This window comes from [Clostridium] aerotolerans DSM 5434 (assembly GCF_000687555.1).
Taxonomy (GTDB): domain Bacteria; phylum Bacillota; class Clostridia; order Lachnospirales; family Lachnospiraceae; genus Lacrimispora; species Lacrimispora aerotolerans.
Genome location: NZ_JHWJ01000006.1, coordinates 172,734 through 225,299, shown reverse-complemented (window position 1 = coordinate 225,299; position 52,566 = coordinate 172,734). Strand labels below are relative to the sequence as shown.

Annotated in this window: 41 protein-coding genes and 1 pseudogene; 4 read left to right on the top strand and 38 right to left on the bottom strand. The window is 44.1% G+C overall.

The annotated features are described in order from the left end of the window. A pseudogene (locus T546_RS25925) lies at window positions 1-161 on the top strand (IS256 family transposase); the annotation flags it as partial. A 466-nt stretch (window positions 162-627) separates the two neighbouring features. On the opposite strand, the gene T546_RS23375 reads toward T546_RS25925, so the two are convergent. Together T546_RS23375 and T546_RS0110970 are read right to left on the bottom strand one after the other, a co-directional pair. Then, window positions 628-2,136, bottom strand: coding sequence for a S8 family peptidase (locus tag T546_RS23375; protein WP_034599016.1), 1,509 nt, complete (start codon window positions 2,134-2,136; stop codon window positions 628-630). A gap of 657 nt (window positions 2,137-2,793) precedes the next feature. Continuing rightward, window positions 2,794-3,144, bottom strand: a complete 351-nt coding sequence (locus T546_RS0110970; RefSeq protein WP_051629763.1) for a winged helix-turn-helix transcriptional regulator — start codon at window positions 3,142-3,144, stop codon at window positions 2,794-2,796. Between the two features lie 118 nt (window positions 3,145-3,262). On the opposite strand from T546_RS0110970, the gene T546_RS0110965 reads away from it, so the two are divergent. After that, the gene (locus T546_RS0110965; RefSeq protein WP_026891655.1) at window positions 3,263-4,255 is read left to right on the top strand and encodes an NADH:flavin oxidoreductase; all 993 of its coding nucleotides are present in this window, start codon (window positions 3,263-3,265) and stop codon (window positions 4,253-4,255) included. A gap of 80 nt (window positions 4,256-4,335) precedes the next feature. Here T546_RS0110965 and T546_RS0110960 read toward each other — a convergent pair whose 3' ends face one another. The 19 genes from T546_RS0110960 to T546_RS0110870 all read right to left on the bottom strand — a co-directional run bounded on the left by T546_RS0110960 (window position 4,336) and on the right by T546_RS0110870 (window position 24,537). After that, entirely contained in the window at window positions 4,336-5,166 is an 831-nt protein-coding gene (locus T546_RS0110960) for an alpha/beta hydrolase (RefSeq protein WP_051629761.1), read from the bottom strand. A 91-nt stretch (window positions 5,167-5,257) separates the two neighbouring features. Beyond that, window positions 5,258-6,661: an FAD-binding oxidoreductase gene (locus T546_RS0110955; RefSeq protein WP_026891653.1), complete on the bottom strand. Its 1,404-nt coding sequence runs from the start codon at window positions 6,659-6,661 to the stop codon at window positions 5,258-5,260. A 2-nt stretch (window positions 6,662-6,663) separates the two neighbouring features. Further along, window positions 6,664-7,857: an electron transfer flavoprotein subunit alpha gene (locus T546_RS0110950; protein WP_026891652.1), complete on the bottom strand. Its 1,194-nt coding sequence runs from the start codon at window positions 7,855-7,857 to the stop codon at window positions 6,664-6,666. A gap of 11 nt (window positions 7,858-7,868) precedes the next feature. Next, window positions 7,869-8,657 (bottom strand): electron transfer flavoprotein subunit beta/FixA family protein, encoded by a 789-nt coding sequence (locus tag T546_RS0110945; protein ID WP_026891651.1) that lies wholly within the window; start codon window positions 8,655-8,657, stop codon window positions 7,869-7,871. 17 nt (window positions 8,658-8,674) lie between these two features. After that, window positions 8,675-10,216, bottom strand: coding sequence for an L-lactate permease (locus tag T546_RS0110940; protein WP_026891650.1), 1,542 nt, complete (start codon window positions 10,214-10,216; stop codon window positions 8,675-8,677). A 33-nt stretch (window positions 10,217-10,249) separates the two neighbouring features. Next, window positions 10,250-11,233 (bottom strand): electron transfer flavoprotein subunit alpha/FixB family protein, encoded by a 984-nt coding sequence (locus T546_RS0110935; protein ID WP_026891649.1) that lies wholly within the window; start codon window positions 11,231-11,233, stop codon window positions 10,250-10,252. Between the two features lie 12 nt (window positions 11,234-11,245). Further along, window positions 11,246-12,022, bottom strand: coding sequence for an electron transfer flavoprotein subunit beta/FixA family protein (locus tag T546_RS0110930; protein ID WP_026891648.1), 777 nt, complete (start codon window positions 12,020-12,022; stop codon window positions 11,246-11,248). A 17-nt stretch (window positions 12,023-12,039) separates the two neighbouring features. Next, complete coding sequence (locus tag T546_RS0110925) at window positions 12,040-13,176, bottom strand: acyl-CoA dehydrogenase family protein (RefSeq protein WP_026891647.1); 1,137 nt, start codon at window positions 13,174-13,176, stop codon at window positions 12,040-12,042. A gap of 38 nt (window positions 13,177-13,214) precedes the next feature. Next, the gene (locus tag T546_RS0110920) at window positions 13,215-14,633 is read right to left on the bottom strand and encodes an FAD-binding oxidoreductase (RefSeq protein WP_026891646.1); all 1,419 of its coding nucleotides are present in this window, start codon (window positions 14,631-14,633) and stop codon (window positions 13,215-13,217) included. A 33-nt stretch (window positions 14,634-14,666) separates the two neighbouring features. Next, window positions 14,667-15,959, bottom strand: coding sequence for a nickel-dependent lactate racemase (gene larA / locus T546_RS0110915; RefSeq protein ID WP_026891645.1), 1,293 nt, complete (start codon window positions 15,957-15,959; stop codon window positions 14,667-14,669). Between the two features lie 19 nt (window positions 15,960-15,978). Continuing rightward, complete coding sequence (locus T546_RS0110910; protein ID WP_026891644.1) at window positions 15,979-16,818, bottom strand: 3-hydroxyacyl-CoA dehydrogenase family protein; 840 nt, start codon at window positions 16,816-16,818, stop codon at window positions 15,979-15,981. A gap of 47 nt (window positions 16,819-16,865) precedes the next feature. Continuing rightward, window positions 16,866-17,642 carry an enoyl-CoA hydratase-related protein gene (locus T546_RS0110905; RefSeq protein WP_026891643.1) on the bottom strand — a complete coding sequence of 259 codons (777 nt, stop codon included), beginning with the start codon at window positions 17,640-17,642 and terminating at the stop codon, window positions 16,866-16,868. A 36-nt stretch (window positions 17,643-17,678) separates the two neighbouring features. Continuing rightward, the gene (locus tag T546_RS0110900; RefSeq protein WP_026891642.1) at window positions 17,679-18,860 is read right to left on the bottom strand and encodes an acetyl-CoA C-acetyltransferase; all 1,182 of its coding nucleotides are present in this window, start codon (window positions 18,858-18,860) and stop codon (window positions 17,679-17,681) included. A gap of 35 nt (window positions 18,861-18,895) precedes the next feature. Beyond that, window positions 18,896-20,311, bottom strand: a complete 1,416-nt coding sequence (locus T546_RS0110895) for an AMP-binding protein (protein WP_051629760.1) — start codon at window positions 20,309-20,311, stop codon at window positions 18,896-18,898. Beyond that, the gene (locus T546_RS23370; protein ID WP_034598889.1) at window positions 20,298-21,515 is read right to left on the bottom strand and encodes an acyl-CoA reductase; all 1,218 of its coding nucleotides are present in this window, start codon (window positions 21,513-21,515) and stop codon (window positions 20,298-20,300) included. The genes T546_RS0110895 and T546_RS23370 overlap by 14 nt, the downstream gene beginning before the upstream one ends. Continuing rightward, window positions 21,505-22,581: a LuxE/PaaK family acyltransferase gene (locus T546_RS0110885; RefSeq protein ID WP_026891640.1), complete on the bottom strand. Its 1,077-nt coding sequence runs from the start codon at window positions 22,579-22,581 to the stop codon at window positions 21,505-21,507. Before T546_RS0110885 ends, T546_RS23370 begins: the two co-directional genes overlap by 11 nt. A 19-nt stretch (window positions 22,582-22,600) precedes the next feature. Next, window positions 22,601-22,837 (bottom strand): acyl carrier protein, encoded by a 237-nt coding sequence (locus tag T546_RS0110880; protein ID WP_026891639.1) that lies wholly within the window; start codon window positions 22,835-22,837, stop codon window positions 22,601-22,603. Between the two features lie 6 nt (window positions 22,838-22,843). Next, the gene (locus tag T546_RS0110875; protein WP_026891638.1) at window positions 22,844-23,569 is read right to left on the bottom strand and encodes a MaoC family dehydratase; all 726 of its coding nucleotides are present in this window, start codon (window positions 23,567-23,569) and stop codon (window positions 22,844-22,846) included. Between the two features lie 20 nt (window positions 23,570-23,589). Then, on the bottom strand, window positions 23,590-24,537 hold the full coding sequence (locus T546_RS0110870) for a LysR family transcriptional regulator (protein WP_084326344.1): 948 nt from the start codon (window positions 24,535-24,537) through the stop codon (window positions 23,590-23,592). A gap of 34 nt (window positions 24,538-24,571) precedes the next feature. Between T546_RS0110870 and T546_RS0110865 the strand changes: the two genes are divergently transcribed. Continuing rightward, window positions 24,572-24,859, top strand: coding sequence for a NifU family protein (locus T546_RS0110865; protein WP_026891636.1), 288 nt, complete (start codon window positions 24,572-24,574; stop codon window positions 24,857-24,859). A gap of 70 nt (window positions 24,860-24,929) precedes the next feature. Here the strand turns inward: T546_RS0110865 and T546_RS0110860 are convergent, their stop codons facing one another. The 17 genes from T546_RS0110860 to T546_RS0110780 form a co-directional block, all read right to left on the bottom strand. Further along, window positions 24,930-25,253: a hypothetical protein gene (locus tag T546_RS0110860; protein WP_242842221.1), complete on the bottom strand. Its 324-nt coding sequence runs from the start codon at window positions 25,251-25,253 to the stop codon at window positions 24,930-24,932. Between the two features lie 21 nt (window positions 25,254-25,274). Then, window positions 25,275-26,588: an acetyl-CoA hydrolase/transferase family protein gene (locus T546_RS0110855; protein WP_026891635.1), complete on the bottom strand. Its 1,314-nt coding sequence runs from the start codon at window positions 26,586-26,588 to the stop codon at window positions 25,275-25,277. A 4-nt stretch (window positions 26,589-26,592) separates the two neighbouring features. After that, a complete protein-coding gene (locus T546_RS0110850) occupies window positions 26,593-27,909 on the bottom strand; it encodes an acetyl-CoA hydrolase/transferase family protein (RefSeq protein ID WP_026891634.1) in 1,317 nt (438 codons plus the stop codon). A 41-nt stretch (window positions 27,910-27,950) separates the two neighbouring features. Further along, window positions 27,951-29,399 (bottom strand): 4-hydroxyphenylacetate 3-hydroxylase family protein, encoded by a 1,449-nt coding sequence (locus tag T546_RS0110845; protein WP_026891633.1) that lies wholly within the window; start codon window positions 29,397-29,399, stop codon window positions 27,951-27,953. A 69-nt stretch (window positions 29,400-29,468) separates the two neighbouring features. Then, window positions 29,469-30,584 (bottom strand): 4-hydroxybutyrate dehydrogenase, encoded by a 1,116-nt coding sequence (locus tag T546_RS0110840; protein WP_026891632.1) that lies wholly within the window; start codon window positions 30,582-30,584, stop codon window positions 29,469-29,471. A gap of 12 nt (window positions 30,585-30,596) precedes the next feature. Continuing rightward, window positions 30,597-31,955, bottom strand: a complete 1,359-nt coding sequence (locus T546_RS0110835) for an aldehyde dehydrogenase family protein (protein ID WP_026891631.1) — start codon at window positions 31,953-31,955, stop codon at window positions 30,597-30,599. Between the two features lie 437 nt (window positions 31,956-32,392). Continuing rightward, a complete protein-coding gene (locus tag T546_RS0110830) occupies window positions 32,393-33,190 on the bottom strand; it encodes an aminoglycoside phosphotransferase family protein (protein ID WP_026891630.1) in 798 nt (265 codons plus the stop codon). Between the two features lie 35 nt (window positions 33,191-33,225). Next, window positions 33,226-33,900, bottom strand: a complete 675-nt coding sequence (locus T546_RS0110825; RefSeq protein ID WP_026891629.1) for a response regulator — start codon at window positions 33,898-33,900, stop codon at window positions 33,226-33,228. Beyond that, window positions 33,872-35,500 (bottom strand): ATP-binding protein, encoded by a 1,629-nt coding sequence (locus tag T546_RS0110820; protein ID WP_051629758.1) that lies wholly within the window; start codon window positions 35,498-35,500, stop codon window positions 33,872-33,874. The genes T546_RS0110825 and T546_RS0110820 overlap by 29 nt, the downstream gene beginning before the upstream one ends. Before the next feature lie 181 nt (window positions 35,501-35,681). Then, window positions 35,682-36,671 carry a 2-keto-3-deoxygluconate permease gene (locus tag T546_RS0110815; RefSeq protein WP_330371913.1) on the bottom strand — a complete coding sequence of 330 codons (990 nt, stop codon included), beginning with the start codon at window positions 36,669-36,671 and terminating at the stop codon, window positions 35,682-35,684. Window positions 36,672-36,718: 47 nt separating this feature from the next. After that, window positions 36,719-37,891: an NAD(P)-dependent malic enzyme gene (locus T546_RS0110810; protein ID WP_026891626.1), complete on the bottom strand. Its 1,173-nt coding sequence runs from the start codon at window positions 37,889-37,891 to the stop codon at window positions 36,719-36,721. Window positions 37,892-38,228: 337 nt separating this feature from the next. Then, complete coding sequence (locus T546_RS24625) at window positions 38,229-43,826, bottom strand: S-layer homology domain-containing protein (RefSeq protein ID WP_026891625.1); 5,598 nt, start codon at window positions 43,824-43,826, stop codon at window positions 38,229-38,231. Window positions 43,827-44,076: 250 nt separating this feature from the next. After that, window positions 44,077-45,141, bottom strand: a complete 1,065-nt coding sequence (locus T546_RS23360; protein ID WP_051629757.1) for a response regulator — start codon at window positions 45,139-45,141, stop codon at window positions 44,077-44,079. After that, on the bottom strand, window positions 45,138-47,066 hold the full coding sequence (locus T546_RS23355; RefSeq protein ID WP_242842225.1) for a sensor histidine kinase: 1,929 nt from the start codon (window positions 47,064-47,066) through the stop codon (window positions 45,138-45,140). The genes T546_RS23360 and T546_RS23355 overlap by 4 nt, the downstream gene beginning before the upstream one ends. 202 nt (window positions 47,067-47,268) lie before the next feature. Continuing rightward, window positions 47,269-48,720, bottom strand: a complete 1,452-nt coding sequence (locus T546_RS0110790) for an FAD-dependent oxidoreductase (protein ID WP_026891624.1) — start codon at window positions 48,718-48,720, stop codon at window positions 47,269-47,271. Between the two features lie 22 nt (window positions 48,721-48,742). After that, the gene (locus tag T546_RS23350) at window positions 48,743-49,429 is read right to left on the bottom strand and encodes an NADH-ubiquinone oxidoreductase-F iron-sulfur binding region domain-containing protein (protein ID WP_051629756.1); all 687 of its coding nucleotides are present in this window, start codon (window positions 49,427-49,429) and stop codon (window positions 48,743-48,745) included. A gap of 17 nt (window positions 49,430-49,446) precedes the next feature. After that, window positions 49,447-51,522: an FAD-dependent oxidoreductase gene (locus T546_RS0110780; protein WP_026891623.1), complete on the bottom strand. Its 2,076-nt coding sequence runs from the start codon at window positions 51,520-51,522 to the stop codon at window positions 49,447-49,449. A gap of 124 nt (window positions 51,523-51,646) precedes the next feature. On the opposite strand from T546_RS0110780, the gene T546_RS0110775 reads away from it, so the two are divergent. Beyond that, window positions 51,647-52,477 carry a MerR family transcriptional regulator gene (locus tag T546_RS0110775; protein WP_026891622.1) on the top strand — a complete coding sequence of 277 codons (831 nt, stop codon included), beginning with the start codon at window positions 51,647-51,649 and terminating at the stop codon, window positions 52,475-52,477. Window positions 52,478-52,566: the final 89 nt, after the last annotated feature.

Sequence of the window (52,566 nt, the reverse complement as noted above, 5' to 3'; positions counted from 1 at the left end):
AGGTCACTAAAAGTAAAACGGTATTCCCCACAGATGACAGCCTGCTAAAAATGCTGTATCTGGCAACTATGGATATCACAAAAAAATGGACGGGTCACCGACAGGATTGGGGTCAGATTCATTCCCAGTTGGAGATCTTCTTTGAAGAAAGGTTATCTTAAAAATCAAAGAGCGAGGTATTAAGACTGCCAAAGGGGAGTTTTACTTGACAACCCCAAAAACAGTTTTATAATACAAGCATGGGCAAGAACCAATGAAAAATGGCCTTGCCCATAAATAACAATCAATATTTTATATCAGTTTTTGGAGTTTACACGGACTTTGAAACGGTCTCGGAGACATCTGGTTTAATTCCCAGGAAGACAAAGGATTAAAAATTATTGCAATTAACAATTAAAACAATCGCCTATCCCATCAAAATCATGAGATAGGCGATTATTCATTATATTGGTCATGTCTGACTGAATGACAGCAGATAAAAGATACAGTTCGAAGGACAACTCAGATTGTCCATATCTTACCAAAAGCTGTTGATTAGAAAATCCTTTTACTGCATATTATCCATTCCCAGTGTGACGACCTCATTTCGTATTTTGGCAAACTTCAGGCTCTGATATAGTATATAAACTATTTTTTTGCATTAACAATTTCAAGTGCTTTTGAAACAGCCTTAAATGCATTTACTCTTCCATAACCGGTATAATTATCAAAACCTTTCGCATTAATGTCATCTGCAGAATTTTTGATTATTTCTTCTACTTCACTGGCTTTTAGTTCTGGAGCAACGGAAAGCACAAGTGCAGCAACTCCTGCAACATGTGGGGTCGCAGCAGAAGTACCGTTAAACCCATCTTCATAATTACCAGAGCCATAGCCTGCCTTATTCATAATATCAGTTGTGTAAATGTGAACACCTGGGGCAGCCACATCAACCTGAGGACCATAGTTACTGCCCCACCAATATTCGCCGTCTTTACTTGTCTTACTTTTTCTTTCACCATACTCGTTACATGCTGCAACCGTGATAACATTATCCAGATTACCGGGGAAAGAAACTTTACCATTATCATTACCAGCGGCAAAGCAAACAACGCAGCCTTTTCCATTTCGGCCCTTCTGTTTCGCATAATTGATTGCATTTATAATTGTCTGGCTTTTACTTCCGCCTCCCCAGCTGTTACTAAGAACATCGGCTCCCCGGTCCACAGCTGTTACAATTCCATCTGCAATTTTTGCATCATCAGTAACCCATGCCGTACCAGCTCCATAGGCTATTCTGATTCCCATCAGTTTACAATCCGGAGCCACACCGGCGATTCCTTTGTTGTTATTACTTTTTGCAGCCGCTATCCCTGCACAAGCGGTTCCATGGGCATCGGCAGTCAATGGATTGGGATCATCACGCTTGTAACAGGCATCATATCCGGTTACCAGTTTATCTCCTACATTTAAGTCTTCATGGGTGTAATCAACACCTTCATCTACGATAGCAATGATAATATCATCACTTCCTGTAGTTATATCCCATGCATCTAAAACTTTGATGTCTTCTCCTGCAATTCCTCCGGTTTGTCCGGTATTTTTAATAGCCCACTGCTTCTTTACATCCGGATCGTTACTTAATGATGCCATAGGTTTCATCAACCGGACAAAATTTGGTTGTGCAAATATTACCTTATCATCGTTATGATAGGTATTTGCCAGATCCAGTGCATTTTCTGCGTTACCTTCTGCGGTTTCCACCAGGAAGGTATTATCTTCCCCCTTAATACTTTCAATAACGCTGACATTATTAAGGCTATTAATCATATCAATTTCTTCTCTTGTTACATCAGGTTTGAACTGGATAATAAACTGATTTGTTAGAATCATTGGTGTTTTATCTTCTGATTCCACTACCAGAAGATCATCATTTTCACTTTGATTTTTGCTTTTAAATGAATTCGTTTCATTCCCATTACTGCCACTTATCGTTTCTAAAATGATACCATTTTTTAAATCAGTGAAATTTGAATTTAGGTTAGAAGAAAAAGATTTGTTTTTACTTTCCACATTACCATTGTCTTTAAATGCTCTATATAAATCGGATTTTTTTAAGGGTATTTTCTTTTCATTGCTCCAATAAAATAATTCCATAATAATTCTCCTTTTATTTTTTAATATTAATATATTTAAGATAGGCCAAGTTGGTGCATGCTCTCTTCCGCGTCAAATTTCAGGCTGCCAAAGCAGCAGCTTGGGGTCTATCTTATCTCTAATTCCTCCTTCTAATGGACATAATATGTTATTTAAAAAGCGGATGTGCTGGCTGAGTTTGATGATCTACCTAAGTACCCTGGTGCCTCTGTACTGTTTGATTCATTGGTTCATCTCAGCTTTTTAGCTTGAACCTGTTGATATCGGTTCCAAATCAGATTCCCGAATAGCTGCATGTCCATAAAATTTCTGGACTCTTATCTCTTTAAAAATCGAAGATTTTTTTCCCTTTCTTTTTTTGAATTTGGATATAAAAAAAGCCACCACATTGCGTGATGGCTTAGGATAATTTACCTCTAAATAAAAACAGACTGCTATATTAGCCAGCCTGCTTTTATCACATCATTTATTATTTTAAATATGAATATATAATAAATATTAAAATCATCTGATACACTTATCAATTACTTAAGACAGTTGCATATGATCCAGCCTGAAAAATTGTTATTTTACCTATTACTATTCCAATGGTAAGAACAACTTTCTCTAACCATGTGAACCAGAACCTAAATTATCTAAACCCAAAAATATGCATCATTATTTGTCATTTATATGCTTCCCACCCCATACACATAATTCATGAAGGGCGGGCATTAATGATTTCCCACGTTCTGAAAGATAATATTCAACCTTTGGTGGAACCTGTGGATATTCGTGACGGATGATAAGAGCGTCTGCTTCTAATTCTTTTAACTGATTACTTAGCATTTTGTGAGTAATTCCGTTAAGTGCTTTTTTTAACTCACTGTATCGCATGATGTCTTTTCTCAAAAGCCAAAACAAGATATGGAGTTTCCATTTCCCGCCTATGAGGGATAAGGTGTATTCAAAGGGTTCTGAATCTATATCTTCCTCTTGCTTACATTCATGATTCTTTAAATCATTCATTTATTGGCACTCTCCTTTTAGATAGTATCTCACTAAAAAGTGCATACTGTTTTAAATGTCACACTTAAGTTATTATAAAGTAAAGATAGAAAATACACAATGAAAGAAAGGGGTAATTATGAATTTATTAAACAAATCAATCACCATAAAGTCGGTTACAATTTCAAATCGACTTGTAATGCCTCCAATGGCGACATCAAAAGCAGCAAATGGCGACGTAACAGGCCAACTGATCGATTACTATGATGAAAAGTCAAAAGGTGGTTATATAGGATTAATTATTACAGAGCATCATTATGTAAGCAAAGACGGTATGGCCAGTGAAGGTCAAGTATCCATATCAAGAGATGAAGATGTGGCAGGACTAAAAAAAATAGCAGATGTGATCCATAAGAATGGAAGTAAGGTCATAGCTCAGATCAATCATGCTGGAAGTTCAGCATCTCAAGATTTAACTGGATACGAACCAATCAGTGCAAGCCCAATCATCAATGTAGGGTTTTCAGCAAAAACAAAACTTATTCCTCACGAGATGGACCAAAACGATATTCGTAGGGTAGTAAAATCGTTTGCCGATGCAGCAAAAAGAGTAAAAGAGGCTGGCTATGATGGTGTTCAGATACATTCTGCTCATGGATACTTATTGAATCAATTCTATTCCCCTCTTGGCAATAAACGTTTGGATGAATATGGTGGAACAATCGATGGAAGAATTAAAATCCATTTAGAAATCATCAGGGCAATCAGAGAGGTTGTAGGAGATGATTTCCTGTTATCTCTTCGCCTTGGCGCCAGTGACTACATGGAAGGCGGCAGCACCATTGAAGATGGAGTATATGCATCTAAAAAATTTCAGGAAGCAGGGATTGACCTGTTAGATATTTCAGGTGGTTATAATGGTTTTATTCGAAAAGATACAAATGAACCAGGGTGGTTTGCAGATGCAACTTTAGCAATAAAAAAAGAAATATCAATCCCTCTTATTTTAACTGGTGGTGTGACGGATGTAAAAGATGCGGAACATTTGTTGGAAGAGGGGAAGGCAGATTTCATTGGTATAGGAAGGGCTATTTTTAAGGATTCCAAGTGGGCAGAAAAAGCAATGGAATAAATAATGAATTGTATTTTCAAAAAGACCGGACTGCGTGTATTGGCTTAGTCCGGTCTTTTTATATGGTATGGTTCTTTCTCTTATCCCTTATGCTTCCCTAACCATAACAGGATATCAGCAATAATCTCATTCTTTGACGGCTCATTTAATATCTCATGGTACAGATTTGCATAGACTCTTAGACTTTTATCTTTGGAACCAATTCCTTCATAGAAGTCAAGAGAATCCTTGGCTGAAACCAGTCCGTCATCCGCTCCATGAAGAATCAACACAGGATCAGAGAAATTATTTTTATGCTCTTTTAACCATTGCACCCCTGCATAAATCTGATTGATAAGTCCGGTACTGATCTGCTTTTCCACCAGAGGATCATTGGCATATGCTTCGATGACGCCTATATCGCTGCATACTCCATCTCCCAGTTCATTGGGCACATAGGTGCCTTCCGGCGCTTCTATGGGAAAGGTATCTCCCATAACCGGATGGTTATAATGGGTCAGTGCACCAGATGTTATGATTCCATCCACAGTCCCAGGATACTTTGTCCCATAGAGAGTAACAGTCTCTCCTCCCATACTGTGTCCGAACAGAAATACCTTTTTTCCATTGCTTTCCCCTTTGGCAATTGCCACGATTGCAGCCAAATCTTCTGGCATCTCATTATAATCACTGAAGTAAACCTTCTTGCCTTCGGACTTCCCATGCCCTCTTTGGTCATACCGGTAAACACTGTATCCATTTTCATTGAGCTTTTCCGTAAAATAATCGTACCGGTTTAAATGCTCACACAATCCATGGGCAATCACAATCAAGGCCCTTGGATCTTCCACTACATCTTTTCGAAATCTCAGCCTTGTCCCGTCCCCAGAGACAACCATCATTTCCTCTTTTTTGATATCTTCTCTCTTCATAGCAAATCCCCTTCCATGTAAGTATAATTGATGGTACAGACACAGCGATCTGTTATCCTCATCATACTACAGGAAGGGGAAGGTGACAAGATTACATCTGAGCAACCTTATGTGGATTTAATATGTTATTGGGGTCAAATACTTTTTTAATGCCGTTCATGAGAGTTAGGTTCACCTCAGGCAGGGATTCTTTCAAATATGGCTTCTTAGCAAACCCAATTCCGTGTTCCCCGGATACCTGGCCTCCAAGGCTTCTTGCTTTTTCATACACCTTTTCCATTGCTCCGCTCATCCGTTTCTCCCATTCCTCATCGCTTAAATCGTCCTTAAGCAAATAGGCATGAAGATTTCCGTCTCCCGCATGACCGAAGCTCTTGATTCTTAGATCAAACTCTTCCTGAAGGCTGTGTAAGTAGGTCACCATTTCATTGACCAGGCTTCTTGGAACTACCATATCCACCTCATCCATGTAGGTGGTTGAGCCTTTGATTGCTTCTAAGAAGGCACCTCTGGCTTTCCAGATGGATTCCTCCCGTTCCTCGGTGTCGGAGATAAGAACATCAAGGGCTCCCTGCTCCAGACAGAGCTTTGCAACGCTGTCATAGGCCTTTTCGATTTCTTCCTGGGTATTGCCGTCAAACTTAAGGAGAAGATAGGCGTCAGACTGCTTATCCGGGAATGCTTTTCCTAGATACTCCTCTGCATCGATGATGACTTCTCTCTGCATAAATTCTATGGCGGTTGGAATGGTCTTTGCCTTGACAATTAAGGGAACCGTATTAATTGCCTGCTCCAGGGTCGGGAAGGGGATTAAAAGACTGATGACCATCTTCGGACGGGGAATCAGCTTTAAGGTGGCTTTTGTAATAAAGCCAAGGGTTCCCTCTGAGCCAACCATCAAATCCTTAAGAGCATATCCGGAGCTGTTTTTTACCACCTTACCTCCAAACTCCGTAATCTCTCCATTAGGGAGAACCACTTCCAGACCTCTTACATAATCACGGGTCACTCCGTATTTTACGGCTCGCATGCCTCCTGCATTGGTGCTGATATTGCCTCCAATGGTAGCAGACTTTTCGCCTGGGTCCGGGGGGTAAAATAAGTCATGGTCTTCCACGTAAGCGGAAAGCTCCATAAGAAGCACGCCCGGTTCCACAGTTATGGTTAGATTGCCCTCATCAAGCTCCAGCACCTGGTTCATCAAGGTGGTATCAATCATGATACCGTGTTCCATTGCCACGGAAGAGCCGACAAGCCCGGTACCAGCACCTCTTGGGGTAACTGGTATGAGGTTTTCATAGGCATATTTCATGACCGCAGATATTTCCTCGGCTGATCTCGCCTTCACTACAATATCCGGGTAGCTGCTGGTGCCGCTTAACTCATCGTGACTGTACTCTTCATTGATAAAATCCCCAATTAAAATACGTTCTTCATCGGAAATGATACCTTTGATGTAAGCAATATCTTCCTGATCTATTTTCTTATATCCCATGATTACATTCCCTCCTTCTCTTTTACCCTTGCAATCAGCTTAGGAAGAATTTCGTAAAGGTCGCCTACCAGACAGTAATGAGCCGATTTAAAGATAGGCGCTTTGGGATCGTTGTTAATGGCAAAGATGGTATCCGAATGATTCATACCTGCCACGAACTGAATGGCTCCTGAAACTCCGCAGGTGATAATGAGCTTTGGTCTCACCGTACGTCCGCTCAATCCAATCTGATACTTTGCATCCAGCCAGCCGGATTCTGCCATGGGTCTGGTGCATGCCACCTGTCCGCCAAGAAGGTCTGCCAGTTCGTTTAGCATACTTAAATCCTCTTCCTTTTTTACTCCTCGTCCGGCAACGATGAGAACATCGGAATTCTCTATGAAGGACTCCTTCTCTTTTGGTAGAATATCAAGGACTTCCACATGGCTTAAAAGGTTTTCCTTCGGAATGTCGCAGGTTACAATTTCTCCCGATTTGGAATCGGAACGAGCCGGGGCATTCATGATTTTATATCTTACGGTAGCAATCTGGGGACGATGGTTGGGAGTTTTAATATGAGCCATGATGTTTCCTCCAAAGGCAGGCCGGATCTGGGATAAATCTGAATTCTCATTCATTTCCAAAATAGTACAGTCTGCCGTAAGTCCTGTTTTCATTCTGGCAGCCACCCTCGGTGCCAGCTGGCGGCCTACAGTGGTGGCCCCTACCAGGATTGAGGAGGGCTTATTCCTCCTTATAAAATCTTCAAAGACTTCTGTATACGGCTCAATTTTGAAACGCTCCAGCTCTTCCTTATCGTATACATAGACCTTATCAGCGCCATAATGAAGGATTTCCTCACTCTTTTCCCGGATATCCTTTCCCATAAACAGGACCGATACTTCCTGTCCGGTAACGGCTGCCATTTCTTTCGCCTTACCAATGAGCTCAAAGGTAACGGGGTGAATGACACCGTCCACATGGTCTGCGTAAACTGCAATTCCCTTCCATTCCTCTTTGTTTATCTCTGGCTTCTTTTCATCTTCCACGTACTCGACGGCACCTGCAGGTCCCCTTTTCACGCAGAGACGGCACATCTTACAGGCGGCATTGACCACTACGTTTCCGTCCTGCTCTTCCAATGCCCCAAAGGGACAGATCTTTATCAGTTCCTGATTGTCAGGAATTCTTTCCTGATGTACGACTAATCTTGCCATGTCATTCCCTCCTATACGAACTTCAGTTCCACAATTTTGTCAAACAGTTTCCTGGCAAGCACGTCTCCTGATTCTTCCCAGACTTCCTTTTTGTCGTTGGTTTCTGGAGGAAATATCTTCTGTACCTGTGTTGGAGAGCCGTTAAGGCCGTAATTCATTTCATCCTGATCCTTCATATCATCCAGGGTAAGGACCCGGATCTCCCGGTCCTTTGTCTCTGACTTTTTCACATAGGAGGGAAGTCTCGGCTGAAAGATATCCTTATCCAGGGCTAACAGGCAGGGGAATTTTACCTTTGCTACCTCTACTTCACCTGGAAGATCCATATCCACCGTGATTCCATCCTCTTCCAGAGACCTGATGCTTACCACATTGGATACACTGGGTATATTCAGCCATTCTGATATCTCCGGCCCTACCTGTGCGGTGTCTCCGTCCGTGGTCTGCTTGCCGCAGAGGATCAAATCGTACTCTCCCATGGCCCTTATGCCCTGTGACAGGGTATAGCTGGTGGCAAGAACATCGGCTCCGCCAAATCTCCGGTCAGATAAAAGGGTTCCATGGTCTGCTCCCATGGAGAATGCCTCTCTAATTACCTGCATGGCCTGAGGCGGCCCCATGGAAATGACGTCAACCACTCCCCCTGTTTTTTCTTTGATCCGAAGTGCCGTTTCAATGGCATAGAGATCATAAGGATTCATCTTGGAGGCTGCACCGTCCCTTTTTAATACCCCGGTAACAGGATCCACCTCTACCTTATTGCTGTCAGGTACCTGTTTGATACAAACTAGAATCTTCATGTTTTTTACTTCCTTTCCTAGTAAATCCAGTTTCCAAAAAATGCGATACACCCGGCAATTACAATAAAGACAGCACTGTATTTTACTGCTTTATTTAACACTTTGCTTTCACTGCCTAACAGATTGGCCGCAGCAGCGCCGATGGCTATGCTTTGAGGAGCAATCATTTTTCCAATGGTGGCGCCTACGGTGCTTGCCGATACCAGCCACACCTGGCTGATTCCAAGGTTAGAAGCTGTCTGGGCCTGGAGGCTTCCAAAAAGGACGCTGGAGGACGTTCCGCTTCCTGTTACATAAGCCCCAAGGGCACCTACCAGGGGAGCTGTCAGAGGATATAAGCTTCCCATGAGTGCCAGCATGGTTCCTGCAATGGCGGCGATCATACCGCTGTATCCCATGATTTTGGACATGGCCATTATGGTTACAATGGTCAGGATGGTTTTCCACATTTGCTTTATCGTACTGATAAATACCTTCTTCATGCTGTTAAAATCTGCCCCCTGTATCTTACCTCCGATCACTGCCGCTGCCCCGATTAAGACACCTGGAGTGGCAAGCCAGACAAAGGTATAGGGCTTTCCTCCTTCTCCGGAATAAATAGGAACAGAGGTCTTTACACCGGAGAGTACCCGGTTGATGGACGGCACCATCTTAGAGGTCAGAAGGAGAAATACAAAGATTAAGATAAAAGGCATCCAGGCCTTTCCCGCTTCCTTTAAGGTTATTTTCTTTTCCCTGTTCGGTGTACTTCCTTCAATCAAGTACTCAGGGTCAGGATTCTGATACCATTTCTTTGAAACACCGATGGTGACAGCCAGGGAACAAATCGAGCCGATGATGACCGGAAGCTCTGCTCCCAGAAAACGGGCTGCAAGGAGATTGGGTACTGCAAAAGAAACGCCTGCAACCAGAGCTACCGGCCAGACTCCTTTTAATGCCTTTACCGAATTCCCGATGATACATACCATTAGAAATGGAGCAAGGATCATAAAAGGAAATAATTGCAGGGCTGTGGCAAAGGCTACTTCTCCTGCTGGAAGTCCAGCGATCTGAGCTACGGTGACCGTGGGTATTCCTACGGAACCAAAGGCCGTGGGTGAAGCATTGGCTACCAGGCAGGCTACGGTGACTGCGATGGGCGGAAAGCCCATGCCGCATAACATACTTGCCGGTATGGCAATTGCGGTCCCAAAGCCAGCCATGCCTTCCATAAAGCCGCCAAAGCACCAGCCGATAATCAGGAGCAGAATCCGTTTATCTCTGGATACTCCCGCAAGAATCTCTTTAATGACATCCATGCTTCCTGTATCAATGCAAAGGTTATATGTAAAAATAGCTGCAAGGATAACAAGACTAATGGGCCAAAGGGCAAGGGCCACCCCCTCGGCCCCTGCGGTAAAGCAGTCCCAGGCCGGCATCTTCCAGTAGGTCAGGGACAAAATAACTGCAATGGCAAGGGCAATGGGACATGCCTTAAATGCCGGAAGCTTTAACAGACTCAGTGCTGTCATAAGCCATAAAATAGGTGATAACGCAAGAAGAAAGATAATACCATTCATAACCGACCCCTCCATACACCTTCAAGATTCACCTTACCGTGACGAAATCCTTTTAATCTCCTCTATGAGAAGGGGAATTACCTTAACTGCATCCCCCACAATCCCTACGTCTGCAATGTCAAAAACAGGCGCATCCTCATCTTTATTGATAGCTACGATATACCCGGAACCAATCATGCCCGAAACATGCTGGGTGGCTCCTGAGATACCGCAGGCAATGTATAGCTTTGGCGCTACGATTTTTCCGGACTGCCCCACCTGATGGGAACGGGGAACCCACTCTGCTTCAATGGCCGGTCTCGTTGCCCCCACAACGCCATGACAGGCCTCTGCAAGCTGTTCCACCAGTTTAAAATTCTCCAGGCTTCCCATTCCTCTTCCGCCGGATACAATGACCTCTGCCTCTTCCAGATTCACGGCCTCTGCCATTTCTTTCACCACATCTATGATTTTTAACCGGTTGGTATCTTCCGTTTCTACCTTTTCCTCCAAAATCTCACCGGTTCTTTCAGAGATAAGCTCCTTTGCAAATGCCCCGGATCTGACGACTCCAATGGCAGGCGTTCCTGTTATTATCAGCTGATTTAGAACGGTCCCCCCATAAACCGGACAGGTAAAGACCAGCTGACCATCCGTTTCTGTGATATCCATGACATCCACCGCACATCCGGTATGAAGCCGACAGGCGACCATTGGCATTATGTCCTTTCCTGCAAGGGTTCCTGCTGACAGAATCAAAGACGGACGGTATTTTTCTGCCAGCTTTGTCAGAACTTCTCCGAACACCTCCATGTCGTAGGTTTCCCTTTTGACCATAATTGCCTGATCTGCACCAGCCAGAATGGAGGTGCGGGCTGCTTCCTCTAAATCCATGCCGATAAGTACAGCAATGACCTTTTCCCCCCGGTCTGCTGCCAGCTTATGGGCCTTTGAAAGCACCTCCAGGGCGCCACTGACTGGAGATTGAGAAACGGTTTCTACATAAACCATGATATTCTTTCCACCTGAAACACTCATTTCTTTCTCCTCCTAAAAAATCCTGGCCTTTGTCATCACTGACATGGCCTCAGTAACTGCTTCCTGGATATTGTCACCTTTTATTTTCACTCCGGCTGCCCGCTTTGGCGGCTCCAGAATCTGAAGCACCTTAAACTGGCTTTCTAAGTTTTCTATTGGCGATAATTCCGTTATCTCCTTTTTTCTGGCAGCCATCTTACTTTTGATGGTAGGATACCTTGGGTCATAGTTGGGCTTTTGAATCGTAACCACACAAGGCAGGGCCGCCTCCATCACCCGATAGCCTTCCTCTGTTTCCTGTTTTAGCTTGATTCCACCCTCTACTGGCTCCACAGATATAACATTGGCAGCCACAGGCAGAGAACTCTCCTCCCCAAGAAAAAGTCCCACCTGGCTGGAGGCATAGTCCGTGGATTCTTTTCCGCAGAAAATAAGGTCAAAGGGTTTCCCTCTATCCTTTTCTATCTCTCCAATTGCCTTTTTTAAGGTTTTTGCAATGCCTGCGGGATCATGACTGAAAGCAGCCTCCTCCTTTACCAGATAGGCGTTATCGGCACCTACGGCCAGACAGTTCTTCAGGGAATTTTTGACGTCCTCCCCTCCAATGGAAACCACGGTGATTTCTCCTCCATGGGCTTCTTTCAGCCTTGCGGCCATTTCAAGAGCATAGGTGTCAAAGGCATTCACCACTGGTGTTACCCCTTGTAGGGCAGGCGTTTTGGAAACCGGATCAAGAGAGATTTCCACAGAATCATCGGGCACCTGTTTGATACAAACTAATAGTTCCATCCTTGGCTCCCTCCTTTTTATCTGCCGATGATATTGTTGGCTATGACGATTCGCTGGATCTCATTGGTTCCCTCAAAGATCTGAAATATTTTGGCGTCTCTTAGAAGCTTTTCTACGGGATATTCCCGGCTGTATCCATACCCACCAAAGATCTGGATGGCTTCTGAGGCAACTTCCATGGCAATGTCTGAGGCATAGCATTTGGCAATGGCGGATTCCATGGTATAGGTAAGGCCAAGGTCCATTCTGGTAAGGGCATGGGCTACCATCTGACGGGCTGTTTCGGTCTTGATCTGCATATCTGCCACCTTAAACTGGAGCCCCTGGTTCTTGATGACTGGATTGCCGAACTGGATTCGTTCTTTTCCATAAGAGATTGCTTCATCAATGCCTCTTTGTGCAATCCCTGCTGCAATGCATCCCATCCAGGTACGGGCCTGATCCAGGGTCTTCATGGCTATGGAAAAGCCTTTTCCTTCTTCACCGATCAAGTTAGAAGCCGGTATCCTTACATCTTCCAGAACTACATCACAGGTGTTAGAGGTTCTGATTCCCATCTTATTTTCTTCTTTCCCTGTACTAAGTCCCGGCGTTCCTGCTTCAATGAGAAACATGGACATACCCTTTACGCCTTTTGTCTTATCTGTCATGGCTGTCACGCAGTAAAATGCGGCAACTCCGCCATTGGTGATAAAACATTTTCTGCCGTTTAAAACATAGGAATCTCCATCCTTTACTGCCGTTGTCTTACCGGCGCCTGCATCAGAGCCTGCCCCCGGTTCAGTGAGACAGAATGCGCCAAGGCCGCCTTCTAATACCAACTCACATACCCGCTCTTTCTGGGCTTCACTCCCTGCAATCAAGACCGGTTTAAGAGCAAGGCCGCTGGCGGAAATGGTGGTGGCAAAGCCAGCATCTGCAATTGCCATCTGCTCAATAAGAGCTGCCACATCCACACGGCTTAAACCAGGTCCCCCGTATTCCTCCGGAACCTCCAGGGCCTGATACCCCTGTTCAAAGGCTTTTTCATAAATTTCTTTGGGCCACTCTCCTGAAACGTCAAATTCCTTACACGGTTCCTTTACTTCCTTTTCGCAGAAATTCTTCACATCCTGCAATAAATCCTGTGCCTCTTCTGATATCAAATATGCCATTTTTTCGCCTCCTGGACATTCATTTATGTTTATCGCTTTTAACAGATTTTTCCTGGATTTAAGATCATCTTAGGATCAAACACTTCCTTGATTCCCCTCATCAAACGCATGCTGGTCTCTCCTGCAAACGCTGCCAGATACTCCATCTTGCCGTGACCAATGCCGTGCTCACCGGAAATCATTCCGCCGCATTCGGCTGCCTTTTTATAGATCAGATCCATGAATTCTGCTACCTGCTTTTTAAACTCAGCCTCATCCATCTCATTGGCACAGGTATAGATATGTAAGTTTCCATCTCCTGCGTGACCAAAGCTCTTAATGGTAAAATCGTACCCATCTTCCAATGATTTGACATAAGAGAGATAGGATGGAATCTGGTTGACCGGAACCACCACGTCACATTCATCCAGAAGCTTTGTTTCTGCTTCAATGGCTTCCAGGAAAGTACTTCTGGCTTCCCAGGCTTCCTTTTTCTTTATAGGGGTATCTGCCACCAGAACATCTACTGCCCCCTCTTCCAATACCACCTCTGCTGCCTGTTCGGAAAGCTCTTCTAAAAGATCTGCCCTGTCACCGTCAAAGGTAATGAGTAAGTATGCACCGATATCCACGCCCTCCACTTCTGTTGGAAATACGTGTTTCCCCAGATACCGCTCGGAAGACAGGACGATTTCTTTTTCCATAAACTCCAGTGCCTGAGGCTTTAAGCCTGCCCGGAATATCTTTGGTACGGCGCCAATACAGTCCTCCAGATTTTCAAAAGGAACAATCAGGCTTATGGTCTCCTTGGGAGCCGAGATTACTTTTAGCGTCAGTTCGGTTATGATGCCCAGAGTTCCTTCGGAACCGATCATCAGATTAATTAAGCTGTAGCCGGTGGAGGTCTTGGAAACCGATGCCCCCAGATGAATGATCTCTCCTGTGGGAAGGACTACGGTCATGGCCCTGACATAGTCTCTGGTGCAGCCATACTTTACGGCTCTCATTCCACCTGCATTGGTGGAGACATTGCCTCCTAACGTGGCAAATTTTTCTCCTGGATCCGGGGGATATAAAAGCCCTTTGTTTTTTGCATCCTCAGCAAGGTCATTTAACAGCACTCCAGGCTGGACCCTGACCACAAAATTCTCCTCGTCGTAATCAAGAATCTTGTTCATCTTACTCATGTCAAGAAGAACTCCCCCATGAATAGCTACGGCAGCCCCGGTAAGACCAGTGCCTGCTCCTCTTGGAATCACAGGAATGTTGTGTTCAAAGCACAGCTTAACAATGGCTGCGATGTCCTCCGTGGTGGTGGCTTCAATCACGACTTCCGGGATTCCCTTTCCATAAATGGGCATCTCATCATGGAAATAGTCCTCGTTGATTTCTTCTTTTCCATGGACCTTCCCAGGAACGATTGCTTGAAGCTCCTGTATTAACTGGGGAGTAACCTGATTGTAAGTTACATCTTCCATTTTTCTGCCTCCTTTGCGGTGGTTAACGGTTATTTATTGTTCCTTATTTCTGACGATTACGGATACTCCGTCGGGGATCACTGTGATGGTCCCGTCAGACCTTCCAAGATAAGCGTCTGCCATGGAGATGGCTTCTTCCACGGTGTCAGCATAATCCATCTGCATGTCATGGACCATTTCCCTGGGGGCCTCTGTGACCATGATGACCTTATATTTTAAAAGAATTCTGCAAAGAATCTGTGATTCCCACTGGTCCGGTACGGTCTTATCTCTGGGAGTGGAAAGAAAACGCTTCATAATTTCATTCTTATCCGCTCCCCCTGCAAAGGTATCGTAAAGGGACTGGCCCCCATGACCGTCCTTGCAGCTCGCTGCCATGATGATGACGCCTCCTGGCTTGCAGGTGGCTTCTGCTGCTGTCATGCCTTTTACCGACTGGTAGATATTCTGATCTAAGGGGTAGCCCCCATTGGTGGAAATAACGATATCTCCGGGTAGGGCATCCACTCCTGATAAGGCGTCTACAAATTTGCAGCCTTCTCTATGAGCTTTATCAAAATGACCTGCATAGGCCTTAATTACCTTCTTATTCTCATCCAGCACGACATTGATGATAAATGCCAGATTTGCCTTGCCTGCGGCATAGATCATATCCTTTTGTATAGGATTTCCCTCAAGGATTCCGGTTCTTGCATATTGGCTGTCAATGAATTCTGAGCAGTGGTTCGCCATAACTGTCACGCCACTTGAAACTCCTGGCAGTACGCTCTTTCTGCCACCCGAAAATCCTGCAAAGAAATGAGGTTCGATAAAGCCCTCGGAAATCAAAAGGTCTGCCTCTGCCGCAACCCGGTTAATCAAAAGCTTTCCGCCGGATGGAAGGGTATCGATGAAAACCATATCCTCATCCTTCTGGCTTTCATGAACGAGAAAGCGGATATCATCTCTTTCCACTATGGCCTCACCAAACTTATCAATGAGTTCCTCCCTTGTGGTAGGCCTGTGAAATCCCGTGGCAATTAGTATGGTGAGAGTTGCCTCTGGATTTCCTTCTTTGATTTCAGCCATGACCCCAGGCATGATCACCCGGCTTGGAACCGGACGGGTGTGGTCGCTTGCAATCATGACAATGTTTTTCTTTCCCTTTACAAGCTCTCTAAGCCTTGGGGATTCTATGGGGTTTTCCATAGCATTTCGAACAATCTCTTCCTCGCCGCCATCTGGGTGATAGCTGTGGGCACCTGACAGAAGAATCCCGTTTAATCTGCTATCAGGGATGGTTACACTGATTCTATCTCTTCCAAAGGGAAGATTAACTGTCGCCATACGTTTTCCTCCTTATTTCTTATCCTTCGTACTGATAAAATCCGCTTCCTGTCTTTTGTCCCAGCTTTCCGCCCCGTACCATTTTTTTCAGCAAGGGGTGAGGACGGTATTTGGGATCTCCTGTTTCTGAATGCAGGACTTCCATAATGGCAAGGACTACATCAAGCCCAATTAAATCTCCCAGCTCCAGAGGCCCCATAGGGTGATTGGCTCCCAGCTTCATGGCGCTGTCAATTCCAGACGGATCAGCGACTCCCTCGGCGTAAATTCCTATGCCTTCATTGATCATCGGGATCAAGACACGGTTGACCACAAACCCGGCGGCTTCCTCCACCTGTACCGGAACCTTTCCAATATCGGCTGCGATTCGTTTGATCTCTTCCACCATATCAGAGGGTGTATTGAGACCGGCAATGACCTCCACCAGCTTCATTACCGGAGCCGGGTTAAAAAAATGCATACCTGCTACGGGACGGTCAAGACCTGCTCCCAGTTCTGTAATGGAAAGGGAGGATGTGTTGCTTACGAACATACACTCCTCTTTACAGATCTCCTGAAGCCTTTGGAATGTCTGTTTTTTCACCGCCATATCTTCTATTGCTGCCTCGATCACCAGATCACAATCAACACAGATGCCTATCACTCCTGTTGTAATTCTGGAAAGCAATTCATCCGCACTTTCCTGTGTGATCTTACCTTTTGACACTCTTCGTTCCAGGCCCTTAGCAATTTTCTTTTTCCCATTTGCCGCGAACTCCTCGTTGATATCGCATAAATAAACCTCATAGCCCTCTGTCTGGGCAAACGCCTGGGCAATTCCTGAGCCCATGGTACCTGCACCGATAATTCCTACTTTCATCCCAATACCTCCTTCTAACTTTGTGACCGTTACAACTCTATATAGATTTACTTCATCATGAATCTCTTCTCTTTCCGCTTTTCTAAAAATGCACCCATTCCTTCTTTTTGGTCGTAGGTTTCAAAACAATCACCAAACAGCTTTTCTTCGATTACCACTGCCTGATCCATATCTACCTGGAGACCGTCATTGATGGCCTTTTTACAGTTTCTCACTGCTATGGGAGCATTGTCTGCAATCCCCTTTGCCATTTTTTTTGCCTCGGCCAAAAGCTCTTTTTGGGGATAGATGGCATTGACCAGACCGATTCGGTATGCTTCCTCTGCCTTAATATTTCTTGCAGTAAAGATCATCTGCTTTGCCATTCCAGGCCCTACGATTCTTGCCAGTCTCTGAGTGCCTCCAAAACCCGGAGTGATTCCAAGACCTGCTTCCGGCTGACCGAATACGGCATTTTCCGAACAGATTCTGATGTCACAGCTTAAGGAGAGCTCACAGCCACCTCCAAGGGCAAAGCCATTGACAGCCGCTATTATGGGGATCGGAAAGGTTTCCAGGCGTTTAAAAATATCGTTTCCTCTCTTTCCAAAGGCCTCTCCTTCTTCCTTTGAGAAAGAGCTCATCTCTCCGATGTCCGCTCCTGCCACAAAGGATTTCTCCCCGGCCCCTGTTAAAATCAGTGCCCTTACTGAGCTTTGATCTATTTCATCCAGTATGTGATCCAGTTCCTCAAGGACCTGACTGTTTAAGGCATTGAGTGCATCGGGACGGTTAATGGTAATCAATCCTGTCTGGCCTTCCACTTCGTATGTAACAAACTTCATAAGCTGACCCCTCTTTCCATTTTAATCGTAACGAATTTACTCTCGCTCCACTATGGTGGCACAGCCCATACCGCCTCCAATGCAAAGGGTGGCAAGCCCTCTTTTCGCATCTCGCTTCTCCATCTCATGGAGTAAGGTCACCAGGATACGACAGCCAGAGGCTCCCACGGGATGACCTAAGGCAATGGCTCCGCCATTAACATTGACTTTAGACATATCAAGGTTTAAATCACGTGCTACAGCCAGAGACTGGGCTGCAAATGCCTCATTGGCTTCAATGAGATCAAAATCTTCTACGGTATGATTCGTCTTTTTTAACAGCTTTTTCGTGGCAGCTACCGGGCCGACTCCCATGATTTCAGGAGCTACGCCTGCCAGGGTACCGGCTTCCCAGAATGCCATAGGTTTGACCCCAAGCTCCTTTGCCTTTTTCTCACTCATGACTACAATGGCCGCAGCTCCATCGTTTATGCTGGAGGAGTTGGCTGCTGTCACGATTCCCTCCTTTTTAAAGGCTGGTTTCAGCTTTGAAATACCTTCCCAGGTAGTTCCGGGTCTGGGACCTTCGTCTTTATCAAAAACAATGATTTCTTTTCTTTTTTTGATTTCTATGGGTACGATTTCATCATCGAACCGACCGGATTCCTGTGCGGCACAAGCTTTTTGCTGGCTGGAGGCTGAAAAGCGGTCCAGCTCTTCTCTTGTAAGGCCCCACTGCTCTGCTACATTTTCAGCCGTTACTCCCATATGATAATCGTTTGTCGAATCCCATAGGGCATCGTTAATCATGGCATCCACAATCTGACCGTGATTCATACGGTAACCATAACGGGCATCTTTTAACAGATAGGGAGCCATGGACATATTTTCGGTTCCCCCGGCTACCACGATATCAGCATCTCCGCTTAAAACCATTTCTGCCGCCAGGTTGACGCAGTTTAATCCGGAACCGCAGACCACATTGACGGTTACGGCTGGAGTTTCCACGGGAATGCCTGCTTCTAAGGAAGCCTGCCTGGCAACGTTTTGCCCAAGGCCTGCCTGGATGACACACCCCATATATACAAAGTCAACCTGCTCCGCCGGGACCCCTGCCCGTTTTAATGCAGCCTGAATCACTGCCGCCCCCAAATCCTTTGGAGAAACTGTACTTAAAGCTCCTCCCATTGATCCGATTGCCGTACGGCATGCACCAGCTAAAACAACCTTTTCCCCCATCATTAGACCTCCTGTTTGATCTGTTTATTTGCTTTTTATATTTCCAGCTCACTGTAAAGGGTTTTTCCTGATTCATTTTTGGGGATTCCAGTCACCGGTCTGATGGTTACGGCTCTGGGGCTGATCCCCGTGATCTCATATAGATATTCCATGATCTCCTTAAGCTTCTCTTCCCCTTTGGTATCCGCATAAATAATCAGGCTGTCGTCCCTTCCCAGACAAGCAAAATCAACTCCTTCAAAATGTTCCTTTAACAGCCGCTCCACCTCATCGAGGTTTACTCTGTTTCCAAAGAGCTTGATGAAACGTTTCTTTCTTCCTGTTATGTAATAAAAGCCATCGGTATCTCGTTTAGCCATATCTCCCGTATAAAGGATTCCATTCCACTCATCTTCTTTTTTTAAATCCACTCTGCTGGAAGCATAGCCAAGTGCTACGTTATCTCCCTCATACACCAGCTCTCCCTGGACGAAAGGAGCTTTGATTTCTTCTCCCTTTTCATCTCTCAGCCAGAATCTCCCTCCCGGTATGGCAATTCCCATGCTGCCGCACCGCTCCTCAGCACGGTCTGCCGGAAGGTATCCCATCCTCGCAGTGGCCTCTGTCTGCCCATACATGACCACAAACTGTTTTCCTGTCTCTCTGGCGTAGGCTGCGAATTCTTTATGGAGAGTCGTTGGAAGTTTTCCTCCTGCCTGAGTCAGGGTTCTTAACTCCGGTAAATCCATCTCCAGAAATCCAATCCTCTTTAAGAGCTGATACGTATATGGAACTCCGCCTAAGGATGTGACCTTCCTTTCTTTTACAAAATCCCAAAACGGGCGTTCCACAATACTTTTAGTGGTGAGATAAATGGCAGCACCTTTCCTTACATGGCAGTTTATTATGGACAATCCATAGGTATAATTCATGGGCAGCGTGGTGACAGGCCGTTCCTTCTCCTGGATATTCAAATAGGAACAGATGGACTCTGCATTTGCAACAATATTGTCTTTACTCTGCCTTACAAGCTTAGGGCTTCCCGTACTTCCCGATGTGGTCAGAAGAATGGCAAGCTCTCCGTAAAGAGAGGGAGAATGAAACTCATTTCTCTCACATAAACAGTATCCCCTGACTCTCCAGACAATCTCACATTCCCCTGCTTTTGCGAGGCAGTCTTCCGGCACATATAAAAATGCGGGACAGTATTCTTCCATCAAACGGGACAATAGCTGGGAATTGATGTGTTTTTCCAGCATCAGAGGTACCACTCCTGTTTTTAAACAGCCAAGATACCCAAGAAGGGAACCTATGGTATTTTCGCAAAGAATAAAAATCAGCTTTTTTCCTCCCACACGCCGGATTAATTCCTCTGAAAAGGAGTTTAAATCCTGATAGGATACTCTGCCGCCCCCATCATTTTCTGCCAGCAAACGGTTTTCATAAGATGATTCGTTTTCAAACAGATTCATGCTCTTCCTCCCGGATAATTTCCCTGGACAACATACGAATTGTATCCTGCCCATCCCAGATTAAGTCCAGGTTCATGGCATTTCCTACAGGCACTATTCTGTGGATTCCATAAAGATGGTGATCCATCACATAATCCATGAGTTCCTTTCCATCCAGCCCATAATAGGTCACCGTCTGGAGCTGTCTCACTGCCAGTTCCTTAAGAACCCTTCGATAATCTCCCTGATACTCAAAGAACAATCCCCAGGTTCCCCGGTACGTTTCTGGAGCTTTTGGTATCCCGGACAGAAGAATCGTATAAACCAGATTACCAAACCTCTCTGTTTTTATAATTCCTTCCATTGTCATGGAATATCTGCATAGTGCTTCATACTTCTTTGTGGCTTTATGAGGACTTAAATCATAGGAGGCAGCTTCCTTTTCTATGGCATTCCACCATTTTTTATGTACCGCTTCTGCCTCTTCTTTCTCTTTTTCCTCACCCTGGTTCCATATGATATAACGAGGACTGGAACAGGCATTCTGATCCATAGCATATGTGTCGTTGACAAAGGAATGTGCTAGCTTTCTTAGTTCTTCGCCTTGCATTCCGGCCATGCTTTTCTGATTCAAAATACAGATGGAATACCGGTCTGGAAACATGACGGAAACTCCATCGGGCCTTAGATTCCATTTTCTAACTACTGATATGGTTTCGTCACCGCCCCATACCATCAGCCCATCACAAGCCTCTGCCCAGCTTCTTACGATTTCATGGTCTCTTTCACAGGAGAAAACTGAAATTCGATCCCTCATAGATGCAAATGGTGGTTTGTTCAAAAGATTGTCTATGATTTCACATAGTATAAAATCCTCTTCCTGACATCGGATTGAGATTCGTATAACGCAGCTGTTTCCAGCCAGCAGACCCATGACCATACTGTATGCAAATAACAAGGGGACATTGGAAGCTGCCATATGAAAAACCACACCTCTGCCGATTCGTACCCGGCCATCTTCATACCGCTTTTTAAATTCCTCCATATGAGCTCTTCTTATCCAGAACCCAAAGGCAGCCATTTCCGGATATCTTAATAATCCTCTATCCCTTCGTATTTCCTTAGAAAGTGCCTCCAGAAAATCCAGAACGGGTGTATCAAATGGGACCACCGGCTCTGCCTTTGGTCTTTCCACTCCTGCCAGATGAGTAAACTCAGCCTTCATAGGTGTCACTGCACCCCCTTATTTCCGCCTGGTGAATCCTTCCGCATACCTTAAAATATTTTCCCATCCGGCCACAGGGGCAGTCATCTTCTCCAAGAATGATTCCCTCATCTTCCGTAAGTATGGAGTGACCCGGATAAGAATGAGGCAGTGGTGAGAGCACCTGTATGATTCCTTTTTCTCCATGAGAACAAAGGGTAAAATCCCTTGCTCTTCTGGTGATGATGTCAGAATAAATACTTGCATGGAGATGCCCATGGGCGCATTCCATATAGATGCTTCCTGTTTGCTCCGCCATTCCATAGTAGTTATGAATGCTTCTGCATCCGGTGACTTCCCAAAGCCTTTCCTTAAATTCATCATCAGACACGGATTGATCCCTCAACTTTTTAAATCCGCCACCATGAATTAAAATGCCGCCTGAAAGATCCAGCTTTCTCCCGGATTGTTTCAGTGCCTGATAAAGGCAGGTCCAGATGATATAGGTAAAACCAAAGATCAGGACCTTTTTCCCCTGATATCGCTCCAGAAATTTCTCTACCCCATCTAAATCAAGGTTCATATCTTCGTCAAGCCCGTAAAAGAGCCTGGAAGAAAAGATAGAAAAACCAAGAATCCCTGCTCCTCTTGCAGAAAACATATTTCTGTCCTTTAATACCTGATGGCTGTCAATGATTAAGAAAGGCAGCCTGGAATCTCCAAAATAATCGCTTCCGATATTTGCCAGTGCCCTTTGCTGGTATTCTGCTGTTTCCCAGTCCAGATAGATTCTAGACACCTTCTGCCCGCTGGTTCCTGAAGAGGTCATGAGCTTAAACACCTTATCTTCCCCGATGCTGGTCAATTTCATTTCCTTAAAAAGACCTACTGGAACCATGGGGATTTCTTCCTCTTCCATATTTTTAAGGCGCGGAATCTTAAGGTTTGTCAGCAGCTGATCGTATGGGTCGCAGTTCTGTCTGTGATGCTCTGTCAGCTCTGTCAGCCATTCTCCGTAAAGCTTCCGCTTTTCAGACTGCGTGACAGAAAACGGTCCTCTCTCCAGAATGCCTTCATAATCCATCATAAATGGCTGCTCCTTTCCCCTAGATTACGACCCCATATTTTAACAGGACTTCCTTTCCCTTTTCATAGGAGGAAATGTTCATAACGTCCGATGTAGTGATATGAATATCAAACGCCTCCTCAAGGTCTGCCACTAAGTCCATATGCCCCAGAGAATCCCAGGAACGGGTGCCTCTGTATTTAAGACCGGAAAGGTCCTCTTCCTTTACCCTTAAATCCCGGATAAACAGCCGGTTATATGTCTCCAGATTTGTCATACTGCCTCACTCCTTTTCTCCTGCCACCACAAATAGGGTTTTCATCATCCTCTGTCTGCTGCTCACCGAAAGAATCCTCTGCCCATGCTGATTTTTGCAGGTTCCGTAAAAAAGTCCCATATAATGGTCCTCCTCTTCCTCAAAGGAAACGAACCTGACGGTGATTTCCACAGTATCTCCCCAGTAAACAGGGCGAATGAACCTGGTATTGTGCTCCACATACACGGTACCGCTACCTGGAAGTCTGGTTCCCATAAGGGCTGAGACCAGAGAATCCAATAGCATTCCGTGTACCAGAGGTCCTTCAAAACCAGCCTTTACTGCTGTCTGCTCCTCCAGATGTAGCCTGCTTTCATCTCCAGTCAATCGGGCAAAGCATTCTGCATCCTCCCTGGTTATGGTTCGTTTCATGGATGCCTCTTCATAAAGAGAAAGAATTCTTTTTTCCCGGGCTTTTTGGGGTTCCTCTTTCTCAGATGCCCGCAGCTCCCCCTGAAGCATTTGAAAGCTTTCTTCATCCCATAACAGAATTACTTTCTTACGGGCGTTCAGATTTTTTATATCCGCACATCTTCGGCTGCATCCGCAGACTACCATCCAAAAATCACAGACAATATCCTCAGCAGAATTCACATATTCTTGCTCCGGGTTATCTTTTCTGAATTTCTCCACCCGCCTTGCCCTGTTATAAAATGGATTACAGCCTCCGCAATACTTAATTCCAATAATCATGAAGTCCTCCAGACAACCGGTTACTTCTGACACTCCAGCATGTTCTGTAATTCCCTGGCTGCTGTGCTAAGAGGCCTGTTCTCGTCACTGACAATGCAGATTTTACGCTCAGGAATCTGTTCATGAAGCTTGATTTCCATGATTTCCTTTCTCTCCAGGAAGGGAATTGCAAATTCCTCCGGCACAAAACCGATGCCAAGATTCTTTCTGATCACCGGTATGATTAAGTCCATGGTAGCTACCTCAATGGCAGGCTGCATGGTGAGGCCGCAGGAGCGGTAAAATTCCTGAAGAAAGCCAAAGGTGGTAGAGGTACTGCACATGGTGATGAGAGGAAGCTTCACCACTTCTGAGAGAAACATCTTTCTCTCTCCATATTCCTGATATCTGTCTCCCCCTACTAAAATGCTCTTAAAGGGCTTCACATCAACCACCTTTAACCGCTGTTCATTGTCAATGGGCGTTGTGATAATTGCCAGGTCTATCTTTCCAGCCTTTAATTCACTTAAGGTCTGCTCCGTATTATAGTTGAAGATATTTAACTTCACCTGAGGATACTGTTCCTGGAATATCTTAAGCTTCTCTACCAGATAGGAACGCATGGACATCTGGGTGGCCCCTACATTGATATGATCATGCTGCTCCCCCATCAGTTCCCGAAGCTTTTCTTCTCCCTGCATCAGCTGCTTGCAGGCCGGAGCCACAAAGCTGTAGAGCAATTCTCCTTCTGCCGTAAGTGTCACGCCTTTTCTGGACCGTATAAACAGTTTGCACCCCAGCATGCTTTCTAGGTTCTGCATGCAGTATGTAACGGATGGCTGGCTTGTGACCAAGGCATTAGCCGCTCTGGTAAAATTCTTATATTTTGCTACATAGTAAAAAACTTTATAGTGTTCAAAATTGGCAGTCATACCATCACTTCTTTCATAAGATATTGATATCGTTACCCCAATTGACAAACCGGCCATGCATTGATAGACTACTATGCAAAGGAGGTTATCTATGGATATCACACTGAAACAAATTGAATCTGTTCTTGATGCAAAGGTGCGGCCCTCTTTAGCGGCCCACGGCGGCAATGTTATTGTTTTAAGCCTTGAAAACGATGTTTTAAGGGTCCGGCTCACCGGGAAATGTTCCGGGTGTCCTGCCGCTCACAGTACCAATGAGGAATTGATTTCTTTTGAGATCAGCCAGGCATTTCCTACCATAAAGGATATCATTTTAGTAGAAGAAACCAATCCCGAACTGCTTACAATGGCACATAAAATACTGAACCATCAGCTTTAATACAAAAAGATACTAAAATTGCCATGTTATCCTGGCCCGGAATCCTATCCGGGCCGTAACATGGTATTTTTCACTTCTCCAGTTCTCTCTCTTTATCTAATCTTACGTTTCTCTTGTAAAGATACATATCGAAAGTAATTTCAACAAAATTCAAAAAGTAGAAGAACCAGGATAAGAAAAACAGCCAGTCATTCCCGGTAGGGTCCGCATTGTACAGCAGAAATTTTCTTACAATCCCGAATATGTAACCCAGCCAGATGAAAAATTCAAAGGAAAGACTCTTTCCTTTTGCCGTTCTGGAAACATAAGATTTATGTATGGAAAATGGCCAAGACAAGCCAAAGCATACGATCATAAGGGTTTCCAGCAAATTAGAAATCATGACAATATTCATAAATCCCCTCCTCAATCCCCATTAAACTAATAACACTTCTCCAAAACGCTTCTCAAATTCTATGGATAACTCATCCCGGAATGCAGGAGCGGCAATCTTTATGAGTTCCTTTGCCCGGTCCCTTAAACATTTTCCTTTCAAACGAGCGACTCCATTTTCTGTTACAATGTAATCCACATCATTTCTGCTGGTTGTAACCGCAGCCCCCTCGGTAAGGAATGGAACGATTTTAGAAATGGTTCCTCCCTTTGTCGTAGAGCCAAAGGCAATGATGGACCGGCCTCCCTTTGATGCAGAAGCTCCTCTTACAAAGTCCATCTGACCGCCTACGGCTGAATACTGCTTTAAGCCAATGGCTTCCGCACACACCTGACCCATGAGATCAATCTGCAATGCTGAATTAATGGATACCACATTATCATTCTGGCTGATGACAAATGGATCATTTACATAGCTGACTGGCATCATGCAGATGGCTGGATTGTCGTGGACGAAATCGTAAAGGGTTCTGGTTCCCATCATAAAGGTGACCACCATCTTCTCCCGGTCAATGTTCTTCTTTTTCCCGGTAATGGCTCCTTTTTCGTAAAGGTCAATGATTCCATCGGAGATCATCTCGGAATGAATGCCAAGATCTCTTTTATCTCCCAGGAATTTTAAGACCGCGTCGGGAATTGCTCCAATCCCCAGCTGGAGACAATCCCCATCCCGGACAAGTCCTGCAATGTTTTCCCCAATCTTTTCCTCCACCTCTCCGATGAATGGGCGGCCATGTTCATGAATGGGCTCATTGCTCTCAACGATTGCTTCCAGATTGCTCACATGAATGAAATTATCTCCCATGACCCTTGGCATATTGGGATTCACCGCTGCAATGACCTTTGTGTTCTTTTGTTCCCCCACTTCCTTAGCAAAATCACAGGAAAGGCCATAGCTGCAATAACCGTGTTCATCCGGTGGTGAAAGAGTTACTAAAAATACATCTGCACAATCGGTCTGGGTTACGTAGTTTGGAATCCGGTTGAAAAAGCATGGGGTAAAATCTCCCTTTCCTTCCGCAATATAGCTTCTGCTTCTGGCTCCGATAAACAGTGACGTATACCGGAAATGCTTTTCCATACCAGGCTCAAAAAACCTGCATGCTCCCATATCATGCTGCTGCACAATATGGATACTCTTTAAATCCTGATCTACTACATAGTCAACCATGGCACTCAGTAAAAGATCCGGTTCTGATGCCGCATGACCGATTAATACCGTATCCCCTGAGCGAATGATTTTTACAGCCTCCTGAGGGGATTTTAACTTTGAAGCATAGATTTTTTTCCAGTCCACGAAGTTACACCTCCTGATATTTTTCGGCAAAACGTCTTTGGAATTCCTCCGCCAATTCCTCCTTGAACTGAGGCGCTGCTATCCCGATCAGCTGACGTGCTCTTTCTCTTAACGTATTTCCCTTCATTTTTGCAATCCCATGTTCAGTTACAATGTAATCCACATCATTTCTCGTAGTCGTAACCGTAGCTCCCTGGGTCAGATAAGGCACAATCTTTGATATGGTTCCCTTTTTCGCTGTGGAAGGAAATGCAAGGATGGATCTTCCTCCTCTGGAAAAAGAAGCACCTCGAATGAAATCCACCTGCCCGCCGATTCCGGAAAACTGCTTTAGGCCCATGGCCTCGGAGCAGGCCTCTCCCATAAGATTGACTTCTATGGAAGAGTTAATGGAAACCAGATTGTCGTTTCTTCCAATGATGGCCGGGTGATTGACATAGTCCACAGGAGCCATGAAAAGGCCTGGATTATCATCTGCAAAATCATAAAGCTTCCTGGTCCCCATAAGAAATGATACCACCATCTTATCCCGATTAAAATTCTTTGCGCTGCAATTTATAATCCCCTGCTCGTAAAGATCTACCACCCCGTCAGAGATCATCTCTGAATGAATGCCCAGATTCTTTTTATTACCAAGGAATTTCAGTACGGCATCGGGAATGGCCCCGATTCCAAGCTGGAGACAGTCTCCGTCATTGACCAGAGATGCGATATGCTCCCCAATGGCCATTTCCACATCTCCGATGTGGGGAAGCCCCAGCTCCGGAATAGGGGTATCATCCTCTACGATGACATCAATATCATTTACATGGATAAAGCTGTCTCCAAGAGTCCTTGGCATATTGGGATTTACCACAGCAATTACCTTTGCCCCCTCTGCCTCAGCTGCCGGCTTTGTATAATCGCAGGATACTCCAAAGCTGCAATAGCCGTGTTCATCGGGCAGAGATAAGGTCACTAAAACCACATTGGGCCTTTTTACCTGCTTAAAGAAATAAGGAGTCTGGTAAAAATAACATGGGGTAAAGTCCCCCCGACCGCTGTTGACGCAATCCCTTGTTTTTGCTCCCAAAAACAGGCTGTTCTCCCTGAAATGTTTTTCCATTCCAGGCTGTGCATAGAGGGAATGGCCCATATCCACCTGCTGGAATATCTCAATGTCTTTTAAATCCGCCTTTGCGGCATAATCCACCATGGTATCCACCAGCTTCATGGGTTCTCCCACTGCGTGGCCGATGACTACCCGGTCACCGGATTTGATGAGCTGAACAGCCTCTTCCATGGTTTTCAGTCTTGATAAATATATCTCTTTCCAGTCCATACCTATATGACCTCCCTGGCATATTAATTTGATAGAAGAGCTTATTCTTTAATATTGGCGATTGCCTTTGCAAGCTCTTTCTTCCTGCCCATATTGCTCTGGCGGGAAATCATGATTCTCTGTGCCTGAGGAGAGCCAGCACCGTGAAGAGATTCGGTCCTGTATCCAACTGCCGCAGTTCCTAAGGTGATATTTTCAATGAGACGAAGAATTCTTAACCGGTTTTCTGTAGAGACTCCCTCTACTCCTTTTAAGTATTTATCCACGTAACCGCCCACGACCGGATCCTTTAAATCCTTTTCAGATGGAGCTGTTACCATAAGGCCGCCTGCAATATCCTCTGCCAGACGGGCAATCTCATAGGGATATCTGGTCACGTTCTGCTTGCAGACATTGGCAAGAAGAAGGTCAATAATATAATTTCCGGATTCCGTAGGCGTACCTTCTGCTGAACAGGCGATGCCGCAGCAATACAGGGTCTCGTTTAAATGGGTCATTTCAATCAGCTTATCTTTAATATGAGATGCTTTTGGCACTCCGTTATAATCTGCTGCCAAAGCTGTAGCACCGATTAGAACATCGCCAACTCCTACCTTGCATCCACCGTAGGACTGTCTGTGATACCCGGCAAACCGTTCCACCAGAACTCCTGCAAATTCATATTCCCCATCCATGAAAATCCGGTCATTTGGTACAAATACATCATCAAATACCACCAGAGCTTCCACACCGCCAAACTGGCTGTTTCCAACGTCAATCTGGCTTCCCTCCAGCTTTCTGGTATCACAGGACTGTCTTCCGATGATCATGACAATACCATCTGCATCCGTTGGAACTGCAAAGGATACCGCATAATCCTTATCATCAGGTCCCATGGCAACCGTAGGCATGACGATCACTTCCTGAGAGTTAATGATACCAGTCTGATGAGCTTTTGCCCCTCTTACCACAATACCGTCTTCTCTGCGCTCTACCACTCTCAAATACATATCAAGGTCCGGCTGTTCATGAGGCGCAAGCCCCCTGTCCCCTTTGGGGTCCGTCATGGCCCCGTCAACGGTCAGATCTTCATCCTGAACCTTTCGTAAATACTCTTTAAAGTTCTCGTGGTAGCGGGTGCCATACTTTTTGTCAATCTCATAGGTGGTGGACCATTCCGCATTAAATGCGTCCATACCGACACAGCGCTGAAAGCAGGAAGCCGTTTTCTGACCGCAGAGCCTCTGCATTTTAACTTTTTTCATGAGATCGTCTGTACTTCTGTGAATATTGGCAAACCGGTTGATCTTTCTTCCGTCCTCCAGAGTCACTGTCATCAGGTCTTCATATTCCGGCATCTGGGCTAAGTCGTAAGTGGCCTTTACCGAATTCAGCGACGGTCTTAAGATCGGGTCGTCAACTGGGTTCTCGATCTTTTCCCCAAACATATATACATTGAGTTTCATTTTACGCATGCTTTCTACATACTCTTCCCCTGTCATCAAAGCCATAACTATCTTCTCCTTTTTTGCTTTGCAGACTGACTGTCAGCGATGCAAAGCGCTGTTCCATCAATAAGCTCAAAATAGTTCCTGATATATTTTAAGAACTCTTTGTGCATCTAAGGGCACAAAATTATTTGCCATCAGTCTTCCCTGCTGCTCCATGACGCTCTTTGTAAAGACCTCAAGGTCTTCCGGCTTAACGCCATACTCATGAAGAGGTTTTTTAGGAAGTATGGTTCCAAGCAGATCGTCAAGCTGGTCGTAAACCGTATCCACACTGCAGCCTAGAAGCTTAGAAAGACGCTGGTTCATCACTGCGATTTCCCCATCCTGGCGTATTTCCATATAGTTCTTTAAAACACCGGTAAACATGGCGTAATTGCTCTCCCCATGAGCCACATGATAGGTTCCTCCAAGGGGATAGCTTGTAGCGTGAACCGCGGCACAGCCTGCGGAGCCAAATGCGATACCTGCGTAATTGCTTGCAATGAGGAAATCCTTCATAATGGGAAGTCTGGCTTCTTTTCCTTCTGCTTTGATCTTCTGGTATCCCCTTATGATCATCTCAATTGCCTTGTAGCCAAACAGCTTGGTATAAGGAGTGGCTTTTGGTGATAAACTGGATTCCACCGCATGAACCAGGGCGTCGATGGAGCTGGTGGCGAACACACCAAAGGGCAGCCCCTTTAAAAGCTCTGGTACCAGTACTGCATCATCGGCATACATATGGGGTGACACCAGCCCCACCTTTGTCCCTAATCTGGTCCGGTTCACGATGGAAATGTTGGTTACCTCGCTCCCTGTTCCACAGGTGGTAGGAAGAATGACCAGTTCCCGTTTCTTTTCTATCTGATCAGGGGCTTCATACAGGGAATCCAGGGACTCCCCTGTTGATACTGCCATAATCTTTGCGATATCTATGACCGTACCGCCGCCGATAGCTATGATTCGTTTGCAATCTGTCTTTGCGGCCTCTTCTAAAATGGCATCCACCATGATATCCGTAGGCTCTCCACTCCCGTAAGCTTCCTGAAAAATGGTATGCACCTTTAATCCCATGTCTCCGAAGTAAGGGTTATATATGTATTCATTGGTCAATACCAGATCATCGCTTCCTAAATTAAAATTCTTAGCGAATTCAGCGCAGGTATCGTAATATGAAATCTGTGACTTTAAAATTACTTCCTTCATAAGCGGAATCTCCTATGCAAAAATTTCTTCATCAGACGGCTGGTTCCAATGCTTCTTTACAAATGCGATGCGGCTCTTGTTCATTAAGTGAGTAAAGAAGAGATTTTCGCTGATCGCATTATTTCCCCAGCTTCCGCATCCAAGAGTTGTGGTTGGATTTAAGGCATTTGCAAACGCACCGCCTGCCATGCTGGAGCAGGTCTGGTTGACAACCACACGGCTGACTGGAAGTCTGACTCCTGCATATTCGATATGGGCCTGATTATCAGACTGAATATCTGCAGAATGGCCTTCGCCCTCTACCAACAGATTATCGTAGGCAATCTCCACTGCTTCTTCCCATGTCTCATAGCTGTAGGCAGCCATCATAGGACACATCTTTTCCTTGCTCCATACCACGCCAGCCCCATGTTTTTCCGGCTTTACGATAATAACTTTAGTGCCTTCCGGTACCGTAATGCCTGCCAGGTCTGCGATGGTTTTGACCGATTGTCCTACTACATTCTTATTGATAATTCCGTCTGGGAATACCACTTCTGCCAAATTAGCAAGGACTGCCGGGTCATCAATGTAGTAAGCACCCTGAGATACAAATTCTTTTATAATGGCATCGTAATCCTTTTTCGGTGCGATGATGCTCTGGGTTCCGGAACAGATGATTCCATTATCAAAGATACGGCTTGCAATCATTCGTCCCGCTGCTGCCTTATAATCAATTCCTTCATCCACTAGTCCCTGAACGTTACCTGGTCCCACGCCATAGCTTGGTTTACCGCTGGAATAAGCTGATTTCACAACGCCCATACCGCCGGTTGCAATCACAGCATCGCAAGCTGACATCAGTTCTGTGGTCAGCTCCACGGTTGGAGCTTCAATCACCAGGAAAATGTCTCTGGGAACTCCCATGCGGTCTAATTCTTTGTAATATAGTTCTGCCAGAGCCATGGCACATTTTTTACCTCTTGGATGAGGTGCAATGATAATGGAGTTCTGACATTTTACTGCGAACATGGCATTGCACATGGGGGTAACAACCGGATTGGTACATGGAGTAGCTGCTGCAATGACTCCCATGGGCTTTCCTACTTCAATGAGCCCTGCCTCCTCATCTCTTCCAATGATGCCAATGGACTTCTTACCCTTTAAGGCATTCCATATATTTCTGGATTTCCCCTTGTTCTTCGTGACCTTATCCTCGTAAACACCCATTCTGCTTTCTTCCGCTGCCAGCTTTGCAAGTGGCTCCGCATTGTCAAAGACAACCTTCGCAAACATTTTTACGATTTCGTCCGTCTTTTCCTGATCATAGGTGCATAGAATCTGTTGTGCATTTCTGGAACGTTCTACCAATGACTGAATAAATTGACTCATTTTCGCTTCCTCCTAATCGTTGTTAGTGATTTTTTTAACATTGTTCTTGATAATAGTTTAACTCTTTTTCTCAATAATTAGAAATACTAGTTTTTTATCATAAACGATAGGATTTTTATATACTTGTTTTTATGCAGATTAAACAACATTTTATAATTCTATCACACAATCAGTTAAATTATTACCATTATTTGTCCACATTTATTTATTTCATTTGACGTTTTAAACAAATATTTATCTCGTTATCTAAATTGATTTCTTCTGTTTTTGACAAGATAAACCCAGGTTTTTCCTTTTATGATGAGCGCTGATATCCTTACCATAGGAGGTATTGTCAAATAATTAACGCTAAAAAATCCAGGCAGTGGGAGGGAATTAATCCCTCACAACTGCCTGGATGTATCTTTGTGAAATATAATGAGCTGGGATCGGAATTCTTAGATCCAATCAGCCATAGATTCTTTTATAAATACGATTTCATTCCTATAAAAGTCCTGATGCCCTTCTTCTTTCATTTTTAAAAATACTGCATTCCCTTTCTTACATTCCCGGTCAAAAAGAGCTACCAATGCCTCCAGGCGCAATATGACCTGATGAAGCAATTCCGAGGTATGCTCCATTCCGTAAGCGCTTAAGAATTCATGAAGCAAGATTCTCCGTTCCCTTGCGTCCTTTTCCTTATTGTATTCCTGGTATTCCTTATTCTGTGGATCATAGACTTCTATCCCTAAAGGTACAAAGCGATACGCAGCATAGGCCACATCCCATATTCTCGGACCTGGGCAAGCCGTATCAAAATCAATGATGCCGATGGTTTTTTGTTCATGAAAGGTAACGTTATAAGGTGCAAAATCGTTATGACATATAACCTCCTGCTCCAGTGGACCATCATACTGCAAAAACCAGACATCATCTGGAAGTCTTTTAAAATCAAGAGTTGCATCATGATATTGCCTCAATAACTCAGCAGCAGATCGGACTGTCAAACATTTCTGTTCCATATCGTAAGTGGCAGGATAATCGTCCAAGGTGTTTCCCTCCATAAAGCTTAACATCTCCTGAGTCTCACCATAAAGGCCCAGAAAACGTGGTGTAAAAGAAACCCCTTTGTTTTCAAGATGCTTAAGCAACCGGTGAATCGTATTGCTTTGAGGCTTTAAATCCCTGTAGACCGCACCCTCTTTCCGATAAACCCTGGACATATTTCCACCACTTAACACCGTTACTGTATCCACTTAAAATCTTCCCTCCCTTCTGATTGGTTCATTCTTTAAGCTTTCCGGTATTTATGCTGGGGCCTTCCCACCTTTCCGTACTCCACTAATTTATATATCTTTTCTTCCTTTTCCATCAGCTCTAAATATCTTCTCACAGTAACTCTGGCAATCTGAAGCATCTCAGCCAGTTTTTCTGCCGTATAATATTCTTCTCCGCCCTCCTCAATCTTTTCCCAAATGGCGTGGTACGTATACTTATTAAAGCCTTTGGTGAAATCCTCCTCATTCTGGGTCGCAATCTGACCGGATAAGTACCGGTCCAAATCCTTTTGCTCGATGACCTCACTGTTTTTAAAGCTGTCAAATCTGTCTTTATACTGCAAAAGAGCCTCTTTAAAGCGTTCAAACCGAAAAGGCTTAATCAGATAATCCACCACCCCATAGCGAAATGCCTGTTGAATCCGCTCAATGGATTTATCCGCTGTTATTAAAATGATATCCGCATCTAAGCCCTGACTACGGATCCATTTTAGAAAATCCATTCCATTTTCATTGGGAAGATAAACATCAAGAAGAATCAAATCCGGCTTTTTTGACACCATCACCTTTTTTGCCTCTTCCAAATTGGATACTCCTTTGTATAAGGAAAATCCCTCCACTCTTTTTAAGAACTTGGAGTTTATTTCCATTACCATCGGATCATCTTCCACAATCATGACTCCAATCAAGTTCTCCCCTCCTCTCCATTGGAATAGCAATGTCCCATTGTACCCCTTCTTCTGAAGTCAGACAAATTGCTCCCCCACATTCCTCTATAATCTTCTTTACAATGGATAATCCGCACCCTCTCTGACCCTCCTTGGTAGAAAAGCCCTGCTCAAATATCTTTTCCTGAAGCTCCGGCGGGATTCCCCCTCCGTTATCCTTTACCTGAATGGTCAGAAACTGTGTTTCCTCCACAATGCGGATATCGATTCTGCCTGTTCCGTCATTTTTCACCTCGTCCAGGGAATTTTCGATCAGATTCCCAATGACCGAACCAAGATCCTGAGCATTTACGCCCTCCGGCAGCTTATTTAGCCTGGAGCCTTCATCTATGGCCAGCTTAATTCTGCATTCCTCCGCCTTGTTATACTTCGCTAACAAAAGGGCTGATATGGAAGAATCCTTAATCTGGTTTGTCAATATATGGCTGACCTCAGTTCTGATTCTGGCCACATCAGAGATAAATTGCAGCGCCTCTTCATATTCCTCCAGCTGAATCAGACCTGCAATGGTATGAAGCTTATTCATGAATTCATGGTTCTGTGCCCGCAGGGACCATGCCAGTTTTTTTACTCCGGTCAGCTCTTCTGCCATCTTTCTTACTTCGGTCTTGTCACGGAAGCTGGCAATTACTCCAATCACCTGCCCTTTGTTCATGATAGGTATTCGATTGGTTAGTATCACCGTATCCTGTAACTTCTGCTCATCATCAAATTCCGCCTGCTTAGTGCTTAAAATATTCATCATACGGGTATTGGGAACCACCTCTTCCACATCCCGTCCTATGACCTGGTTCTTCATCTCATCCTTATCAAACCCAAGAATCTGCAGGGCAGAATCGTTCATGAGAGTAATACGTCCTTTCTGGTCAATGGCAACCAGACCTTCATGTATGGCATCTAAAATTCCGATTTTCTCATGATAAAGCTTTGAAATCTCATCCGGTTCCAGACCAAGGAGAATCTTTTTAATGTGATTTGCCAGTAGAAAGGCACCCACACTTCCAGCGCACAAACCGCCGAAACCAATTAAAATAATATAAAAAACAGCCAGATGCTTTGCCTCTTCAATACGCTCAATCAGGGTACCGACAGAGACAAACCCAATCTCCTGATGATTCTTATCATAAACCGGGGCAAAGGCGCGAAGAGATTTTCCTAAGGTTCCCGTTGCCTGAGAGACGTAGGTTTCCCCAAGGCGTACCACCCGGTCTTCATCTCCGCCTTCAAAGGTTTTTCCAATCATCTGAGGATTGGGATGGGAATACCGGACGCCCTTGTTATCTGCCACAGTGATATAATCCACCAGCTCCAGATTTTTAAGCTGCATATCAACATACGCGGAGATGACCTTTGTATCCTTTTTCTCCAGGGCATCCACCACTTCATTGGAATGTGCGACCAGCTCTGCCACATTCATTACATTGGTCCTTGCTTCTTTTTCAATGTTCCTGGTCATCCAGGAAGCAACAAATGAAATTATTATAGTGATTGAAACAAATACAACTGCAATGACCAGAAAAATCATCATTGTCTGCAGCTTCATTGGTTTTTTTCTATCCATCGCCCCGTAATTCCTTTCTTCCCCTATTGTACCAAATTATCTACTGCGCCACAATGATTTAAAACAGACTACAATTGATCCGGCAAACACGCACAAAAGACACTCCCGTTGGAAGCAGATTTTAAAATATCATCGTCTGCCTCCATGGGAGTATCTCACTATGTTAACGCGTTTAACCCGTTTATTTGGCTAATTCACCGCCCACACCGCTGCTTTGGGTCGCTTTCATCTGCCTATCCCTAAGCTTTTTAAATACAAAGGATACAATGAAGGGACAGGTAATGGCTGATACAACACAGGCTGCTGCTACCTGAGCCGTTGCTGCTGCCGCTACGACTGCAAGAGAAGGATCTGCCATTGCCACTGCCTCAGGTGTTGCCACCGCATTACCAGCCGTGGAGCCAGTCGCCAGACCAATGATCGGCTCTTCCCTAAACAGCTTTAACAGAATGTAAGCGCCGATTCCTGTAAAGGAAGCCACAAGACCAAGGATAATACCAGGGCCGCCAGCCTTTATAATAGTCTCCAGATTCATTCCAGCACCCAGTGGGAAGGAAAAGAATGGAATGAGTAAAAGCTTGCTGCTTCCTAAAAATGCTCTCATATCTTTATCCAGGTTTCCTAAAATCATACCGATTACAATTGGAATCATAACTGCAACTACCGCTTTTACAGGAACTACGGCAAGACCAGAGGCTCCAAGAGCAATCAGAGTAAAGAAGGGACCGTCCTTAATGGAAAGGATGGCGTAGGCTCCTACATCTGTTTCATCTCCATACTGGGATGCCAGGGAAGCATAGAGGCCGCCGTTACAATTAGTCAGTGCGGATAAAACTGCTAAGGGAGAAAGACCAAGCACACCCGCCGGACCAAATATCTTACCAACAAGAATACCAATTCCTGCTCCTACAATAAACTTACCTGTAATCAGGATTGCACCTTTTTTAATTGCCTTAGGTGCCAGTTTAAAATGGATCTGGGAACCGATTAAAAACATAAAACAAGCCAAAATGGGCTGTGAAGCGGATTTACTGAACAGGGCTGTTGTAAATCCTCCCAACTCTAAGAACTGTGGGAAAAACGTGTTTACGATAACGCCTAAGAATAAAGGAACTACCATCATACCGCCCGGAATTTTATCGAGGGTCTTTTTTATTGGAATCTGCATCATTCAATCCTCCTATTTTTCATACAAGCTTACATTCCAGTCATGGTCATCTATATTCTGGCTGCACCAGTCTCTCTGGCTGCTTTCTTCACGGCTTCTGCCACATTTTCAGATACGCTTTTATCCAGTGCATTGGGAAGAACATTTTCATCATTCAGTTCCCCATCCGGAATCATGGAAGCGATGGCATATGCTGCCGCCAGCTTCATTTCCTCGTTGATTTCCTTGGCTCTTACTTCTAAGGCACCCTTAAAGATTCCAGGGAAAGCAAGAACGTTATTTACCTGATTTGGGAAATCAGAACGTCCGGTTCCCATAACCTTTGCTCCTGCTTCTTTGGCAAGATCAGGCATGATCTCTGGAGTTGGGTTTGCCATGGCAAAGAGAATGGAATCCTTGTTCATGGAACTAACCATTTCCTTGCTCACAATACCAGGAGCCGATACACCGATAAATACATCAGCGCCCTTTAATGCAAGACTTAAATCTCCTTTTAAATGATCTGGGTTTGTGATTTTTGCAAGATCCTGTTTTGCATAATCAACGTCTTCAATTCCTTCGTATAAGATTCCAACTTTATCACAAACAATTAAATTGGAAACTCCACATACAAGTAAAAGCTTTGAGATGGCGGTACCAGCGGCTCCTGCACCATTTACCACTACTTTAACATCTTTTATATCCTTACCTACAACCTTTAAGGCATTGATAACTCCAGCCAGAACTACGATAGCGGTACCATGCTGGTCGTCGTGGAATACAGGAATATCAAGCTCCTTCTTTAACTTCTCTTCGACCTCAAAGCATCTTGGTGCGGAAATGTCTTCAAGGTTGATGCCGCCAAAGCCTGGGGCAATCATTTTTACGGCTGTTACAATTTCATCCGGTTCCTTGGTATCGAGACAAATTGGAAATGCGTTAACGCCTGCAAATTCCTTAAACAGTATGGACTTTCCTTCCATAACAGGAAGACCTGCTTTTGGTCCGATATCTCCAAGTCCTAAAACTGCAGTTCCGTCTGTGACCACTGCCACCATGTTACCTTTTGAAGTATATTTATAAACATCGTCTTCATTTTCATGGATCTTCCTGCAAGGCTCTGCAACACCAGGTGTGTAAGCCAGGCTTAAATCATCTCTTGTGACTACCTGAACCTTTGAACTGATTTCCATCTTTCCTGCATGACGTTCATGTAACTTTAAACTCTCCTCAAAATAATTCATAATAAATCCCCTTCCCTTTCAACTCGATTCTATCTTTTGTTGTTTTTGCTACAAATCGAGGATAACATAAACTTTTGATGATGGAAATATTAAGGCCATAAAGAAACATTTAAGTTCATATTGTATATTTTGTGAAATATTAAACGCTTTTTATTGTTTTTTTATCTACTTTAACCAATTAAAGTCCTTGTTCTTATACCTCCACAGAAATGAGCCAAATCCAGGAATCTACAAGATACGCACTTCATCGCCACGTTTTGACACTTACTATGGGGATAGAAAAAGGCCGCAGATTCTGGTGAGAATCCTGCGGCCTTTTGGTCTTTTACTTATTATTCTATTTTCTTACGCCTGCTTCGTCAATGTCATAGCCATCTACTTTTGTATTTCTGGCAAGGGAACCGTCTTTGTTAAAGTAATACCATTTCCCTTCGATCTCCAGCCATTTGCCAGATACCATTATGCCTTCGCTGCTAAAGTAGTATGTTTTTTCAATGCCATTGTCTGTGATATTTTTAAAACCAACCATCATTGTTTTAAGGTCGTAGTAACGCCAGTTCTGACCGTCCTTGACCCAACCGGTTTTTAAAATACCAGATGGTTCAAAGTAATATCTTACACCATCAATGGTCTGCCAGTCAGTGACTGCTTTTCCATCTTTGAAGTACATGTACTGACCACTGTCATTCTTTGCCCAGTTCTGTGCTGTGATTGGATTGATGGTCAGTTTGATGTAACGGTGAAGCATAGCGGATACTTCTGCACGGCTTTCACTTGCTTTCGGATTAAAGCTGCTTCCTTCCTTACCAATAATGACTCCAGCTTTCTGCATGGCCGTTACTGCTTCCTGATATCCGTTTTCAATCTTTGCTCCATCTGAGAAAGCAAAGGCAACGCGGGCCACTGGAAGTTCATAACCAGTTGCTTTTGCGTAGTTTGAAAGAATTACAGCTGCCTCTTCCCTGGTCACTGCCTGATCTGGAGCGAACTGATTATTTCCCTTGCCCTGAATGATTCCTTTTTCATTGGCCCATTCCATATAAGGACGGTATCCATTGTCAGCTTTTACATCGGTAAAGCTGTTTGTTCCATAAGCTTTTACATCAATGGCTGCTAATCTTCCAAGTGCTGCTGCAAGGACTCCCCTGGTAATGGCCTGATCAGGTGAAAATACGGTTTCCGTACTTCCGTTAATAAGTCCTCTGTTCACCACATAGTCAATGGAATCTTTTGCCCAGCTTCCGCTGGTATCCGTTAATTTTGTTGCCGGAGATTCATAGCCCAAGCCATATACAGAGAAATGGTTGGTCTTAAAGATCAGGCTCTTGCTGTTGCTGTCGTAAGCGGAACCTTCCACGCGGGTTGTATTTCCCTGTTCATCTACGTAAACGGCATACAGGCCACCAATGGCTTCATCGGATGCCGGTGCGTAAGGAATGCTTACAAAAACAGAACCTGCTCCAAAGTTGGATACATGTTTTGCTCCGCCCTCATAGCTTGCTTTTAAATCATAGGTAGGACGTGAGCCGATTTTATTTTTAGCTGCACCGCTAAGTGTGGAAGGATCCACTTTTTTTGCGGTAAGCTGCACGTCTGCATTTGCCTGCTTATTAATTTCCGTTACTGCTGCCAGATTGATGCCAAGTGTGATATCCGGACGGTCGATCATCAGCTCTACACTGGAAATTCTGTTACTGATTACCTGCTGTTGAATGTTCTTTGGCAGATTGACCGTAACGGCTGAGGCATCCTGACCACCTGTTGTTACATGGATGGATACTGCGATGTCACCTGCATTCACACCCTTTTTGGCTGCGATTGCTCTGGCATTTGCAATTGCGTCCGTGATGTTTTTATCTGATACACTTACTACTGCATTTCCCTTACTGTCCACTTCTGCTGCATTTTGGGCTGCGCCTGTGACTGCCTGGGTTGGTAGGGAACCATTTGTGGTTGAATTGCCGGAGTCTCTGTCAGAATCACTGCCGGAGTTTCCTCCTGTGTTACCGCCGTTATTTCCGCCGTTGTTTCCGCCGTTATCAACATCTGGCTGACCGATGGTGATAGCCAATGAATCGGAGCTTGCGCCATACAGTTCATTTTCTGCAAAACGCACCACATAGGAACCAGTAGACAGTCCTGTGATTTCTCCACGCTCATTGGTAGTTACTTCTTTGTAGGAAGCTCCGTCTTTTTTGTATTCGTATTTGGTATTGGGGGTAAGACCTGTAATCTTTCCATCGCTTCCGCCATTCGTAGTCGCATTTACGACACTTAAGTGAGCTGGTGAAGTGGTCTTCTCTCCTTTTTTCACCGTAAGGACTGCATATACCTTTGCCCCAGCCGGATGAGTTTGTGTCTTTTCTGTTGCAAGACTGATGCGGATGGTTCCTGCTTTGGTCACTGTAAGTATGCTGCCGGTGATGGTGCCTGCACCAGTGCCGCCTTCCTCAACCGCATAAATTCGATTTCCTGCGTTCTGATCCACGGTAAATAATGAAGGTAATTGTTTTAAATCTATAGAAGTTCCTTTGAACGTAACATTTGCGGAACCTCCTGTATTGTTTATGGTTCCTTGGGTTGTAATTCTAAGATCGGAAGCAATGTTATCTCCTGCAAATACATAATTAGAGGTTGTATTGCTATTATCTCTTACAATTGCTGGTTCTGTGTAATCTCCTTCCACATTTTGGAAGACTTCCATTCCATCATCTATGATTCCGTATCTTGCGCGGATGGCTGTAGCAATTCCATCCGTATCAGTGACTGAACCGCTTTTTGCATATATGCTACCACCTGTAATAGAAATACCACTATCTGAGACAATACCAAAACTCATAGAAGAAGAATCTCCTGCGGTTGCTGTGACATTACCCCCGTAGTAATAAATGCTGCCTATCGCATGGATGCCGGCACTAAAGTTCCCAATTGTGTTCCCCGCAGTAACTTGAAGGATACCAGTATTTCCTGATATTTCCATATCTCCAATACCATAGATGCCTTTGATGGCATAATCGCTGTCGGTATCTAAAACACTTATATTATTATCACTTTCCTCAGCCAAAAAGACCCTTGTTGCATTTGGAACCGTGATTCCAACACTATCAGAAGTAACTAGATTTATACCATCTAATATAAGATCGTTATGACCATAATACCATGACCAGCCTTCTGATGTGTCATCGATATCACTTCTTCTAGGATCTTTTTTAACCAACTCACCATTTGTGTTGCGGTACCAAACAATATCTGACGTTAAATCCAAAGAAATGGTTCGAACTCCAGCTTCTACGATATCAAACCTGGTCTCGTTATTGGCCGTTACGGATAACGATTTACCGCCGACCAGATTACCTGCAGGAATAACTATATTCATCACTTCCGCTGATTTTTTAATTGGTGTTCCGGTAAAACCAATGGTAACAGAAGCATCAGAATTAATGCTTTCTACCCTTGCAGTAATTCCCTTGGGCAGGTTCTGGAACCAGCTTGATACAACGTCACCTTTATTTAAGTTGTTATATCTTTCATTTTCCAGAGATACTGTTATAAAATCTTGTCCGGTGAGTGCATTGTTCGTGATACCGGATATAACTTTATTTTCCACAGTGGCTAAAGGAGCTGGTTTTTCTACGGTGAATTTCAAGTCATTGGCTTTGCTGTTATCATTTCTAAAAAAAGTATAACAATAACCAATGTATTTTAAATTTACATCTTCAACATAATCGTCATTTGCCTTCTGTAATACGGTAAGTCCTTGATTTGGAGTCAAATTTAGTAAACCAACCGCATAACCACCGCTATTTGATTTAGCATAAAGGGTTCCGCCTGTAATATTCAAGGTACTAGTCTGGATAATAAAACCGTTAGTTGCTAATGGAGCTGATACTCTTACGATACCATCTTCAATTGTCAGTACAGTCGTACGAATCCCTGTTGTACCCTCGGTACTGGTTCCCACAACAATCAATTCACCAGACCCTTTGATCGTTACTTGTGTTCCTTCAATTACATTTTGTGGTGCCATTGCCGAGCTTAAGCTTCCATCTGCCAATATAATGGTTGCGTCGTTAGGCAATTTAATACTACCATTAAGATTCAAACCATCTATGACAAGTGTTCTTGCAGGATACCCTGTGGCCTCATCTCCATATAAATACCATGACCAGCCCTCACTCGTATTTGTAATATTCTCTGTAATAGGAGATGCATATCCTATACCTCCAGATGTATCTGCATAAGACAACTCATCCTTTGTCAAATCCAGATTACTGTTACGGGGACTAACGCCGGTAATATAGAATTTGGCATTGTTATTAACCGTTACGGGTAACATACCATTTGTCAGGTAATCGGCTGGAATTGTAATATTCATTGCTTCATTTGTCTCAACAGTTGGAGTTCCGGAGAAGGCAATAGTAACGCTTTCCGGTGTAAAACTTTTCACTGTTGCAGTGAGTCCAATTGGAAGATGGCTGAACCAACTGGATACATCATCATTTTCCTGTAACTCTATCAATGAGTCATTAAGGATTGAAATTGTAATATCATTATCACCAGTAAGCATTTTTCCAGCTGTTCCAGATACGGTCTTATCTGAAATAGTTGCAGTAGGGTGTGAGGTAGTTCCATTTACAAGCATAACTGCAGTAACAGCAGTACCACCATTGTAGGTATACTTTCTTTGGATTTCGTACCAAGTGGCTTCTATGTCATAATCACCGTTTTCTGAACTTTGATAAACGGTAAAGCCCGAACCACCATCCTGCGTTAGTAAGGTATAATTATTTTCACTGCTATTATTAAATCGTATGTATACCTTAGAATCCTCCAACGTAAAGTCTGAGTTAGAATCGATTCCAATGCTTCCATAACTAGATGAACTTCCAAGTGTTACATATAATTCACCATCCCCTGCAATTGTAAGGGAATCTCCGGATATACCAACACTAAGTTCAGGGGTATATGCATAAGTATTATTTATAAAATTGCTGCTTCCATCCGCAAGAATAATGGTCGTCCCTTCAGGCACGACTAAACTTTTGAAATCTTCAGTATCTAAATTAATACCATCAAGTAAAAGGGTTTTTTCAGGATAATTGTATTCTTCAGAACCATATAAATACCAATACCATCCCTCACCTGAAATTGTGATATCTGAATCCAAGGGATTTGCTCCTGTCATTCCCCCAATGGCATTTTTAAACAGGACCATATCAGCTGTTAAATCCAGCACATTGGTTCGTTTATACCAACCGTTTCCTCTAAGCATCATATTTCCAACTGATACCGTAATGGTCGGCAAATCAACACCCGCTGCAATCACATACTCATCAGAAATTGTCGGCTGGAAAACATACTCTCCTGCCACATCAGATTCATAATCCTGCTCTGCACTCCATGTTACCGGTACGGAAATAGTTTTTTCCACTACCTGAGTTTCCTCTAAATCTGTAATATCCGCATCATCTTCATCAAAGGAATCGACTCTGATGCTATCTGCACGAAAGGCATTGCTGCTGGTTGCGTCAGGAATTTCCGATTCATTGGTTTCCTGTGGTTCCTGAGGAGCTTGAGTTTCCTGAGGTTCTTGAGGTTTCTGGGGTTCTGTTGGCTCCTGAGAGCTGCCATCCGTTGGGGTTTCCTTGGTTGGAGCTTCCACTGGCTCTTCCACGACTTCAGAAGGAGTTTCCCCGGTAGTTGTTATCTCCACGGTTGCCATTAATTTCTTAGGCAGATCAAGCTCCCTAAGCTTCGTGCCGATTGGCACGGATTGATATTCTGTTTCTTCTGCCAATGGCTCAAATGAGATGATTTCTTGTTCACTCTCTGACGGCAGAACATTCGCTGATACCGGAATCGGTATTCCGCCCAGCACCATGACCATTGATAACGCCAATGCCAAAGAACGCTGGAAAGGTCTGTGTTTTTTCATATTTTATCCTCCTTGTAAAGTTATGTAGTATTACCTGACTGGGCCTTTCACCAATCATCCCCCTTTAATAGAACTTGCCATATTATACAACACTACAATCAACGTAGAATAAACAACGAGGAGCCCAAGATAATTGAATTTGTTATGGCAAATGATTAAAACTTAATAAAAATAATAAAAAATACCCCTATTAAGGACTTTTAAATAGACTTGTCCAATATAGAGGTATTAAAAAATTTATTATATTTAATTATAAACGATTTTTAAAAATCAACAACGGCGGCGGTGCATCATCCGAAAACAGCTTCTCAATCTCCCTTCGAAGCTGCTTTTCCTTTTCTTTTCTTCCAAGCCGCATATAAAAACTCAAAAGCCGGCCGCAGGCGACCTCATGAAAAGGATCCAGCTCCAGGGCACGAAGATAGAGCTGTTCTGCTTCTTCCTCAAGCTTTAGCTGCTCTCTTTTTTCCGCTGCTTTTAGTAGATTAGTTATCATGCTTTTTTCAAGTATCTGTGCTTTTCCAAAGGACCACTCATATGTTTTCCCCTGAAACAGGCCTCCCCGGTAAAGTTCATTCAACCGTTCCAGGTCTTTTTCCGTTTTCCATGCTGAATTCTGCATCTGCTGAAACTCATATAAATCACAAAAAACTCGTTTGGAATCAAGGGAAATCTGTTTTCTGGTGGTTATGAGACAGTCCTCAAGCCCATACTGCTGCAGGGCCTTTCGGATGTAATAGACTGTGGAATTTAGATTTTTCATGGCCTTATCTAAGGTAAAGCCTTCCCACAAGGTATCTGCAATTTCATCCCGGCTGACGCTGCCCTTCCATACCAGATAGGCAAACAGCTCCTCTACCTTTGGAGACCGCCAGCTGATGGCGTGTCCGCCTTCCTCCTGTACAGAAACACGAAATCCTCCAAAACAGGTGATATAAAGACGACTGGCTTCCAGCCGCTTCAGCTTAGTAAGACGATTTATGGTTTTCGCCAAACGTTCCCTGCTGATGGGCTTAAGGAGATAATCCGATGCTTCCAGTTCAAAGGCCTCTATTGCATACTCTCCGTAACCAGTAACAAATACAACACTGGCAGAGTGTCCCCTCTCCAACAGGAGATTTGCAAATTCCAGCCCGTCCATTTCCGGCATGGTGATATCCAAAAAAACCACATCCACAGATTGCTTCTCTATGTAATTAAGTCCCTCTGCCGCTGTACCAAAGGAGCCGCAAAGAGTGATATCATCTACCTCTGCCAATAAAATGGAAAGGCGGCTGCGAGCCAGCTCTTCATCGTCTACTATGATTGCCTTCATCTATGGCTGCCCCCTCTCAAACGGCGTATTCTTCCCGGTTTCTTATCCATAGCCAGAGGCAGGCAAAAGCTAATCCTTGTGCCACGTCCGATTTCACTGCAAACGGTCAACCCTCTGTTATAAAGCATGTGAAGCCTTTGATTGATATTCCACATGCCAATACCACCTGACTTTGGTTTTTCCTCCAGCAATTCGCTGATTCTTACCGCTTCTATTCCAACGCCGTTATCCTCAATCGTAAAAACGGCCTCTTCCTGCTGACGTTTTATGGATATGGTTACAGTGCCGCCTAAAACACTATTCATAAGCCCGTGGCGAACTGCGTTCTCGACCAGAGGCTGTAAAATTAAGGGCGGAATCGGGATATTTAAGGTTTCATCGATGTCATATTCTACGTTCAGCCGATCCCCAAAACGTGTTTTCTCTATGTAAAGATATGCTTCCAGTAATTCCAGTTCTTTCCCCAGAGTGGTCATGGCGTCAATCCGCTTAAAATCAAAGCTGCGCCTTAAATACTGAGACAGCTCCACTACCACCTCTTCTGCCTTTTCCGGTGCGGTGGCACATAAAGCAGCGATGGAATTTAAGGCATTATATAGGAAATGAGGGTTAATCTGAGCTCTTAAAAAAGCGATTTCCGCTTCCTGGGTCCGCAAGACAGACGTTTGCAGCTGAGTGATTGCCGTAAGATAATGCATGGATAACAGTAAGATCATTACTACAGCAAAAATCATCATAAATACCTGGGAAAAGCCGGAATTGGCTTTTAATCCCAGAGAAAACAAAATGCAATCAAGAGAATACAGATTCACTGCCAGCACGGAAACAAACAGCAAAAGCCCTTTCCCCTCTTTTATGTATAATTGTATGGCACGAACCAGCAGCACCAAAAGGATTACAGTATTGCAGAGCATGACTACCTGGTGTATTTCATAGTAGACATGTATGGGAAGCAGAATCACCGCAATTAGATATAATCCATATAAAATGGATATGATTTTCACAGGACGCAATGGCACTAGTCCATTTTCAAACTTGTGAAATACCCACAACAGGATAATAAAATTAAAGGATAAAAAGAAATCCTTCATTTTAAACGTCAAAGTAAAGGAGATATCAGGGAAGAAAAATAATAGAGGCCGTTGATCTGATAATCCATTGCCGACTGCAAACACAAAACAGAATAAGGAAAACAGGGGTAATATATATTCCCTGATTCCTTTGATCCGGGCAACCACAAAGAATATCAGATATAAAAATGCGATGGTCCATAAAATCACAAATATTCCAAGTGCCAGCATATTGTTTTTCTGATGCTGGTACAGCATGGCATCCTCTCTGCCAAGCTCCAGAGAAACAGGAATACCGGAATTCATATATTCATAATTAGCCACCTGTACGATAATCTCAATGTTTTCACTATCATTTTGAAAGAATCCAAGCTTAGGTGTATTCCCGGATTTATAATCCTTTGCCTGGTAGGCCGGAACACCATCTGAGATTATCTCGTGTCCGTTCGCAAAGACCTTACTGGAAAAGCGGGCATTTCCCCTCTTTAGCCCCAGTACTTCGCTGTCTGGAACATGATTTAATTTGAGCCGATAGGTCCCGCAGCCAAATGCCGGAAGTTTTTTGCCGTCAATTTCCGTTCCGTTCCATAATCCTGGTACCTGCATATAAGCAGAAATTTTAGGCTGGGCTTTGGAACGGAAATCTTCCGGTGTAAGGAGTTGATTCCAATAGAATTCCCATTCTCCATCTAATCGCAGAATTTTGGTCTCTTCCATATTCCAATTGGATAAGTCAATGACTCCTTCCACTCCCCGGGGATTGCTTTCATACCGGTCTATTTGCTTTGGCATTGACAAAAAAAGCAGGGAAAAGAAAAAGAATTGAATGAGAAGGGCTGTAATGGATCGTTTCACCAAGCTGTTACCTCCAATTGAAAACATCAACGAGGCCACTGTCACTACATGCGGCCAGAAAAAAAGTATGCTTAATTATACATAAAATACCATAATCCGACAAGAAAAATTTCTTAATGATTAAAAAAACAGGGACAAAATATCAGGTCCCTGTTTTTTATATTGTATCATAGATTACCTCTCTCCATGATATTACCGTTCTTTAATCCAGACTTTTAATGTACTCAATTGCGTGTTTTCCTGCCATTCTTCCGCTATTGACTGCAAATCCAAGACTATTTCCTGGGAGCACAAATACGTAATCAGGATTACAGACAGAGTATGCATCCGTACCAGCCGCATAAAGACCTGGAATTACCTCTGCCTGCTCCGTGGTGACCTCCGTTTTTTCGTTTATTTTGATTCCTCCCATGCTGCCGTAAGCACTTGGAGCAAACTTCAGCGCATAGAATTTGTGACCATCGATGGGTTTTAAATATCTCTTTTTCTTATTAAATTCCTGATCGAGCCCTGTCTGGCATGCCTCATTATACAGTTTTAAGGTCTCTGATAATCCCTCTTTATCAATTCCAGTTTTTTCTGCCAGTTCTTCTATGGTATCTGCTACGAATAAAACGTCACTTCCGTTTCTTACATGCTCTTCCATTTCCTGATTAAAATAAGACATGTCCATGGAGGATGTTACCACATTAATCAGGTCCAGACCATCTTCTTCATACCGCTTTAAAATTTTATCATCAACGATGGAAAATACAACACGGTTTTTCTGGCGTGCAATGGCATTGACAGAGAATACAGGATTCTCCACCACCTCTTCATTATAAAAACGTTTGCCATCAAGATTTACAAACAGGTTTGGCTGACGGAAGGGAAGCTCAATGGGTGCGTATCCGCCTGTATTAGGCGCAAAGAATACCAGCTCCATATCCATGTAATCTTTACCTGCACCAGCATCCCAGGCCATCTGAATGCCGTCTCCTGTCAGTCCTGGTATCCGATAGGAATAGAGATCTTTTCCCCATTCATAAGGAGTGTATTTCTTAATGAATTCAGGACTGTCACCAAATCCACCGGATGAAATAATAACGGCACCGGCATATACCTCCAGCTCTCCATCCTTATCACTGGCAGTTACACCGATGATATCCCCATTGTCTTTGATGAGATTCTTTACTGGAGTTTCCAGCATAATCGTAACTCCAAGCTCTTCTGCCCGCTCTGTCATTGCCTTAATCATGGTTGCAGCTGCACGAAGCCCTGGATTTCCAGTTTTCGGTTTGATGATGTGCCATGTAGCTTCTGAGCCAGGAAAGTATTTGGATGGCAATGCAAATTCAACGCCCATATCCTGAAGCCATTCGATGGTCTCTGAAGACTGGTAAATATAATTTTTCACAAGCCTTGCGTCAGATCTCCAGTGTGTATAATCCATGAATTTCTCAAACGCCCGTTCCCTTGTTAGATCAATCAGACGTTCCTTTTGAAGCTTTGTCTCCACACCGAGAAGCCCCATTGCCATATTGGCACATCCTCCTGTGGTATTGGCCTTCTCAAGTACAATAACCTTTGCCCCTCTTTCTGCTGCTGTGATTGCTGCTGCAAGTCCTGCCGCCCCACCGCCTACTACGGCGATATCTGCATCGAATTCTCTCATGATACTTCCTCCTGTTTTTGATTTATTCGCTTCTTCTACGTCTTCTTTGAGACATTAAGCTGCCTTGACTGGAATCGGAAGGAGTACTTCCCACTGGCACCGGTATGGTTGGAAGATTGGGCACAGAAGTACTCGATTTTAATATGGCACCGGATTCACAGGTCAGTTCACAGTCCCCGCATTTTGTGCAGGAGGCTGAGTCAATGATGTGGATCAGTCCGTTGCTGCCCTTTATGGATTCTGCTTTGCATGCCTTTGCGCATTGATTGCATCCAGTACAGGCTTCCGGTGATATATAATAAGTAATGAAATTTTTACAGACCAGAGCGTCACAACGCTTTCTCTTAATATGGCGCTCGAACTGCTCTCTTTCACTTTCTATGATATCTTTTGCTATTTTTCCCACTTCCCTGCCAAAATCACAGCCTGAGCCTATGGACATATCCTGGGATATTTCACTTATTACGTCTATATCTCCCTCCCGTCCACCTCCCTGGGTAATGGATTCAGTGAGAACGGAAAGCTGCAGAATCCCCTCCCTGCAGATGACACATTCCCCACAGCTTTTGCGGCGAAGGGAGTCAGAAAGGGCCTTTAGCCGATCCACCGGACAAGGACTCTTTGCTTCTTTTTCATATACATTTGATATAAAGTCTTTAATCTCATCCACAGACTTTTCTTTCCATTGTTCTCTTTCTTTTAATACCATAATCCGCCCTCCTTCTCCTACTTGATTTTGTAATGTACCCAAAGCTTGGGCCTTGTGATCTGGGTTCTTAAATCACATTGCAGACATCTTCCGGCTTCCCCACATGCGGCTGATTCCTTAAAGCACGAATCCACGCAGCCATGTCGTTCGGTCTTTAAAAAGCCTTCCGATCTTCCCAGAAATGGATCTGGTGCCACGTCATTTGCCAGCTTATCTTCAATATCCCAATCCCCATTTAATTCCTGACCAATGACAGAAGCAGCCTTACGGCCTGCTGCTATGGCCTGTACCACGGAATGGGTTCCATAAACGGCGTCTCCGGCAGCAAACAAATCCTCTCTGCCTTTTACTCTGATTTCGTCATCCGTATCAATGAGATTACCTTTCTTTACCGGAACCTCCCATTGCTTTGGCAGCTCTGGTTTTTGTCCGGCAGCAAAGATAATGGTATCTGCTTTTATCACATGCTCTGAATCGGGTTTTACTTCTAACTGTAATTTCCTGTTTTCATCAAAGGTAAAGGAAGAGACCTCCTGACACTTAACCCCTGTGCCCTTATTTTCCGAACCTTCGATTGACAGAAAGGTTCTTCCATTCATCAGCCTGATTCCTTCTTTTAGTCCTTCTGAAATCTCTTCCTCACTGGCAGTCATGGCTTCCCTGCTTTCCAGACATGCGATTACCACGTCCTTAGCTCCCAGGCGCAAGGCTTGTCTGGCGCAGTCAAATGCAACATTTCCGCCTCCAAGAACAACTACTTTTTCTCCCACAGACTCTGAGTTTCCTAAGGATGCTCTTTCTAAGAACTCAATATTTTCATAGACGTTGCTGTAATCAGCTCCTTCTATGGGCAGCCGGTTTCCCTTACCGGCCCCAACCGCCAGTAATATTTTATCAAAGCCCTTGTTTTTCAAATCCTCTAAGGATTCTATCTTTGTATTGGTTAAAATGGTGACTCCTGCCCGTTCTATTTCAAGAATCTCTGCCTGGACAGCTTCTCTGGGAAGCCGGTAATCTGGAATTCCTGTAGACAGCATTCCTCCTGCTACCGGTGATCTCTCAAAGACAGTGACCTCATGGCCCAGCTTTGTTAAATAATACGCAGCGGTGAGCCCCGCAGGACCGCTTCCTATCACTGCTACCCGTTTTCCTGTTTTGGGCTTATAGGTCACGTGCTCTTTCCAAAGCCCTTCATCCTTTGCTGCTGCAAATTTCTTAAGCTCTCGGATGGACAGGGACTGGTTGATTTCCTTTCGCCTGCATGCGCTTTCGCAAAATGCCATACACACATATCCCAGGGAATGAGGAAAGGGTGCCTTTTCTCTGATGGTGGCAATGGCATCCTGATATCTTCCTTCCTTGATGGCGCGAACGTATTTTGGTACATCCGTATGAATGGGGCATTCTGCCTTACAAGGAATCAGTTCAAGGTCCCGGTTCAGATTCGGCTTAAAAACTCCTTCCTTATCCTGCAAGGCTCCCGTTGGACACACCTCTACACATGCCCCGCAAAAACGGCAGTTCTCTTCTGCCATGGTGTGGTGATTTTTAACGTCCACCATGACTCTGTCATCTTCTGTCATCTCATAATTTAATACATCAACACCACGTAGCTCCTTACAGGCTCTTACACAGCGGCCACAGGATACACAGCGGTTCAAGTCACGGACAAACAGTGGATTTTCCGTATTTACCGGCACACTGTTTAATGTTCTTCGAAGCCTTGAGGTACTGACCTCCAAATATTGGATCAGGGACTGCAATTCGCACTTTAGATATTTGGGACAGGTGGTGCAGTCATCCACATGATTTGCCAGCATCAGTTCCATGGAAAGACGGCGCATGGCATTTAATTTCTCTGTCTTTGTATGTATCACCATTCCATCTTCCACCTGAGTGGTACACGATGTTTTGATTTCATCCCGGCCTTCAATCTCCACCACGCAAAGCCTGCATTCCCCTGCATCCGGCAGATCGGGATGATGACACAGGTGCGGTATATATAAATCTGCTTCCAAAGCTGCGCTTAGTATGCTTTTTCCTGAATCAACCTCCAAAGAATATCCATCAATCGTAATTGACACCTTTTCCATTAAAGCCCTCCGTTCTCTTCGTTCCATTTAACAAAATAACTCTTATTGACTCTTTTTATTAATAATCTATAATAGACTATATGGTCTGCCATAGGGGCAGAGTCAACCAGAAAGTGTGAAAAAAATGACAAAACTATATTCGATTGGGGAAGTATCACGTATTTTAAATATTCCGATAAAGGCACTTCGGAATTATGATCAGATCAACTTGCTGAAACCCTCTCAAACAGACGCTTTCACCAAGTACCGTTACTATAGCTATGATCAGTTTTTTATTATTGACGTAATCCGTTATTTAAACAAAACACTTAACGTTCCACTGGAAGATATTAAAATTTTAATCCAGGAAGGCAACGGAATTGACAAATTGTTAACGATTTTAGAGTCTCATCAGAGCCAGCTGGATCAAAAAATCAGTGACCTGGAATATTCCAGAAAAGTGACCGGCAGTCTCATTACTGATTTGAAGCACCGAATGAAATATCCGGAAAAAATCGAAATATTTGAACAGTATCTCCTTACCAGAAATCTGTATTATAATGAACTGAATGTTTCCATCTATGATCTGGATAAACATGTAAGCCGCAATACCATGGATGGCTTTAATAAAAGCAACAGTGAAACAAATATCATGTGTACTTATTATTATATTCCAGAGCTGCATGCAGACAATCACCTTCAGGTGAAAGGGTTTGGTATCTTTTCCGATCAGAAAATACCAGGACTGTCATGCAGAATTCTTCCCGAGGGCCGGTATCTGACGAAACGCTTTTTATATTCTGAGGAAAATCTGGTACTTGCGTTCAATGAGATGAGTGAATATGCAAAGGAACGGAATATCCGCATTGATAATCACGCATACCTGGTCTCTAGAATGGTAAACGTATCCGCAGCTTCCAAGTACAATTACTATATGGATTTGCAGCTGCTGCATTTGTTAAATGAAAATGAGTAAAAAATATGACCGGAATGAAAAAACCTCTTTCATTACTGAAAAAAGCTTTTTCATTCCGGTCATCATGGCAGACTTCACTCGCCCCTGAT

Bases quoted from the DNA above. Each gene is read 5' to 3' on its own strand.
- T546_RS23375 (WP_034599016.1), bottom strand. From the start codon at position 2,136: ATGGAATTATTTTATTGGAGCAATGAAAAGAAAATACCCTTAAAAAAA.
- T546_RS0110970 (WP_051629763.1), bottom strand. From the start codon at position 3,144: ATGAATGATTTAAAGAATCATGAATGTAAGCAAGAGGAAGATATAGAT.
- T546_RS0110965 (WP_026891655.1), top strand. From the start codon at position 3,263: ATGAATTTATTAAACAAATCAATCACCATAAAGTCGGTTACAATTTCA.
- T546_RS0110960 (WP_051629761.1), bottom strand. From the start codon at position 5,166: ATGAAGAGAGAAGATATCAAAAAAGAGGAAATGATGGTTGTCTCTGGG.
- T546_RS0110955 (WP_026891653.1), bottom strand. From the start codon at position 6,661: ATGGGATATAAGAAAATAGATCAGGAAGATATTGCTTACATCAAAGGT.
- T546_RS0110950 (WP_026891652.1), bottom strand. From the start codon at position 7,857: ATGGCAAGATTAGTCGTACATCAGGAAAGAATTCCTGACAATCAGGAA.
- T546_RS0110945 (WP_026891651.1), bottom strand. From the start codon at position 8,657: ATGAAGATTCTAGTTTGTATCAAACAGGTACCTGACAGCAATAAGGTA.
- T546_RS0110940 (WP_026891650.1), bottom strand. From the start codon at position 10,216: ATGAATGGTATTATCTTTCTTCTTGCGTTATCACCTATTTTATGGCTT.
- T546_RS0110935 (WP_026891649.1), bottom strand. From the start codon at position 11,233: ATGAGTGTTTCAGGTGGAAAGAATATCATGGTTTATGTAGAAACCGTT.
- T546_RS0110930 (WP_026891648.1), bottom strand. From the start codon at position 12,022: ATGGAACTATTAGTTTGTATCAAACAGGTGCCCGATGATTCTGTGGAA.
- T546_RS0110925 (WP_026891647.1), bottom strand. From the start codon at position 13,176: ATGGCATATTTGATATCAGAAGAGGCACAGGATTTATTGCAGGATGTG.
- T546_RS0110920 (WP_026891646.1), bottom strand. From the start codon at position 14,633: ATGGAAGATGTAACTTACAATCAGGTTACTCCCCAGTTAATACAGGAG.
- larA (WP_026891645.1), bottom strand. From the start codon at position 15,959: ATGGCGACAGTTAATCTTCCCTTTGGAAGAGATAGAATCAGTGTAACC.
- T546_RS0110910 (WP_026891644.1), bottom strand. From the start codon at position 16,818: ATGAAAGTAGGAATTATCGGTGCAGGTACCATGGGCTCAGGAATTGCC.
- T546_RS0110905 (WP_026891643.1), bottom strand. From the start codon at position 17,642: ATGAAGTTTGTTACATACGAAGTGGAAGGCCAGACAGGATTGATTACC.
- T546_RS0110900 (WP_026891642.1), bottom strand. From the start codon at position 18,860: ATGGGGGAAAAGGTTGTTTTAGCTGGTGCATGCCGTACGGCAATCGGA.
- T546_RS0110895 (WP_051629760.1), bottom strand. From the start codon at position 20,311: ATGAATCTGTTTGAAAACGAATCATCTTATGAAAACCGTTTGCTGGCA.
- T546_RS23370 (WP_034598889.1), bottom strand. From the start codon at position 21,515: ATGAAGGCTGAGTTTACTCATCTGGCAGGAGTGGAAAGACCAAAGGCA.
- T546_RS0110885 (WP_026891640.1), bottom strand. From the start codon at position 22,581: ATGATGGATTATGAAGGCATTCTGGAGAGAGGACCGTTTTCTGTCACG.
- T546_RS0110880 (WP_026891639.1), bottom strand. From the start codon at position 22,837: ATGACAAATCTGGAGACATATAACCGGCTGTTTATCCGGGATTTAAGG.
- T546_RS0110875 (WP_026891638.1), bottom strand. From the start codon at position 23,569: ATGATTATTGGAATTAAGTATTGCGGAGGCTGTAATCCATTTTATAAC.
- T546_RS0110870 (WP_084326344.1), bottom strand. From the start codon at position 24,537: ATGGCCGGTTTGTCAATTGGGGTAACGATATCAATATCTTATGAAAGA.
- T546_RS0110865 (WP_026891636.1), top strand. From the start codon at position 24,572: ATGGATATCACACTGAAACAAATTGAATCTGTTCTTGATGCAAAGGTG.
- T546_RS0110860 (WP_242842221.1), bottom strand. From the start codon at position 25,253: ATGAATATTGTCATGATTTCTAATTTGCTGGAAACCCTTATGATCGTA.
- T546_RS0110850 (WP_026891634.1), bottom strand. From the start codon at position 27,909: ATGGACTGGAAAGAGATATATTTATCAAGACTGAAAACCATGGAAGAG.
- T546_RS0110845 (WP_026891633.1), bottom strand. From the start codon at position 29,399: ATGGCTTTGATGACAGGGGAAGAGTATGTAGAAAGCATGCGTAAAATG.
- T546_RS0110840 (WP_026891632.1), bottom strand. From the start codon at position 30,584: ATGAAGGAAGTAATTTTAAAGTCACAGATTTCATATTACGATACCTGC.
- T546_RS0110835 (WP_026891631.1), bottom strand. From the start codon at position 31,955: ATGAGTCAATTTATTCAGTCATTGGTAGAACGTTCCAGAAATGCACAA.
- T546_RS0110820 (WP_051629758.1), bottom strand. From the start codon at position 35,500: ATGGATAGAAAAAAACCAATGAAGCTGCAGACAATGATGATTTTTCTG.
- T546_RS0110815 (WP_330371913.1), bottom strand. From the start codon at position 36,671: ATGATGCAGATTCCAATAAAAAAGACCCTCGATAAAATTCCGGGCGGT.
- T546_RS0110810 (WP_026891626.1), bottom strand. From the start codon at position 37,891: ATGAATTATTTTGAGGAGAGTTTAAAGTTACATGAACGTCATGCAGGA.
- T546_RS24625 (WP_026891625.1), bottom strand. From the start codon at position 43,826: ATGAAAAAACACAGACCTTTCCAGCGTTCTTTGGCATTGGCGTTATCA.
- T546_RS23360 (WP_051629757.1), bottom strand. From the start codon at position 45,141: ATGAAGGCAATCATAGTAGACGATGAAGAGCTGGCTCGCAGCCGCCTT.
- T546_RS0110790 (WP_026891624.1), bottom strand. From the start codon at position 48,720: ATGAGAGAATTCGATGCAGATATCGCCGTAGTAGGCGGTGGGGCGGCA.
- T546_RS23350 (WP_051629756.1), bottom strand. From the start codon at position 49,429: ATGGTATTAAAAGAAAGAGAACAATGGAAAGAAAAGTCTGTGGATGAG.
- T546_RS0110780 (WP_026891623.1), bottom strand. From the start codon at position 51,522: ATGGAAAAGGTGTCAATTACGATTGATGGATATTCTTTGGAGGTTGAT.
- T546_RS0110775 (WP_026891622.1), top strand. From the start codon at position 51,647: ATGACAAAACTATATTCGATTGGGGAAGTATCACGTATTTTAAATATT.